Here is a 55,857-nt window from a genome sequence, read left to right on the forward strand (position 1 = left end):
TCCGCTGCCTAATCAGACGGGCTTGGACCCTCTACCGCTGGGATACCCGGCCTCGAAGCCCCCGCATCCGATGACCTACTGGCGGACGCCCTAAGCGACGGCCGCATGAGCCATCCGGAGAGTCCCACTGCACTGCGCGTCCCGGGGGCGTCCCTGGGGTTCCCGCAGCTGACAGCGGGCTCGGCCGCAGATTCAGCGAGGGCAGGTACAGCTGCGATCATCCGCGCGCTCGCAGACCTGGTCCGCGCCCTGCGGGGTGGGTTCCGCCGCTGACCGGGCCTGGCGGAGGTCGCCCCGCGCCGTTCGAGGCAGGGCGGTCTCCAGTGTTCGCGTGAGGGCGGGTTACGGCGTTCGACCACGACGGTGTCGCGTCAGTAGCCGTCGGCGTCGAGATTCAGCCGGCTCTTGAAACATCGCGCAGCAGTTCGGGCAGTGTTGGGTCGAGCGGGAAAAGGACGACGGTCACCGGAAGTCTCCAAAGGGACGGGTCGGGGCCGTGGTTCAGGGCGAGGTCGGCCTCTATGACGGGCCCGTCCAGGAACAGGGCAGCGGCTGTGGCACTGGTCCTGTCGCACCCCAGCGCATCACTCTCGGCGCCCCCGCGGTCGGTGGATCTCGCTTGCTCGGTGACTGCTGATCGGGGGCCGGACCTCGAAGAGGTACGAAAGAGTTCTGGACTGCGGGGGAGCATGTCCTGCCGTAACTCAGCGTCACTGAGCTAGTGCCGATTGCAGCGACTCGCGTCATCGAGGAGCGTGCCGCATGCCTTGCGCCGAGTTCGACCTTCGTCCAGTCCTAGCTGCTCCAGAGGCCTCGAATCGGCCAACCCTGCCGACGCCTGACGCGGGGAAGCCATGCGATCGGAGCTACTGGCGAGATCGAACTCATTTCACTTCCATTTCACACCGCGAGCCCGTCAGTCCTCGATGCTCGCCCTCATATGCGTGTTTCCGCAGGTCAGCGACGCGCTGACCTGCGGAAACGATGAGAGATCGAACTGCGTTTCCGCAGGTCGGAGGGCTTACAGGTCGTAGTAGAGCTCGAACTCGTGCGGGTGCGGCCGCAGGGCGATCGGGGCGATCTCGTTGGTGCGCTTGAAGTCGATCCAGGTCTCGATCAGGTCCGGGGTGAAGACGTTGCCCGCGAGCAGGTACTCGTGGTCGGCCTCCAGGGCCTCGAGGACGGCCGGGAGCGAGGAGGGCACCTGCGGGACGTTGGCGTGCTCCTCGGGGGCCAGCTCGTAGAGGTCCTTGTCGACCGGCTCCAGCGGCTCGATCTTGTTGCGGATGCCGTCGAGGCCGGCCATCAGCATGGCGGAGAAGGCCAGGTACGGGTTGGAGGACGGGTCCGGTGCGCGGAACTCGATGCGCTTGGCCTTGGCGTTGGAGCCGGTGATCGGGATGCGGATCGCGGCCGAGCGGTTGCGCTGCGAGTAGACCAGGTTGACCGGGGCCTCGAAGCCCGGCACCAGGCGGTGGTAGGAGTTCACCGAGGGGTTGGTGAACGCCAGCAGCGAGGGCGCGTGCCGGAGCAGGCCGCCGATGTAGTAGCGCGCGGTGTCGGAGAGTCCGGCGTAGCCCTGCTCGTCGTAGAAGAGCGGCGAGCCCGCGGTCCACAGCGACTGGTGGACGTGCATGCCCGAGCCGTTGTCGCCGAAGATCGGCTTCGGCATGAAGGTGGCGGTCTTGCCGTTCCGCCAGGCGACGTTCTTGATGATGTACTTGAACAGCATCAGGTCGTCGGCGGCGTGCAGCAGGGTGTTGAACTTGTAGTTGATCTCCGCCTGGCCGGCCGTGCCGACCTCGTGGTGCTGGCGCTCGACCTCGAGCCCGGCCTTGGCGAGTTCCAGCGACATCTCGGCGCGCAGGTCGGCGAAGTGGTCGACCGGCGGGACGGGGAAGTAGCCGCCCTTGTACTTGACCTTGTAGCCGCGCGCGTCGCCCTCGGCGGCGCCGCTGTTCCAGGCGCCGGCCTCCGAGTCGATGTGGTAGAAGGACGCGTTGGCGCTGGTGTCGAAGCGGACCGAGTCGAAGACGTAGAACTCGGCCTCGGGCCCGAAGAACGCGGTGTCGGCGATGCCGGAGGAGGCGAGGTAGGCCTCGGCCTTCTTGGCGACGTTGCGCGGGTCGCGGCTGTAGGCCTCGCCGGTGACCGGGTCCTGGATGAAGAAGTTGATGTTGAGGTGCTTCTCGGCCCGGAAGGGGTCGAGCCGGGCCGTGGCGAGGTCCGGCACGAGTGCCATGTCGGACTCGTGGATGGCCTGGAAGCCGCGGATCGACGAGCCGTCGAACATCAGGATCTCGGACGGATCGAAGGTCGCCGCAGGTACGGAGAAGTGCTGCAAGACGCCAGGCAGGTCGCAGAAACGGACATCGACGAACTTCACGTCGTTGTCCTGGATGTACTGCTTCACTTCGGCGGCGTTGTTGAACATCCATCCTCCTCAGCGTGCGAATTGGGCTCACCCTAGGAATGGGGCGTTTCCGTCCGGTGACCCGCTCGTTTCCTCGATGTTAACCGCGTCCCCCGGGCGGGCGGCAAAGACGTACGGGAGCGGGCAAAACGCCCCGCTCACCTGGGCGGCTTCCCGCCAGTGGTCTGGACCACTGGGAAGGCCGCGGGGAACGCGCCGCAGGCGGGATTCACCCGGTCGGGGACGGCGCCCCGCCCGGAGGGGTGCCGGTGACGGTGCGCGCCGTCAGCCCGGTTAGTGTGGATTCGTGGACACCAGAGAAGCGTTGGGATCGTGGATCGACGGCCCTAAGGCGGCCGCCGAGAAGATGGGCGCCGACTTCGGCCACCGCGGCGAGCGCCTCGGACTGCCCGAGGAGGGCTCCGGCTCCCTCGCCGGCCCCGGCCGCCGGATCGGCGCCCTGCTCGTGGACGGCTGGCTGGTCGCCCTGATCTCCTACGGCCTGATCGCCCGAGGCGACCAGGCCGAGGCCAACCTGTGGACCAGCCCGCTGTACTTCCTCGTCGCGGCCCTGCTGCTCGCCACGACCGGTACGACGGTCGGCAAGCGGCTCTTCGGCCTCCGGGTGATCCGCCTGGACGGCGGCCGCGCGACCATCCCGCAGGTCCTGCTGCGTACCCTGCTGCTCTGCCTGGTGGTGCCCCCGCTGGTCTGGGACCGCGACACCCGGGGTCTGCACGACAAGGCGGTCGGCACCGTCGAGGTCCGGATCTAGGCGAGGCCCGGATCCGGCACCCACCGGACCCGGTGGGTACCGCACGGCGCGCAACGCACGGCACCCACCGGACGGCGCGCAACGCACGGCGCACAACGTCGAAACGGCCCCGCCGCGGAGCTTCCGCGGCGGGGCCGTTCTGGTGTGGACGGGGGAGGGTCAGCGGGCCTGGCCGCCCTTGGGCATCCGGGCGCCCTTGGGCATCGGGCCCTTGGGGATCGGCGCCTTGGAGAGCAGGTCGCCCAGCGCGCGCAGGCGGTCGTTGGTCTCGGTGACCTGGGAGGCGGTGATGGCGCGGGGCAGGCGCATGAGGTGGATCTGCAGCTTCTTCAGCGGGACCTCACCCTCGCCGTCGCCCACCACGATGTCGTGCACCGGCACATCGCCGACCACACGGGCCATCTTCTTCTTCTCGGAGGCCAGCAGCTGGCGCACCCGGTTCGGGTTGCCCTCGCCGATCAGCGCGATGCCGGCCCGGCCCACCGCGCGGTAGACCGCGTCCTGGTTACGGGTGACCGCGACCGGGGTGGTGTTGGAGCTCCAGCCGCGCCGGATGTTGTTCAGCACCGCCGCGACGGCGCCCGGCTGCCCCTCCATCTGCCCGAACGCGGCGCGTTCGGCCCGGCGCCCGAAGACGATCGCCATGGCCAGCACGGCCACGATGAAGCCCAGGATGCCCAGATAGATCGGGTGGTCGATTGCGAAGCCGATGGCGAGGAACACGCCGAAGGTCAGCAGGCCGACGCCGGCGATGATCAGGCCGATCTTGGTGTCGACCTTCTTGGTCATGGTGTAAGCCAGGCGGATCTGCTTCAGTCGCCCGGGGTTCTCGGATGTTTCCCTCGCCATAACGCTCATGGTACGTGGCAGGGGTGCGGGATATCCAAGCCCGGGTACCCGTTCGCCCGAACCGTGACCCGTGTGCCCGTACGCCGTCGCACACAGCGACGCCGGAACCTCACCCCGGTACGGACCGGGCTGCCGCCGTCCCCGCGCTCTCCACCGCCATCGCGTCGTGCCGGCGGTCCGCCGCGTGCTGACGGTTCTCGCACACCGCCGCCCAGGCGTTGCGCCGCGCGTGCCGCTGGCCGGGCGCCAGCAGGACGCTCTCGGCGAACCGCAGCGCCACTCCCACCGACCGGATCCGCATCCCCATGCCGAACAGCTCCTCTCGTGGCTGAGAAGAATCGAACGCTCGCTGGACGTCCATCATCCCCACCCCGTGTTACCAGCCCGTGACCAGGCAGTCAAAGTGTGGTGAAGCGTCGAGGGGCGGAGCCGCAGCTCCGCCCCTCGAATGGCTCAAATGGCTCGAATCCGATCAACGGCTCGAACCCGATCGCGACCGTCAGACCGCGGCCTGCTCGCGCCGCTCCAGCGCCTGCCGGTACAGCCGGCCGGCCCGGTACGACGAGCGCACCAGCGGGCCCGACATGACGCCGGCGAAGCCCAGCTCCTCGGCCTCCTCCTGGAGCTCGACGAACTCGTGCGGCTTCACCCAGCGCTCCACCGGGTGGTGGCGCAGCGAGGGGCGCAGGTACTGGGTGATGGTGATGAGCTCGCAGCCGGCGCCGACCAGGTCGGCGAGCGCCTGGCTGACCTCCTCGCGGGTCTCGCCCATGCCCAGGATCAGGTTGGACTTGGTCACCAGTCCGGCCGCGCGGGCCTGGGTGATGACGTCCAGCGAGCGCTCGTAGCGGAACGCCGGGCGGATCCGCTTGAAGATCCGCGGCACCGTCTCGACGTTGTGCGCGAGCACCTCGGGGCGGGAGGAGAAGACCTCGGCCAGCTGCTCGGGCACCGCGTTGAAGTCGGGGATGAGCAGCTCGACGCCGGTGCGGCCGCTCTCGCGGTCGGCGGTCATCGCGTGCACCTGGCGCACGGTCTCGGCGTACAGCCAGGCGCCGCCGTCCTCCAGGTCGTCGCGGGCGACGCCGGTGATGGTGGCGTAGTTGAGGTCCATGGTGACGATGGACTCGGCGACCCGGCGCGGCTCGTCACGGTCGAACTCGGCGGGCTTGCCGGTGTCGATCTGGCAGAAGTCGCAGCGGCGGGTGCACTGGTCACCGCCGATGAGGAAGGTCGCCTCGCGGTCCTCCCAGCACTCGAAGATGTTGGGGCAGCCGGCCTCCTGGCAGACCGTGTGCAGCCCCTCCTTCTTCACCAGCGAGTGGAGGGCGTTGTACTCCGGGCCCATCTTCGCGCGGGTCTTGATCCACTCGGGCTTCCGCTCGATGGGGGTCTCGCTGTTGCGGACCTCCAGGCGGAGAAGCTTCCTGCCGTCGGGTGCGACAGCGGACACGTGCGACTCCTAGAACTAGACGGGGTACCCCCAGGGTACGCCTGTGGTTGTACGGCCTTCGCCGGGCCTGCCGCCCTGCAATCGCAGGGCAACACGGCTACTGGTGAGTAGATTCCCAGTGCTCGGGGGATTTCGTGCTCGGGGGTTTTCGGCGACGGTGCGCCGGGCCGGGTCGGCGCACCGTCGCCGGCAGGTGCCGACGGGGTCAGCGACCGGGTGCCGACGGGGGTCAGCGACCGGGTGCCGACGGGGGTCAGCGACGGGGTCAGTGGCTGAGCGCCGGTTCGGGCAGCTCGGCGAAGAGCTCCGTCAGGTGCCGCTCGACCACCGGCGCCGCCTCGGCGACGGAGAGCCCGCGCTCCAGCTCGCCGGAGAGCGAGGCCACGCCCGCGTCCCGGATGCCGCACGGCACGATCTTGTCGAACCAGGTCATGTCCGGGTCGCAGTTGAGCGCGAAGCCGTGCATGGTCACACCGCGGGCGACCCGCACGCCGATCGCGGCGAGCTTGCGGTCGTCGCCGCGCTGCCCGGCGTTGGAGGGCGCGTACTCGGGGCCGGCCAGCCGCGGGTCGATGCCCAGCGGCAGGCCCATCCGCAGGGTCAGCTTGCCGATGTCCACCACCTCGGCCGGGTCGACCACGGCGTCCGGGATGGACTCGCCCAGCACCCAGACCCCGCTGCGGCCCTCGACCCGGGCGGTCCCGATGCCGAACTCGGCGGCGGCGCGGATCAGCGCCTCCTCCAGCCGGCGGACGTAGGCGATGACGTCGATCGGGTCGGGCAGCTTGACGATCGGGTAGCCGACCAGCTGGCCGGGGCCGTGCCAGGTGATCTCGCCGCCCCGGTTGACCTCGACCACCGGGGTGCCGTCGAGCGGCAGGTCGGCGGGGTTGGTGCGCTTGCCCATGGTGTACACGGACTGGTGTTCCAGCAGCAGGACGGTGTCGGGGATCTCGTCCGCGACCCGCAGCGCGTGCAGCCGCTGCTGCTCCTCCCACGCCTCCTGATACGGCACGGTGCGCTCACCTATGCCCATGTGAACAAAACGCACGTTCGCGCTCACGTTCTGCGCTCCTTGCCAGGCGTTCGAGACCAACCTCGCCACTGTACGCCCAGGCCCGGTCGAGCCCTTCAGCCGCCCGCGAGCAGCTGCAGCCGCAGCGCGAGCCGGAGTTCCAGCGACCGTTCCGGGTGGTTCCAGTCCGGCCCGAGCAGTGCCTCGACCCGGTCCAGCCGCTGGACCACCGTGTTCACGTGGACGTGCAGTTCGTCCTTGGCGCGGGTGAGGCTGCCGCCGCAGTCGAAGTAGGCGCGCAGGGTGCGGACCAGCTCGGTGCCGCGCCGGGTGTCGTAGGTGAGCAGCGGGCCGAGCGTCGCGCCGACGAAGCCGTCCACGTCGTGGCCGTCGCCGAGCAGGACCCCGAGGAAGCCGAGCGTGCGGGCCGAGGCGCCCTCACCGGCGCGGCCGAGCACCCGCAGTGCCCGTACGCAGCGCAGGCCCTCGGCGTACGAAGCGGCCAGCGCGGTCGGACCGGCGGCCGGGCGGCCGGCGCCGACGGTGACCGGGAAGCCGGCCAGCCGGGCCAGCCGTTCGGCGGCCTGCCGGGCGGTCTCCTCGGGATCCTCGGCGGTGCCGGTCTCGACGGGCGCCAGCAGCACCACCGCCTCGCCGTGCTCGGCGCTGACGCCGCGGGAGCCGAACAGGTACCGCCGGGCCGCGCCCGCCAGTCGTCCCCGGTCGGTGCCGGTCGGCTCGGCGGGTTCCGCGACCAGCACCAGGTGCGGGCGGGCGAGGTCGACGCCGAGCCGGCGGCCGCGTGCGGTGAGCCCGGCCGGGTCGCGTTCGGGGGCGGTGAGCAGGTCGGTGAGCAGTTCGCCGCGGATCCGGTTCTCGGTCTCGGCCACCGAGCGGCGCAGCAGCAGGAGCAGGGCGGTCACCACGCTGGCCCGCTCGAACAGCCGCCGGTCGGCGTCGTCGAGGTCGGGCCGTCCGCGCAGCACCATGGTGCCGAGCGCGTCGTGCCCGGCCAGCACCGCGCAGACCCACTGCTCGCCGTGCCGTACGGACCGTCCCTCGATGCGGGAGGCGGCGACGGCCCCGGCCAGCTCGGCGGCGGGCGCGGACCGGCCGGCCAGCGGCTCGCCCTCGGCATCGAGGACCGCTATCTCCCCGTCCAGCAGGGCCGCGACGGCGGCGGCGACGTCCGGCACCTCGGCGCCGCGCAGCACCAGGTCGGTGAGCCGGTCGTGCGCCTGCTCGGCGCGCTGGACGGCGGCGGAGTGGGCCCGGACCAGCTCGTTGGCGGCGTTCAGCTCGGCGAGTGCGGCGCGGGTGTCGGCCAGGGACTTGGCGGTGTCCAGGGCGATCGCGGCGTGCGCGGCGAGGGTGCAGAGCAGTGCGACCTCGTCGGGGGAGAAGGCGCGGGGCGAGCGGTCGGCGGCGAACAGCACCCCGATGACCTGTCCGCCGAGTAGCAGCGGCACCCCGATGATCGCCACCAGGCCCTCGTCCAGCACGCCCGCGTCGATCGTGCCGGTGTGGTGGAAGCGTTCGTCGGTGCGGTAGTCGGGGGTCGCGTACGGGCGGGCGGCCTGGGCGACCAGCCCGCCCAGGCCGTCGCCGAGGCTGAGCCGCAGGGTCTGGAACAGGACGGAGACGGAGCCGTCGGTGACCCTCATGTAGGTGTCGCCCGCGGCCTCGTCCGGCAGGGTCAGGTATGCGGTGTCGGTGCCGAGCAGCATCCGGGCCCGGCGGACGATGGCCTGGAGCACGGTGTCCAGGTCCCGGGAGGCGGCGAGGTCTCCGGCGGTGTCGAACAGTGCGGTCAACTCGGCTTCTCGGCGCCGGTGTTGACGCAGGGTACGGTGGACCCGCAGGGCTTGCCAGGTGGCGTCGTCGATCTCGGCGAGGACGGTGGCCGACGCCCCGCGGCGGCGGGCGTCGGCCAGCACGTCGGCGAAGTCCTCGGTGGCGGCGCCCGAGGCGAGCAGGTCGAGCAGTCGCCGCAGGGCGGGCGCGGCGCTTCCGTGCGGGTGGTTCATGGTGCGTGCCGCCAATCGGCGTCGGTTCGTCGATTCCGAGAAATCGCGATGGTAGCGGCTCAACCGTCAGGCGACGGCGGGCTTTTCGGCCGTCGGGGCGTCCGCCTCCGGCCCCTTTTGTCCCGCCCGCTCCTCAGACCCCTCAGGCTCCTGGGACCCCTCTCGCTCCTCGACCTCGGTGAGGTCCTGTCCCCTGGTCTCCCGTCCGCAGAGCACCGCGAGGACGGTGATCGCCGCTGCGATGGCGACGTACACCGAGATCGGGGTGGCGCTGCCGTAGTCCTTGAGCAGCGCGGTGGCGACCAGCGGCGCCGGGGCGCCGGCCGCCACGGACGAGAACTGGGCCCCGATCGAGGCGCCCGAGTACCGCATCCGGGTGGCGAACAGCTCGGAGAAGAAGGCTGCCTGGGGCGCGTACATCGCGCTGTGGAAGACCAGCCCGACGGTGACCGCGAGGAGCAGCGACCCGAACGAGCGGGTGTCCACCATCCCGAAGAAGACGAACGCCCAGATCCCGACGCCGACCGCGCCCACCAGGTACACCGGCTTGCGCCCGACCCGGTCGGACAGCGCGCCGAACAGCGGGATCAGCGTGAACTGGATCGCGGAGGCGATGAGTACGGCGTTCAGCGCGCTCTGCTTGGAGAAGTGCGCGTGGGTGACCGCGTACGTCAGCACAAAGGTCGTCATCACGTAGTACGAGATGTTCTCCGCCATCCGCGCCCCCATGGCCACCAGCACCTCCCGCCAGTGGTGCCTCAACACGCTGACCAGCGGCGGCTGCTCGGCGCTCTTCCGGTCCTTCTCCCGCTTCTGCTGCGCCGCCAGCGCGGCCCGGAACAGCGGCGACTCGTCCACCGCGAGCCGGATCCACATCCCGACCGCGACCAGCACCGCCGACAGCAGGAACGGCACCCGCCAGCCCCAGGACAGGAACGCCGCGTCCGACTGCACCGAGGTCATCAGCGACAGCACCCCCGCCGCCAGCAGGTTCCCGGCCGGCGCCCCGCCCTGCGGCCAGGACGCCCAGAAACCCCGCCGCCGCTGGTCCCCGTGCTCCGACACCAGCAGCACGGCCCCGCCCCACTCACCGCCGAGCGCGAACCCCTGCACCAGCCGCAGCGTCGTCAGGAGTACCGGCGCCGCGACCCCGACCGAGTCGTACGTCGGCAGCAGCCCGATCGCCGTGGTCGACCCGCCCATCAGCAGCAGGCTCACCACCAGCAGCTTCTTGCGGCCCACCCGGTCCCCGAAGTGCCCGAACACCAGGGCCCCGATCGGCCGCGCCGCGAACCCGATCGCGTAGGTGAGGAACGACAGCAGCGTGCCGGTCAGCGGATCGCTGTGCGGGAAGAACAGCTTCCCGAACACCAGCGCCGCCGCCGTTCCGTACAAGAAGTAGTCGTACCACTCGATCGTTGTGCCGATCAGGCTGGCAGCCACCACTCTCGGGAGTGAGGTGCGCGCAGCCGCACCGCTTGCAGAGGCCTTCATGTGCCACCACTTCCAGGGCCGGGGGGAGACGATGTCGCCACAAGGTAGGAACCCTCCGGGCGGAGTCCTATGGGGGCGGACCACATACTGTTCGGTCGGTTCATGGCGCCCGGGGCCACGGTCCCGTCGCTCAGTGCGCCGTCCAGCCGCCGTCGACCGGGAGGCTGGCGCCGGTGATGTAGGAGGCGGCGGGGGAGCAGAGCCAGAGGGCGAGTTGGGCGATCTCGTCGGGTTCGATGAGGCGTTTCACGGCGGTGCGGTCGAGCATGATCTGCTCGACGACCTCGTCCTCGCGGATGCCGTGCGCGAGCGCCTGGGCGGCGATCTGCTTCTCCACCAGGGGGGTCCGGACGTAGCCGGGGTTGATGCAGTTGCTGGTGACGCCGTGCGGGGCGCCTTCGAGGGCGACCGTCTTGCTCAGCCCCTCCAGGGCGTGCTTCGCGGTGACGTACGCGGACTTGAAGGCGCTGGCCCGCAGGCCGTGGACGGAGGAGATGTTGACGATCCGTCCCCACTCCCGCTCGTACATGTGCGGCAGGGTCCGGCGCAGGATGCGGAACGGGGCCTCGACCATGACGCGTTGGATGAGGGTGAAGCGGTCGGGCGGGAACTCGTGCACCGGCGCGACGTGTTGGAGCCCGGCGTTGTTGACCACGATGTCGGCGTCGTCCGGAAGGGCGTCCACGGCCCCGGGGTCGGAGAGGTCGGTGACGATCGCGCGCCCGCCGATCCGCTCGGCGATTTCCTCGGCCGGACCGGCCGCGAGGTCGACGACGTAGACCCGGGCGCCGGCCCCGGCGAAGGCCTCGGCGCAGGCCCGGCCGATGCCCGAGGCGGCGCCGGTGACCAGGGCCGTGCGGCCGTCGAGCGGGCGGGCTGTAGTGGTGTCCATGGCTGAGAACGGTAGGAATCCGGCGCCCCGGCTCCCATGTGGCAGGCCGCCACAGCATCCCGCCGAGCTGTGGCGTCAACCACTACGACCCTCGATCGACGGTTCGACTACGGAAGGCCAAACCCAGGGTGACCGCGCTTCCCCACAATGGGCGCGGTTGCTTCACCCGTTCGGAGGATTGCTCGGTCAGATCCACCCATAGCGCCCGAATGCTCGCTACATTCACGCCGATTCCCGACAGGGGGCGCCGCCCCAGGCCGCCGAAGTGCTGGTAGAGCCCGGTGCGACGTCCGAGAGGTGTTGACAGACATGCCCCAACGGCCTGCAACCGACAGCCCGGCGTACGGACCGCTCGACCCGCTCGGCCAGCACCGAGGTCCGGTCGGTCGGACCCTTCCGGACGCCCCCGACGCCCTGGCCCCCGACGCCCTGACGGGCGACACGCTGACCGCCGACGCCTCGACCGCCGACGAACTGCGGCTGCCCTCGCAGGCCACACCCGACCGGCACGAGACCCCCGTCACCCCCGCGCCCGCGCCCGCGCCCGCGCGGAGCACCGGCCACTCCGGCCCGGCCCCGCAGAACGGCCAGCTCGCCGCACTGATCGAGGAGGCCGGCTTCTCGCACGCCGGCCTGGCCCGCCGGGTCGACCAGCTCGGCCTGGAGCACGGCCTCGACCTGCGCTACGACAAGACCTCGGTCACCCGCTGGCTGCGCGGCCAACAACCCCGCGGCGCCACCCCGGCCCTGATCGCCGAGGTCTTCACCCGCCGCCTGGGCCGCCGCCTCACCGCCCAGGACCTCGGCCTGGACGCCTGCGCCCCGGTCTACGCCGGCCTCGAGTTCGCCGAGACCCCGCAGGAGGCGGTGGACATCGTGGCGAGCATGTGGCGCAAGGACAACGGCCCGCAGTCCGAGCTGCGCCGGATCGCCTTCACCCCGGCCGGCCTGGTCGTCCCCAGCCGGGACTGGCTGATCGGCCGCACCGACGAGCGCGTCGCCCGGGACGGCTCCACCCTGGCCCGGACGGACACCGCCGCCGGCCCGCCGTCCGCCGGCACCGCCTCCGCCGCCATCACCGGCGCGCCCGCGCCGAGCGCGCCCGGCGCGTCCCCGGTGGGCCCGGCGCGCGGCCCGGCCGCGGGCCTGCCCGGCGCGCCGCCCACCGCGCGCAGCACGGCCGGGACGACCGGCACCGCCCCCACCATCGGCCGGGTGCCCATCCAGAGCCGCCGCCCACCGGTCGCCGTCGAGCCGCCGTACACCGACCCGGCCCGCGAATCCCGCCCTGCCCTGCGGGTCGGCCGCGGCGACATCGCCGCCATCCGCGCCGTCGGCGACCTCTTCCGCGCGCTCGACCACGCCTACGGCGGCGGCCACGCCCGCCAGGCGCTGGTCCGCTACCTGGAGAGCGAGGCCGAGCCGATGCTGCGCGGCCGCTACGGCGAGCAGATCGGCCGGGCCCTGTTCGGCGCGGTCGCCGATCTGACCCGGCTGGCCGGCTGGACGTCCTTCGACATCGCCGCGCACGGCCTGGCCCAGCGCTACTTCGTCCAGGCGCTGCGCCTGTCCCAGGCCGCCGGGGACCGCGCGCTCGGCGGCTACGTGCTGGTGACGATGAGCCAGCAGGCCGTCCACCTCGGCCACGGCCGGGAGGCGGTCCAGCTCGCCCGGGTCGCCCAGCAGGGCGTGGGCACCGCCGTCCCCCCGGTGGTCCAGTCGCTGATGCACGCCGCCGAGGCCCGCGGGCACGGCCTGCTGGGCGACGTCCGGTCCTGCACCACCGCCCTGGTACGCGCCGAGCGGGCCCTGGCGGCGGCCCGCACCGGCGACGAACTGCCGGCCTGGGCACGGTACTTCGACGAGGCGCAGCTCTCCGACGAGTTCGCCCACTGCTACCGCGACCTGCAGCAGTGGCGCACCGCCGCGCAGCACGCCGAGAAGTCGCTGCGGCTGCGCTCGCCCGCCTACGCGCGCAGCCGGATCTTCTGCCGGCTGGTGCTGGCCACCGCCCGGCTCGGCATGGGGGACCTCGACGAGGCCTGCGCCATGGCGACCGACGCGCTGCGGGCGGCGGGGGAGATGCGCTCGGCCCGCTCGCTGGAGTACGTCCGGGACTTCCACCGCCGCCTCACGCCCTACCGCGGCAGCCCGGTGGCCCGCGCCTTCGAGGAGACGGCCCGCCAGGCCGGGGTCATCTGACCGTTCGGGGTCCGGGCCGGGCGCTGACCAGCTCTCGGCCCGGACCCTCGGCCTGCCCCCGGCCGTCGCCCCGGACGGCCGCGCGCCACCCCGCACCCGCTGCGCCGCCAGCGGGAACACCAGCACCGACGGCATTCCGGCGCCGACCAGCGCCGCCGCGGTCGAGGACGCCAGGTGCCCGGCTTCCACCTCGATGGTGGTGACCACCACGGGCGGGGGAGTTGCCGCTGAGCAGCACGGCGATCGCGATGATCGGCCCGAATTCGCCGACCGCCCCGGTGGCCCCTCAGGCCGCCGCCTCCGCCTCCCGCGCGTCGGCCGGGACGCCGAGGTCGCGCAGCACCGCCCGCGCCGCCCGCCGCCCGGAGACCAGCGCGCCCTGCACGGTGCTGGTGTCCCGGTGGTCCCCGGCGACGTACAGCCCGGCCACCAGGCGCACCGGCCGCCGGGTGTTGTGCGGCGGCGGCATTGCGGGCAGCGCGTCCGGGACGTGCCGCACGCTGAGGAACTGCCAGCCCGCCGTCGAGGTGCCGTACAGCTCGGCGAGCCGGGCCCGGACGGCCGGTTCCAGTCCGGCCGGGCCGCTCGCGTCGAAGGCGCGCCGCCCGAGCACGGTGGTGGCGACCAGCGTCTGGCCGGCCGGGGCGTAGGACGGGTGCAGCTCGCTGAGCACCAGCGAGTGCGAGACCAGTGGCGGGTGCCCGTTCGGCCGGTCGCCGTCGAGCAGCAGCACGGCCTCGCCCACCGGCGGGTGGTCGGCCGCGTGGTAGAAGGTCGTGACGGGGTGGAAGTCCGGCAGCCGCAGGCCGGGCAGCAGCTCGGTGGCGGAGCGGGCGTCGGTGGCGACGATGACGGCCTGGGCGCCGGTCCGCCCGTGGTGGAGGGTCTCCACGCCGTCCGCGGCGATCGAGGTGACCTGCACCCCGGTGTGGACGGTGCCGGCGGGTAGCGCGGCGGCCAGCTGGGCCGGCACCGCGGCGATCCCGTCGGCGGGCAGACAGAGCCGCCCGCGCGCGTACGAGCGCAGCACCAGGTCGGCGACCCGGCTGCTGGTGCCGAGCGCCGGGTCGCTGAGCAGGGCGCTGAGCAGTGGGCGCAGGAAGCCGTCGACGGTGCGCGGGGCGAGTCCGTGGCCGGTCAGCGCGCGGGCGGCGGTGGTCTCCGGTCGGGCCTGCAGCCGGCCGATCGGGGTGGCGGCGAGCCGGCCGAGCCAGCTGCCCAGCCGGGCCTTGTCCAGCGGGCTGCCGAGCGGGGCCCGGGTGGCGGCCTGTCGGGCGGCGGTGAGCTGCGGGTCCCCGGTGCGGTACCGGCGGCCGCCGCTGTGCACCAGTACGCCGGGTGCGAGCGGGCGCAGGTCGAGGCGGTCGAGGTCGAGCGCGCGGCGCAGCTCGGGGAAGGCGGTGTTCAGCAGGTGACTGCCGTCGTCGAGCCGGAAGCCGTCCAGCTCGCGGGTGGCCATCCGGCCGCCGATCCGGTCGCTGCTCTCCAGGATCCGAACGGCGAGGCCGTGGCCGGTGAGCGCGCGGGCGGCGGCCAGGCCCGCAAGTCCGGCGCCGACCACGACGACGTCCGGGTCGGACGGCCGACGGGCGCGGCGGGTGAAGTCGTACGTGGGCACTGGCGTGCTCCCTCCCTGGGCCCGGGGCTCCGGCCGACGCAGGCAGCGGGGTGCCGGGACACGGTTCGAGGAGGGTGATGCCCAGTCAGTGTGAGCATCAGACAAGCACATCGGGCCGGATTCGAGGGCCGGCAGGGGTTGTGCGGCACCGGGCGGGGGCGCGGTCACGGACAGTGCGCCGTGGTGGCCGGGTTCGGGGGTCGGCGGGCGCGTACGGTCACCGGGGGCGTGCGACGCGCCCGCCATGTGCTCCCGTGCGCCCCCTCCCGGAGCCCCGTCCGACCCCCGCCCGGCATATGCCCCTGGTCAGCGCGGATGCCGTAGCCGGAGGTACGCACGGGGCCCGGCACGCGTACGTCACGGCGCCCGCCGGCACGGCGCTCCGAGCACCACCGCCGTCACGGCGTTCCGAGCACCGCCACCGCGCCGCGTACCGCCGCCGTCACCGCGCCGCGAGCACCACCGCCGTCACAGTGCCGCGAGCACCGCCGAGTACACGTCCGGGTGCGTGAAGCGGAAGCCCGCGTCCGACAGCCGCCGTGGCACCACCCGGTGGCTGCCGACCACCTCGACGGCCAGCTCGCCGAGCACCACCTTGAGCACCGCCTCCGGCACCGGGAAAGGCGTCGGCCGCCGCAGCGCCCGCCCGAGCGCGGCGGTCAGTTCGGCGTTGGTCGCCGGGTTCGGCGCCGTCAGGTTGAAGGCGCCGGACAGGTCGTCGTGGTCGATCAGGAAGCGCAGCGCGGCCACCTCGTCGTGCAGCGAGATGAAGCTCCAGTACTGCCGCCCGTTGCCGAGCCGCCCGCCCAGGCCCATCCGGAACAGCGGGAACAGCCGCCCGCCCGCCCCGCCGCTCGAGGACAGCACCATCCCGGTGCGCGGGTGGACGACCCGGATCCCGGCCCGCTCGGCGGGCCTGGCGGCGGCCTCCCACTCCAGGCAGACCTCGGCCAGGAAGTCGTCGCCGGCGGGGGAGTCCTCGTCGATCACCCGGTCGCCGGTCTGCCCGTACCAGCCGACCGCGGAGGCGCTCACGAAGACCCGGGGCGGCTCCTTGAGCTCGGCCAGCGCGACGGCCAGCGTCTCGGTGCCGTAGACCCGGCTCTCCCGGATCTCCCGCTTGTAGGCGTCCGTCCAGCGGTGGTCGCCGACCCCGGCGCCGGCCAGGTGCACCACCGCCTGGACCCCGGCCAGCCCGTCCCGCTCGACCTCACCGAGCAGTGGGTTCCAGCCGATCGCCGTGCTGCCGTCGGGCTGTGGGCCCGTCCTGGACCGGTGCCGGACCAGCCGGACCACCTCGTGGCCGTCCGCCAGCAGGGAGCGGACGAGGGCCGAACCGATCAATCCCGTGGAACCCGTGACAGCGATGCGCATGCGCTCATCCTCGCAGCTGGAATTGTCTGTCACCTTCTCAGGCGTCTCATTAGCATGACGCGCATGTTCGACGACGATCTGATCATCCGTCCGGCACGGCCCGAGGACGAGCGCGACCTCGCCGTCCTCAATCGCGCGGCCTGGTCGGTCCTGTCCGATGTCTCCCCGCAGCCCCCCGAGGAGGACGGGCTCTTCGACGAGCGGCGCACCCCCGAGCAGTTCCTGCTCGCCGTCCTGGACGGCCGGCTCGTCGGCTACGTCCGCCAGGTCCCGGCCACCCCGCTGGTCGCCAACCGGCACGTCCGCCAGATCCAGGGCCTGGCCGTCGACGGCACGGTCCGCGGCCGGGGCATCGGCCGCCGGCTGGTCGAGGCGGCCTGCGACACGGCCCGGACCGAGGGCGCCCGGAAGATGACCCTGCGGGTGCTCGGCTGGAACGCCCCGGCCCGCCGCCTCTACGAGAGCTGCGGCTTCGTCGTCGAGGGCTCGCTGGTCGAGGAGTTCCTGATCGACGGCTCCTACGTGGACGACATCTGGATGGCCCGCCGGCTGGCCGACTGAGCCCCCGGCTTTCCCGGCGGTCGGTCAGCTCCCGGGCGGCGTGCGGAAGCGGCGCGGAAGCCGGTGCGGCGGCGGTGCAGAGTCGTGACGGTCCCGCCCTGTCTGGACCGCCGCCACGCCGGGTACCGTACGCCCGTGAGCAACTCGACGCCTCCCGGGTGGTACCCGGTCCCGGGTGCGGACGGCACCCCCGGTCACGAGCGCTGGTGGGACGGCAACGCCTGGACCAGTGAGGTCAGGCCGCTCCAGGGCGGTGCCGGACAGCTCTCCGACGCCCCCACGCAGACCTGGCAGCCCTCCGACCAGAAGCCCGGCTACGGCTACCCGGGCGGCTCGCCGGCCCCCGCCTACGGCTACCCGGGCCAGGACGGTTCCCCGGCCCCCGCCTACGGCTACCCGGGCCAGGACCCCTACCAGGGCCAGGGCGGGTACCCGGGCCAGGCCGGCTACCCGGCGGCCCAGGGCGCGGGCTACGGCTACCCCGGGCCGGGCTACCCGCCGCCGCCCGCCAAGAACAAGTCCGGCATGATCATCGGCGGCGCCGTCACCGTGCTGGTCGTGGGCGGGACCATCGCCGGGATCATGCTCAGCGGCGGCGGCAACGACCCGAAGGCGGACCCGACCCCGAACCCCACGGTCACCGTCACCCAGAGCGACGGCCCCACGCCGAGCCCGACCCGGCCCACCACCAGCCCCACGGTGTCGCCGCCCAAGCCCGCCCCGGTCCTCAAGAGCACCGTCGCCGACCCGCAGCACGCGATCACCATCCCGGTCTACGACGGCTGGGACGCGGCGACCGACTCGGCGCACTCGACGGTCTTCCTCGGCACCGGCCGCTACACCTGCCCGGACGGCAACTCCTGCATCCGCGGTCAGTTCTCGGTGGAGAAGAACACCGTCCAGGGCGATACCCCCAAGGCGGCCGCCGACGCCACGATGCCCGCCTACGCGGGGCAGATCTTCACCGGGATCACCTCGCACACCGACTACGGCTCCGGCTACGTCAGCGTCGCCGGTGTGCTCGGCTACGCCACGCGCTGGCACGTCCGCACCTCGGACGGCACCCAGGGCTACGTCCTGCTGGCCGCGGTCCCGGCCAAGGGCGGCGGCTACGTGGTCTTCGAGGGCGGCGTGGACGACAACCCGGCGGCGCCGGACGCCTCGGTACTGGACCAGATCCTCAAGGGCGTCCAGCAGGACAGCTCGTCCGGCAGTTCCACCTGAGCACCGGGCCGGCCCCCGGCTGAGAGCCGAGGGCCGGGGGCCGGGAGTCGAGGGCCGGAGGCGGGGAGCCGGGGCGGCCTCAGTCCCCGTACCGCTCCCACAACTTGGGGAAGCGCTTCGCCATGACGTCCGGGTCGTCGAAGTCCAGCGTCGCCCCGGACGGCCGTCCGGCCTGCCGCCCGCCCACCTCGGGCAGCGGCAGCCCGGTCAGCTGCTCGTACGCCTCGTCGGCGGCGTAGCCGATGTCCTCGGCCTCGCCGTCCTCCTCCTCGTCGAACTCGGGCAGCAGGTCGGCCAGGTCGTCCGGCTCGGCCAGTCCGCCCTCGAAGACCTCCCGGCCCTGGGCGATCAGCCAGCAGCGGAAGTAGTCGAAGGTGTCCTCGGAGGCGCCGTCCAGCAGCAGGTAGGCCGCGCCCCACAAGTCGTACTGGTAGGCGCGCTGGAACCGGGCCTCGAAGAGCCGGGCGAAGTCGATCACATCGTCCGGGGTCAGTCTGACGAGCCGCTCCACCAGCCGGTCGGCCTGCTCGTCGGGATCGCCGTCGGCGGCGTCCCGTGTGTCGTCGATGATCTGCCAGAAGTCCGTCTCGTCCATCACCGCTCAAGCATCCCCGTTCGGCCGCGTCCGCGCATGCCATGACCCGGCGCGGCCCGGGCCGAAAACGGGGGAACGGGCCTGGAAACGGCCGAGCAGGGCCGGGAAGGGCGCGACGGGGGCCGGAAACGGCGGAACCCCGCGCCGTCCGGAGACGACGCGGGGTTCCGCAGGACCGTGGAGGGGTCAGAGGCCGAGCTCGACCTCGAACTCGCCGGCCTCCAGGATCTCCTTGACCGCGACCAGGTAGCGGGCGGCGTCGGCGCCGTCCACCAGGCGGTGGTCGTAGGAGAGCGACAGGTAGGTCATGTCACGGATGCCGATGGCGGTGCCGCCGTCGGCCTCGATGACCACCGGGCGCTTGACGGTGGCGCCGATGCCCAGGATGGCGGCCTGGTTCGGCGGCACGATCACGGTGTCGAACAGCGCACCGCGCGAGCCGGTGTTGCTGATGGTGAAGGTCGCGCCGGACAGCTCGTCCGGGGTGATCTTGCTGTCGCGGACCTTGCCGGCCAGCTCGGCGGTCTTCTTCGAGATGCCGGCGAGGTTGAGGTCGCCCGCACCCTTGATGACCGGGGTCATCAGACCCTTCTCGGAGTCCACCGCGATACCGATGTTCTCGGTGTCGAAGTAGGTGATGGTGCCCTCGGCCTCGTTGATCCGGGCGTTGACGACCGCGTGGGCCTTCAGCGCCTGGGCGGCGGCCTTGACGAAGAACGGCATCGGGGACAGCTTCACGCCCTCGCGGGCGAGGAAGGAGTCCTTGGCCTTGCCGCGCATCGCCATGATCTTGGTGACGTCCACCTCGACCACGCTGGTCAGCTGCGCCTGCTCGTGCAGGGCCTTCATCATGTTGTCGCCGATGACCTTGCGCATGCGGGTCATCTTGACCGTCTGGCCGCGGAGGGCGGACGGCGCGGCGGCGGCCTTCGGCGCGGCGGCCGGGGCGGCAGCGGCGGCGGGGGCCGGAGCGGCCTTGGCGGCCTCCGCGGCGGCGATGACGTCCTGCTTGCGGATGCGGCCGCCGACGCCGGTACCGGCGACGGAGGACAGTGCGACGCCGTGCTCGGCGGCGAGCTTGCGCACCAGCGGGGTGACGTAGGCGTCACCGTTGTCGGCAGCCGGAGCGGCCGGAGCAGCCGGGGCAACCGGAGCCGGGGCAGCGACCGGAGCCGGGGCGGCAACCGGGGCGGCAACCGGAGCCGGAGCGGCAACGGGGGCCGGAGCGGCAACGGGGGCCGGAGCAGCCGGAGCGGCGGCGACCGGAGCCGGGGCAGCCGGAGCAGCCGGGGCCGGAGCGGCCACCGGAGCCGGGGCAGCGACCGGAGCCGGAGCGGCAGCCGGGGCCGGGGCGGCGGCGACCGCACCCGCGGCGCCGATCAGCGCGAGCTGGGCGCCGACCTCGGCGGTCTCGTCCTCGCCGACCAGGATCTTCACCACGGTGCCGGCGACCGGCGACGGGATCTCGGTGTCGACCTTGTCGGTGGAGACCTCGAGCAGCGGCTCGTCGACCTCGACCGTCTCACCCTCGGCCTTCAGCCAGCGGGTGACGGTGCCCTCGGTGACGGACTCGCCCAGGGCGGGCAGCAGCACCGGGGTGGCGTCGCCGGCCGGAGCAGCCGGAGCGGCGGCGGCCGGGGCGGCCGGAGCAGCCGGGGCCGGAGCGGCGACCGGAGCCTCGGCGACCGGGGCCGCAGCGGCGGCCGGGGCACCGGAGCCGTCGTCGATGATCGCCAGCTCGGCGCCGACCTCGACGGTCTCGTCCTCGGCGACCTTGATCGAGGAGAGGATGCCGGAGACCGGGGCCGGGATCTCGGTGTCGACCTTGTCGGTCGAGACCTCGAGCAGCGGCTCGTCGACCTCGACACGCTCACCCTCGGCCTTCAGCCAACGGGTGACGGTGCCCTCGGAAACGCTCTCGCCCAGCGCGGGCAGTGTTACTGAGACCGCCATGGTTTCAGCGACTCCTATCAAGTCTTGCGTACGGGAAGTACTTGCGTACGGGAAGTACCGGAAAAGGTGGGGTGGGGCGCGATCAGTCGTGCGCGTGCAGCGGCTTGCCGGCCAGCGCCAGGTGCGCCTCGCCCAGGGCCTCGGACTGGGTCGGGTGCGCGTGGATGAGCTGCGCGACCTCGGCCGGCAGGGCCTCCCAGTTGTAGATCAGCTGGGCTTCGCCGACCTGCTCGCCCATGCGGGCGCCGACCATGTGGACACCGACCACGGCGCCGTCCTTGACCTGGACGAGCTTGATCTCGCCGGCGGTCTTCAGGATCTTGCTCTTGCCGTTGCCGGCCAGGTTGTACTTGAGGGTGACGACCTTCTCCTTGCCGTACAGCTCGACGGCCTTGGCCTCGGAGATGCCGACGGAGGCGACCTCGGGGTTGGAGTAGGTCACGCGCGGGACGCCGTCGTAGTCGATCGGCACCGGCTTGAGGCCGGCCAGCCGCTCGGCGACCAGGATGCCCTCGGCGAAGCCGACGTGGGCCAGCTGCAGGGTCGGGGCGAGGTCGCCGACGGCGGAGATGGTGGGCACGTTGGTGCGCATGTACTCGTCGACCAGGACGTAGCCGCGGTCCATCGCGACGCCGTTCTCCTCGTAGCCGAGGCCGGCCGAGACCGGGCCGCGGCCGATGGCGACGAGCAGCAGGTCGGCGTCGATCTGCTTGCCGTTCTCGGTGGAGACGCGGACACCGGTCTCGGTGTACTCGACGCCCGAGAAGCGGGCCTTCAGCTCGAACTTGATGCCGCGCTTGCGGAACGCGCGCTCCAGCAGCTTGGACGAGTTCTCGTCCTCGAGCGGGACGAGGTGCGGCAGCGCCTCGACGATGGTGACCTCGACGCCGAAGGACTTCCAGACCGAGGCGAACTCCACGCCGATGACGCCGCCGCCGAGGATGACGGCCGACTTCGGGATGCGGTCGAGCTTGAGGGCGTGGTCCGAGGAGATCACGCGGTTGCCGTCGATCTCCAGGCCCGGGATCGAGCGCGGCACGGAACCGGTGGCCAGGACGATGTGGCGGCCTTCGATGCGCTGGCCGTTGACGTCCACCGAGGTCTGCGAGGAGAGCTTGCCCTCGCCCTGGATGAAGGTGACCTTGCGGGACGCCACCAGGCCCTGCAGGCCCTTGTACAGGCCGGCGATGACGTCGTCCTTGTACTTGTGGACGCCGTTGATGTCGATGCCCTGGAAGGTGGCCAGCACGCCGAACTCGGCGGCTTCCTTCGTCTCGTCCGCGATCTCCGCGGCGTGCAGCAGCGCCTTGGTCGGGATGCAGCCGCGGTGCAGGCAAGTGCCGCCCAGCTCACCCTTCTCGACCAGGGCGACGCTCAGGCCCAGCTGAGCGGCGCGGAGCGCCGCGGCGTAACCGCCGCTTCCGCCTCCGAGAATGACTACGTCGAAAACGGTGCTGGCGTCGTTCGCCACGTCACGTCCTCCATGCAATGGGGTGGGTCGCCGGGCCGGTACGGTCCGGTGGGTCGGAAGCCTTTGTGAGGCGCCCAGTCGTGCCGGAAATACATCTTCGCACTTGTTCGCGGTGGCTGATGTCCGGGTCCACTCCAGGGGTGTCCCGCAGAGTGGTCACCGGGGCGGGAATACCCCCCACGGATGGGCATCATTGCAGCTCAGCGCGGTGTTGGCAGCCGCCGGACGGGCGTCTTCCGCCCTGTCCCGCCCGGTCTCTTCCGCAGTGTGGAACAAAGTTTCGCCCGCAGCGAACAGGGGTGCGCCCCGGTGTCCCGGCCTACTCGCAGGTAACCCGGTCGGAACGCCGACGGGGCCCGGCGCATCCGCGCCGGGCCCCGTCGCAGCGGGCTGCCTGATCAGGCCTTGCCGTTCGCCGTCCGCTCGGCGAAGCGGACCAGGGTGCGCACCGCGCTCGCGGTGCCGCCCTTCGGGGTGTAGCCGAACGGAGCGCCCTCGTGGAACGCCGGCCCGGCGATGTCCAGGTGCGCCCAGTCGATGCCCTCGGCCACGAACTCCTTCAGGAACAGGGCGGCCACCAGGCCGCCGCCCATCCGCTCGCCCATGTTGGCCAGGTCGGCGATGGTCGACTCGGTCATGCCCTTGCGCAGGTCGGCGGGCAGCGGCATCGGCCAGGACTGCTCGCCCACCTCGCCCGCGAGGGCGTGCAGGTCGTCGCGCAGCTCGTCGCTGTTGGACATCACGGCGAAGGTGCGGTTGCCCAGGGCCAGCACCATGGCGCCGGTCAGGGTGGCCACGTCGACGATGACGTCCGGGTTCTCCTCGCCGGCCCGCACGATGACGTCGGCCAGCACCAGACGGCCCTCGGCGTCGGTGTTCAGCACCTCGACGGTCTTGCCGCCGTACATCCGCAGCACGTCGCCCGGGCGGGTGGCGGAGCCGGACGGCATGTTCTCGGCCAGCGCCAGCCAGCCGGTCACGTTGACGGCCAGGCCCAGCCGCTTGGCGGTCACCACGGCGGCGAGCACGGCGGCGGCGCCGGCCATGTCGCACTTCATGGTCTCGTTGTGGCCGGCCGGCTTGAGCGAGATGCCGCCCGAGTCGTAGGTGATGCCCTTGCCGATGAACGCCAGGGTGGCCTTGGCCTTCGGGTGGGTGTAGGCCACCTTCACCAGGCGGGGCGGGTTCGTCGAGCCGTTGCCGACACCCAGCAGGCCGCCGTAGCCGCCCTTGGTCAGCGCCTTCTCGTCCAGCACCTCGACCTTGAGGCCGTGCTCCTTGGCGGCCGCCTGCGTGATCGCGGCGAAGCTCTTCGGGGTCAGGTCGTTCGGCGCGGTGTTGACCAGGTCGCGGGCGCGGTTCATCTCCTCGCCGAGCGCGGCGGCCCGCTCCACGGCGGCCTTGGCGTCCTTGCTGCCCTTGCGGGCGGCCAGCACGACCAGCTCGCCGACCGGCTCCTTGCCGTTGCCGTTGCCCTTGTACGTGCCGAAGGCGTACGAGCCGAGCAGACCGCCCAGCGCGACCGCCTCGACCTCCGCCGCGGACTCGGCCGGCAGGGCCAGCGCGGCCTTCTTGGCACCGGCCAGCGTACGGGCGGCGACACCGGCGGCGCGGCGCAGCGCCTCCAGCCCGTAGCCCTCCTCGCCGGCCTCGCCGAGGCCGACCGCGAGCACGAGCGCGGCCTTCAGGCCGGCGGGGGAGGGAACCTTCACGGCCTCGCCCTCGGCGCCGGTCGCGCCCAGGGTGCTGAGGACCTCGGCCAGCTTGCCCTCGAACGCCTCGTTCACGGCCTCGGCGCCGGGCGCCAGCACGATGCCCTTCGGGCCCTTGGCGACACCGACCACCAGGGCGTCCGCGCGCAGCGAGGCGGCGGAGGAGGTGCTCACAGACAATGCAGTCACGTAATGCGTCCTGTTCTTTCGCGGTCCACGGCCGGTCGCGGCGCGGCTGCCGCACCGGCGCAGCCCGCCGTCGAAGGCCGTCCGCCGGCGGGCCTCCGGGTCCGGGGCCCCTGGCTGTGCGCGGCCGCCGGAGCGGCCGCGCACACCAGAGGCCCCGGCTCCACGGTGCGCGCCGGGCGGGCAGGACCTGCCACGGTGCAGGGCTGCGGTGCTTCACGCATGGTAGTCCGCATGGTGGGATCACGCGCCGCCCGGTGTCAGCCGAGCAACGCCAGGGCGAACAGCGTCCCCGTCGCGGCGGTCTCCGCCATCGCCCCGAGCACGTCCCCGGTGATTCCGCCGAACCGGCGCACACACCGCCCCAGCAGCAGTCGGGCGCAGCCGGCCCCGCACACAAGGGCCAGTGGGAGGCGGAGGGCTGACCATCCGTCGAACAGTCCGAGCGCGGCCAGGACGAGCGCCGCACCGGCCGTCCCGGCGACCGCCCCGGCGGGCGTCACCGTGCTCGCCACCATCGCGCCGAGCCCGCCCGGCCGGGCGGCCGGCACCGACCGCAGACAGCCCCAGGCGAGCGCGCACCGGGCGGCCGTCGCCGAGGCGAGCACCGCGAGCGCGCCGCGCAGCGGCGAGTACCCCAACTGTCCGGCCAGCGCGGCGATCTGGGCCAGCAGCACCAGGACCAGGGTCAGCACACCGAACGGGCCGATGTCGGACTGCTTCATGATCCGCAGCGCGTCCTCGGCCGGTTTGCCGCTGCCCAGCCCGTCGGCGACGTCCGCGAGGCCGTCCAGGTGAAGTCCCCGGGTCAGCCCGGCGAGCACCCCCACCGCCGTCACCGCCCCGAGCAGCCCGCCCGCCCGCCAGGCCACCAGCGCCCCGGCCCCGGCCGCCGCCGCCCCCAGCACCAGGCCCACCACCGGCGCCGCCACCATCGCCCGCGCCCCCGCCGCCCGGTCCCACCGCTCCACCCGCACCCGCAGCACGGACAACGTCCCGAACCCGAACCGCAGCCCGTCCCCCCAGGTGGCCCGACCACCGTGGTCCGTCATCGCCTCACTCCTCACCGCACCCCACACGTCACCGCACCCCACACAGCAGAATCCCCGCGCCCCACCAGGGACGCGGGGAACCGCGCGAGCAGGAAGGCCACGGGCCGCCACCCGAGCTGCGACGCTCAGGTACGGGCGACCCCGCCGCCTACAGCTTCCGCAGCAGATCCGCCGCCGACGGCAGCTTCGGCTGCTCCTTCGGCGCCGCCGGCACGTACGGCTTCGGCGCCTCGTCCGCGAGCGCGTCCCCCGCCGCCTGCAGCAGCGGCAGCGCCAGCAGCGCTCCGACGCCCTCGCCCATGGTGATGCCCTGGTCCTGCAGCGGCGTCAGGGTGAGCCGGTCGTACGCCTTCGCCTGCGCCGGTTCGCCGCTGGACTGCCCGGCCCGCCACCACTCCGGCGCCCGGAAGGCGATCCGCTGCGCGACCAGCGCGCAGGCCGCCGCGACCACGCCGTCCAGCACCACCGGCAGCCGCCGGACGGCCGCCTGCAGCAGGAAGCCGGTGATCGCCGCGAAGTCGGCCCCGCCGGTGGCGCGGAGCAGTGCGAGCTGGTCGCCGAGCACCGGCCGGGCCCGTCGCAGCGAGTCCCGGATGGTGGCGCACTTGACCATCCACACCCGGTCGTCGATCCCCGAGCCGCGCCCGGTGACCGCCGCCGCGTCCGTTCCGCACAGCGCGCCGACCAGGACGCCGGCCACCGTGGTGGAGCCGACCCCGAGGTCGCCGAGCAGGACCAGGTCGGTGCCGGCGTCGGCCTCCTCGTCGGCGACGGCCATGCCGGCCCGAAAGGCCCGGGCGGTCTCCTCCGGGGTGAGGGCGTCCTCGACGTCGATCCGTCCGGAGCCGCGCCGGATCCGGTGGGCGACCACCTCGTCCGGGAAGTCGGCCGGGTCGGTGTCCACCGCGACGTCGACGACCCGCACCTCGGCGCCGTAGCGCGCGGCCAGCTTGGCCACCGGCGCGGTGCCGTCCAGGACGGCCCGCACCCGGGCCGCCGTGCCGCCTTCGGCGGGCATCCGGGAGACGCCGAGCGCCGCCACGCCGTGGTCGGCGGCGAACAGCAGCACCTTGGGCGCCGATACCGGCCGCACAGGGGAGCGCCCCTGTACGGAGGCCAGCCAGCTGCCCAGCTCCTCGAGCCTGCCGAGCCCGCCGCGCGGTCGGTCGGCTGCCTGCCAGCGCTCCTCGGTGGCCCGCCGGGCGCTCTCGTCGGGGCGCTCGACGAGGGAGGAGAACGTATCGAGATCCACGGTCGTGTCCATCGTCCGGAAGGCTACACGCCGAAGATGTTCAGTCCGCGGCTGGCTTGACGTCCGGCTTGATGGTCAGCACTTGCCCGGCCACGACCAGCAGGACCCGCTCCGAGGCGTCCGCCACGGCCATGTTGAGCCGGCCCAGGGTGTCGCGGAAGCGCCGCCCGGCGGCGGTGGCCGGGACGACGCCCATGCCGACCTCGTTGCTCACCGCGACGACCGTCCGCCCGGTGGCCGCCCAGGCCTTCGCCAGCGCCTCGCAGCGCCGCTGCACCGCGCTCTCGCCCCGGTCCGCCCAGGCCTCGTCGTCCCAGGCGTCGCACTCGTCCATCACGGCGGTCAGCCACAGCGCCAGGCAGTCGATCAGCACCGGCGCCGGGTCGGCGGCGTCGGCCAGCACGGCCTCCAGGTCGCAGGTCTCGGCGGTGCGCCAGCTCGCCGGCCGGCGGTCCCGGTGCAGGGCGACCCGCTGGGCCCACTCGGCGTCGCCGTCCCGGGTGCCGCCGGTGGCCACGTACAGGACGTCCGGGCGGTCGGCGAGCAGCTGCTCGGCGCGGGTGGACTTGCCGGAGCGGGCGCCGCCGAGCAGCAGGGTGCGGGGGAGCGGGGGGTGGGTCGCCATGCCGCCCATCCTGCCGGACGAGGCATACGGAAGATCGGGCCGGGCAAGCTAAGGTGCGCAGCGACACAGGCAGTGTCGTCAGTGGGAGGAGCCGGGCATGGCGTGGACGTGGCGGTACGAGAAGGCGGACGGCAGCGCGGTGACGCCCGGCGGCAGCCAGGAGGAGTTCGCCGGCCAGGGGGACGCCGAGACCTGGATCGGGGAGTCCTGGAAGCAGCTCGCGGAGGACGGCGTCGACACCGCGGTGCTCCTGGAGGACGACCGGGTCGTCTACGCGATGAGCCTGCACGAGGAGTGAGCCCCGGTCGGGGAGGGCCCGCGAGGGCCCTACTTCGCCCCGATGACGTGCAGTAGCGCGGCGACCTGCCGGTACGGGTCGGTGCGGCCGGCCCGGTCCTCGGCTTCCAGCAGCTGGGCCAGCTGGCGCCCGTCCACCGGCGGGGCCGCGTCGTCGGGGGCGTTGTCGGTGAAGACCCGCACGCCGTACCAGTGCCGGACCGGCACCGACACCTCGGAGAGGGTGACGGAGAGGTCGGCGAGCCGGTCGGCGCGGGCGGCCAGCCCGAGCCGGTTGTAGTACCGGTCGCTTTCGAAGGCGTGCAGTGCGGCCCGCCAGTCCCCGGCGGCGGCGGGCCGCAGGGCGAGCGCGTCGCGGTTGCGGACCAACAGCGAGAGCAGTCCGCCGGGCGCCAGCAGCCGGGCCAGCGAGGCGATCATCGGGTCCGGGTCGGGCAGGTACATCAGGACGCCGTGGCAGAGCACCACGTCGAAGCTGCGCGGGCCGAACCAGCGCCCGCACTGGTGGCCGTCGCCGCTGAGCAGCTGCAGCCGGCCGCGGACCTCCGGCGGCTCCTCGGCGAGCGCCCCCTGGGCGACGCCGAGCGCGACCGGGTCGGAGTCGATCCCGGTGACGTAATGGCCGACCCGGGCCAGCCGCAGGGCCTGGGTGCCCTGGCCGCACCCGATGTCCAGGACCCGCTGCGCGGTGCGGCCGGTCAGCTGCTCGGCGAGCTGGCGGGAGACGAGTTCCTGGCGGACGAAGTTGCGCAGTCCGCCGAGCCGGTCCAGCCAGGCGGCGGTGCCGCCGGCGAAGGACCCGCTGCGCGAGGGCAGTCGGCGCTCCTGGGCCAGCCGGTCGTGGCCGCCGTGGCCCTGCCCCGGAAGCGCGTACAGGCCGGGCCCCTCCCAGGAAGGCGGGGCCCAGCCGGAGTCGACCGGTTCGGCGGTCAGGGCTTCTCCCCGCGCCGCACCTGCGGCTTGGGCAGTCGCAGGCGGCGCATCTGCAGGGTGCGCATGATGCCGTAGGCGATCGCGCCGCGGGTGTTCTCGTTCGGGAAGCGCGCGGCGAGCTGCTTGCGCAGACCGAGGCCGAGGCGGACGAAGTCCAGGATCACGAAGACGAAGAACAGCAGGAACAGCAGCGTCGAGAGGATCTGGATCTGGCTCACCTTGATGATGCTGAGCACCAGGATGACCACGGCGGCCGGCAGGAAGAACTCGGCGAGCGACCAGCGGGCGTCCACGTAGTCGCGGGCGAACTTGCGCACCGGGCCCTTGTCACGGGCCGGCAGGTGCCGTTCGTCGCCGTTCACCAGGGCCTGGCGCTGCTTCTCGCGCTCGCCCCGCATCCGGTCCCGCGACTGGCGCGCGGCCTCCTTGCGGTCCTTGGGCACCGTCACCCGGGTGCGACGGTGGGCCTCGGCCTCGTTGCGCTTGGGGGTGGGGCGGCCCTTCTTGGCCTCCGGGTGGCGGGCCTGGGTCGTCTCGTCCTGCTTCTCCAGCACGGTGGCGGAGGCGGCGGCATCATCTGAACGGCGTCGGAACACACCACCAGCGTACGGGGTGCGGAGCCGCTTCCACGGGCGCCCTCGGACCCAAACGCATATCGATACCGCGAGACGGCCGCCCGAACCGGGTTTCCCGGGGGACTTCCCGTAGGGGATCAGTCGGATGGAGGATGGGAGGGATGAGGGGCGGATCCACCCGGGGGAGGAGGAAACACCCCTGGTCGCTGTAGCAGTCTTGTTGCAGGCAGGTGCGCTGCGGCGAAGGGCTCGCTGCACATACACTCGTCGTGTCTGGTAACGAGATAGAGACCGCAGGCCGGAGAAGGGGGCACCCGAGGCCCATGAGCGACGGAATCATGAAGCGTATGGGGTTGATCTTCCGCTCCAAGGCGAACAAGGCCTTGGACCGGGCGGAGGATCCCCGTGAGACGCTCGACTACTCCTACCAGAAGCAGCTCGAACTGCTGCAGAAGGTACGGCGTGGTGTCGCGGACGTCGCGACCTCGCGCAAGCGCCTCGAACTTCAGCTGACCCAGCTCCAGCAGCAGTCGGCCAAGTACGAGGACCAGGGTCGCAAGGCACTGTCCCTCGGCCGCGAGGACCTCGCCCGCGAGGCGCTGACCCGCAAGGCCAACATGCAGTCCCAGATCACCGATCTGGAGACGCAGTACCAGCAGCTGCAGGGCGAGGAGGAGAAGCTCACCCTCGCCTCCCAGCGGCTGCAGGCCAAGGTGGACGCCTTCCGCACCAAGAAGGAGACCATCAAGGCGACCTACACCGCCGCCCAGGCGCAGACCCGCATCGCCGAGTCCTTCTCCGGCATCTCGGAGGAGATGGGCGACGTCGGCCTGGCCATCCAGCGAGCCGAGGACAAGACCGCCCAGATGCAGGCCCGGGCCGGTGCCATCGACGAGCTGCTCGCCTCCGGCGCGCTCGACGACGCCAGCGGTCTCGGCCGCAAGGACGACATCGAGGCCGAGCTGGAGCGCGTGGCCGGCGGGTCCGACGTCGAGCTGGAGCTCGCCCGGATGAAGGCCGAGCTGTCCGGCGGTCCCACCTCGGGCCCGGCCGCGATCGAGCAGGGCAAGCCGGAGGCCCAGCCGCAGCAGCAGCAGGACACCCCGCGCATCAACTACAACAAGTGATCTGAGCTCGACCCCACGAACCAGGGAGACGCACGGCATGATCATGAGGGTCATGGGTGAAGGGCAGTTCGAGGTGGGCGAGAGCCACCTGAACATGCTCAACGAGCTCGACGCCGAGCTCGTCACCGCACTGGAGTCGGGGGACGAGGAGCTCTTCCGCCTGGCCTACGGCAAGCTGCTGGACGCGGTGAAGCAGTACGGCACCCCGGTGCCGCTGGATTCGCTGGAACCGTCTGAGCTGATCCTGCCGAGTGCCGACGCGACCATCGACGAGGTCCGTGACCTGCTGATGGCCGACGGCGAGGGCGTGATACCGGGCTTCCCCGAGTAGCTGCGGCTGCTGCCAGACGAAAGGGCGGGCCCCCTCCACGTGGAGGGGGCCCGCCCTCAGTCTGTTACTCGCCCTCAGTCTGTTACTCGCCCGCTCGCTGTTACTCGCCCGCTCGCCTCCGGGGCGCTCGGGGCGAGTGCCTACGGCAGGGCCAGCATCCGGTCCAGTGCCGCCTTGGCGTACTTCTCGGTCTCCGGGTCGACAGTGATCACGTTCGGCACCCGGCCCTCGACCAGCGACTCCAGCGCCCAGACCAGGTGCGGCAGGTCGATCCGGTTCATGGTGGAGCAGAAGCAGACCGCGCGGTCCAGGAAGACGATCTCCTTGTCCGGGTGCGCCTTGGCCAGGCGGCGGACCAGGTTGAGCTCGGTGCCGATGGCCCACTTGGAGCCGGGCTCGGCGGCGTCCAGCGCCTTGATGATGTACTCGGTCGAGCCCACCATGTCGGCGGCCGCGACGACCTCGTGCTTGCACTCGGGGTGCACCAGGACGGTCACGCCGGGGATCCGCGCGCGGACGTCGTTCACCGAGTCCAGGCTGAACCGGCCGTGCACCGAGCAGTGGCCGCGCCAGAGGATCATCTTCGCGTCCCGCAGCTGCTCGGCGGTCAGCCCGCCGTTCGGCCTGTGCGGGTTGTAGACGACGCAGTCGTCCAGCGAGAAGCCCATGTCGCGCACCGCGGTGTTGCGGCCGAGGTGCTGGTCGGGCAGGAAGAGGACCTTCTCGCCCTGCTCGAATGCCCACTCCAGCGCGCGCTTGGCGTTGGAGGAGGTGCAGATGGTGCCGCCGTGCCGGCCGGTGAAGGCCTTGATGTCGGCGGAGGAGTTCATGTACGAGACCGGGACGGTCACGTCGGCTATGCCGGCGTCGGTCAGCGCGTCCCAGCACTCGGCGACCTGCTCGGCGGTGGCCATGTCGGCCATCGAGCAGCCGGCCGCGAGGTCCGGCAGGACGACCTGCTGGGCCTCGGTGGTGAGGATGTCCGCGGACTCGGCCATGAAGTGCACGCCGCAGAAGACGATGAACTCGGCCTCGGGGCGGGCCGCCGCGTCACGGGCGAGCTTGAAGGAGTCGCCGGTGACGTCGGCGAACTCGATCACCTCGTCGCGCTGGTAGTGGTGGCCGAGGATGAAGACGCGGTCGCCGAGTGCGGCCTTCGCCGCCCGGGCGCGCTCGACGAGGTTCGGGTCGGAGGCCGGGGGGAGGTCACCGGGGCAGTCGACGCCGCGCTCGCTGTTCGGGTCGGCCTCGCGGCCGAGCAGCAGCAGAGCGAGCGGCGTCGGAGTGGGGTCGACGCCGGAGGTCTCGGTGATGGTGGTGGTCACGGGCGGGTGCCCTTCTGTGCGGCCGATCGAGCGGTGAAGCCTTTTCGTCTAACTGACGCTATCTATGATAACCGGTTAGCGTCAGAGTGACGATGGCCATCCTGTCGATGTGACGAGAACCGCTCGACGAATCGGACCCCCGGCGGGGTCGGATGCCCGGTTTGGGGGAGTCCGGGCGTGGCCGAATCGATATTTCCAAGCTTCCGGGTATGGCTGAGCCATGAAAGCAATCGCGATCAACCGCTACGGCGGCCCCGAGGTGGTCGAGTACACCGATCTGCCCGATCCCAAGGTCGGCCCGGACTCGGTCCTGGTGGAGGTCCGGGCGGCCGGGGTGAACCCGGTGGACTGGAAGGTCCGGGACGGCGCCCTGGACGGCGTGCTCGACGCGCACTTCCCGATGATCATGGGCTGGGACGCGGCCGGCGTGGTCCGCGCGGTCGGCGGCGGCGTCACCGAGTTCGCCCCGGGCGACGAGGTGTACGGCTACGTCCGCAAGGACGCCGTCGAGCACGGCACCTACGCCGAGCTGGTCTCCGCCCCGGTCCGCACCCTCGCCCGCAAGCCGGCCGCGCTGGACTGGGTGCAGGCCGGCGGCCTGCCGCTGGCCGGGCTCACCGCGCTGCAGGGCCTCAGGGCGCTGCGGCTCGCCGAGGGGGAGACCGTCCTGGTGCACGCCGCGGCGGGCGGGGTCGGCCACCTGGCGGTGCAGCTCGCCCGGGCCTTCGGCGCCCGGGTGATCGGCACCGCGGCCGAGCACAACCACGATTACCTGCGCGGCCTCGGCGCCGAGCCGGTCAGCTACGGCGAGGGCCTGGCCGACCGGGTCCGCGCGCTGGCCCCCGACGGCGTGGACGCGGCCCTCGACCTGGTCGGCCGCGGCGCCGTCCAGGTCTCGGCGGGCCTGGTGGCCGACCCGGGCCGGATCGCCTCGATCACCGACTACGGGGTCAAGGCGCTCGGCGGCCGGTACGTCTGGGTCCGCCCGGACGCCGACGGCCTCGCCGAGCTGGCCGCGCTCGCCGACGACGGCCGGCTGACCGTGACCGTGGCCTCCACCTTTCCGCTGGCCCAGGCCGCCTCCGCCCAGGCGCTCAGCGCCGAGGGCCGTACCCGGGGAAAGATCGTCCTCCTGGTGGCGTGACGGCCTCCAGCCCGTCATCCGTCGGCGGTGACCTCGTTCAGGTCATCCGCCAGAATGGGTGGCGAACCGTTTCGGCAGTGACAGCCGCAGTGGCAGCCGCCGTGGCCGCCGCAGTGACAGTGGCAGCCCGCCGCCGCGACGCGCCGCCGAACCCTCGCACGACCCGTGGAGCCCCGCACCGATGAGCAGCAGCCGAGCGCACGAGGTGGTCGGGACCGACCTGGACGAGACCGACCGGCTCCTGCTCGCCCGGCTCGGCCGCGACGGCCGCGCCTCGTACGCCGAGATCGGCCTGCAGGTGAACCTCTCCGCCACCGCCGTGCGCCGCCGGATCGACCGGCTGCGGGCGCGCGGCGTGGTGCGGGGCTTCACCGTGGTGCTCGACCCCGCCGTCCTCGGCTGGCAGACCGAGGCCTTCGTCGAGGTCTACTGCCGCGAGCGCACCGCCCCCGAGGAGATCCTCGCCAGCCTGCGCCAGTTCCCCGAGGTCATCGCGGCCTGGACGGTCACCGGCGACCCGGACGCCCTGGTCCACCTCAGGGCGGCCGACATGCGCCATCTGGAGGCCGTCATCGAGCGGATCCGGCGCGAGCCCGGAGTCCAGCGCAGCCGCTCCTCGGTGGTCCTCTCCCAGCTGATCGGCTGACGCCCGGGCGGTACGCAGGAATCCTGCGCGGACCCGCCCGAAGACGCTCGAAACCTGCCTGACCAGCCGCGTTCCGACGCGCGGCGAAGCACTCCGGCTGCCTACGCTGATCACGTCCGGTCGTCGCGGTGAAGCCCCCCGCCGACCGGGCCGGATCCACACCCCCCGACACCCCACAGCCGAGAGGGACCCGCCGTGTCCGCAGCCTCCGACCGCATGCACCGGCCCGACAACGAACTGGTCGACCTGGTTTTCGACTACATGCGGGAGCGGCTGCAGTACGACCCCGTCCCGCTCGACCACCCCGGTGACGGCGAGCACCTGCGTACCCAGCTGGCCGGCCTGCTGAACCAGGACGGCAACAACCCGGCCGACGTGCTCAAGCTCTACGACCACGAGCTGTCCCGCGCGGTCATCTCCGCCGACAGCCCGCGCTACCTGTCCTTCATCCCGTGCGCCCCGACCAAGGCCGCGCTGCTGTTCGACATGGTGGTCTCCTGCGCTTCGCTGCAGGGCATCTCCTGGCTGGAGGCGGCCGGCGCGATCGCCGCCGAGAACCAGGTGCTGCGCCTGATCGCCGACCGCGCGGGCATGCCCCAGTCGGCCGGCGGCACCTTCGTCTCCGGCGGCTCGGCGGGCAACCTCTCCGCCCTCGTGGTCGCCCGCGACACCGCCCGCCGCCGCCTCGCCGAGCAGGGTCGTCCCAGCGGTCCGGAGGTGCGGCTGCGGATAGCCGTCGCCGACCAGGTGCACTCCTCGGTCAAGAACACCTTCAACATCATCGGCGTCGAGGCCTTCATGGTCCCGACCGTGAACCGGCAGTTCACCGGCGAGGCCCTGCGCGCCGCGCTGGCCGCCGACCCGAACCCGGAGACGGTGATCGCCGTCGTCGGCACCGGCGGCACCACCAACGAGGGCATCATCGACGACCTCGCGGGCCTGGCCGAGGTCGCCCGCGAGCGCGACCTGTGGTTCCACGTGGACGGCGCCTACGGCGGCGCGGGCCTCTTCGCGCCCTCGGTGCGCGAGCGCTACAACGGCATCGAGCACGCCGACTCCTTCGTGGTCGACCCGCACAAGTGGCTGTTCGCCCCCTTCGACTGCGCCGCGCTGATCTACCGCAACCCGCAGCTCGCCCGCGCCGTGCACACCCAGGACGCCTCGTACCTGGACGTCCTGCACACCGAGGGCGACGAGTGGAACCCCACCGACTACGCCTACCACCTGACCCGGCGCGCCCGCGGCCTGCCGCTCTGGTTCTCGCTGGCCGTGCACGGCGTCCAGGCCTACACCGACGCCATCGAGACCGGCCTCACGCTGGCCCGGGAGACCGCGCAGCTGATCCGCGAGACCGACCACCTGGAGCTGCTGTTCGACCCGCAGCTCTCGGCGGTCTGCTTCAAGCGCACGGGCTGGACCAACGACGACTACTACCGCTGGTCGCAGCAGCTGCTCGCGGACCAGATCGGCTTCGTCACCCCCACCGGCTGGGACGGCGAGACGGTCGCCCGCTTCGCCTTCCTGCACCCGGGCACCACCATTGAGATGGTCAGGGAGATCCTGGACACCATGGTCTGACCGGGGCCCCGAGGCTCCCGCGCACGGCCCCACCGGGCTCCCGGTGGGGCCTTCGCGCGTTCCCGACCGCCGCTACAGGAACGCCCCGCTCGGTAGGTACGGCATCGGCGGCCGCATCCCGCGCGCCCCGACGAACCCGGCCGCCCGCGGGGTCAGCCCGACCTCCAGCCCGACGTCCAGCGCCCACTCCTGCTCCGCGGTCAGGAACTCCACCCTCGCCTCGACCCCGTCCGGCACCCGGGCCAGCGCCTCGCGCAGCAGCCGGGCGGCGATCCGCTTGCTGGTGGCCGCCAGCAGCCGCACCGCGCCGCCGTCCCGGTAGCAGTAGCCGCTGCCGGCCAGCGCGTCGGCGATCAGCAGCTCCTCGAAGTGCCCCAGCATCAGCTCGTGGTCGGGCCCGTGTGCGGACCCGCGCAGCCGCCGGTCCACCGAGTCCAGCAGGTGCAGGTGGGTGGCGTTGCCGCGGTGCACCGGAATGTCCCCGGGGTCGATCAGCCCGTTCCGGTCCACCCGCCCGGCCAGCCGCATCGCCGGGTGCAGGGTGAACCCGGCCAGCCGGTAGCGGCGCGCCGCGGCGGGGGAGTCCGAGGCGCAGACCATCCCTCGCAGGCAGCCCCGCGCGTGCGTCGCCGCCCGCTCGAGCAGCAGCCGCCCGACGCCCTTGCCCTGCGCGGACGGCCGGACCGCGTACAGGGACGGCGTCCACAGGCCCTCCCGGCGCATCGACAGCACCGCCCCGACCGGCTCCCCGCCGATCGACGCCAGCCAGCAGCCCCCGGGGTCGGTGCGCGCCAGGTGCCTGGTCCTGGCCAGCTGCAGGGGCGTCGGCCCCGGCGCCGGTCCGGCCTCGGCGGGGTCGGCGAACGCGGCGGCGGACAGCTCCTGGACGGCCTCCGCGTCCGCGGCGGTGTCCCTGACCGGGCGAAGGATCATGGGCACCATCCTGGCGTCCGACGGGCCGCCGCGGGGCCGGTTCAGCCGGATCCGGGGCTCGGGCGGTGACCGGTCCGGCCAGGGTTGTGCGAGCATGGGGAGCGTAGGGGACACGGGTGGTACACCCGGCCCACGGAAAATCCGCCGCGAAACAGGCCGAAGAAATCCATCGCCGCCCGGGAAATGAATCCGGACGGACGGTGGTTGGCACTGGCGGCAGAACCGTCGTCAAGACCGGGAGAAAGCAGATGACCGTCCAGGACGAGACCACCGTCGAGAGTGGCATCCTCCTTACCGATGCCGCCGCGGCCAAGGTCAAGGCCCTGCTGGAGCAGGAAGGCCGCGAGGACCTCGCGCTGCGCGTCGCCGTCCAGCCCGGTGGCTGCTCCGGCCTGCGTTACCAGCTGTTCTTCGACGAGCGCTCGCTCGACGGCGACGTGCTCAAGGATTTCGACGGTGTCAAGGTCGTCACCGACCGGATGAGCGCCCCGTACCTGGGCGGCGCCACCGTCGACTTCGTCGACACCATCGAGAAGCAGGGCTTCACGATCGACAACCCGAACGCCACGGGCTCCTGCGCCTGCGGCGACTCGTTCAGCTAAGTCGGCTGCGAAAAGGCGGCCCCGGGTGCTCCCGGGGCCGCCTCTTCGTTTTCCTGGCGCCGTAGGGCTCGTACGGCAGGGCTCCTACTGGCCGGCGACGTCCGGGGTCACCGGGTCCGGCCCGGAGTGCGGCTCGGCGTCCAGCGGCAGCTCCTGGCCGCTGGTCTTGTCGACCACCGTCCGCCCGGTCAGCGGCGAGCGCAGATCGGCCGACACCGACTGCCGCTTGGCCAGCGCGTTGCAGACCTGCCCGGGGCCCACCGTGGGCGGCCCCGACACCACGGTGACGTCCACCCGGCCCGGCTGCGACTCGTCCGCCTTCAGCGCGTACTTGGTGCAGACCCCGCCGAAGAAGTAGACGGTCAGCTTGGTGGTGCCGTCCACCCGGTAGGCCACCGGCGGGCGCGCGGGCGCGGCCGAGCCGTTCGGGTTCGGCTCGCCCGGCGCGATCCCGTTGACCGGCGGAGTGCCCGGCGTCGCCTGCCCGGGAGCGGGCGAGCCCAGGGTGGGGGAGAAACCGGTCGGCGGCGTCTGCGGCGGCGTCCCGGCGCCCGCGGGGCTCCCCGTCGGGGCCGCGGACGGGTCGCCGGAGGGCGTCGGGGCCTGCGGGGAGGCACTCGCCGAGGCGGAGCCGGTGGCCGCGCCGCTCGTCGCCGAGTCCGAGGCGGACTTGCCGTCCCCGTTGCACCCGGCCACCGTCACCACCGCCGCCAGCGCCAGACCCGCCAGGGCCATCGCCCGCCGACCGCGCCGGGGCATCGTCTCCAGATCCATCTGCACATCCTCCCGAGAGCTCAGCGGTGCCGCCTCCTCGGCCGCTCCGCGCGGATGTGACGTGCCCCGGACGGATCCGGTTCCGCTCCGATCCGGCCAGATTTCGATCCGGTCCCGCTGTGGTCCGGTCCCGCTGTGGTCCGGCCGGGTCTCGATCCGGCTCCGGCTCAGAAGCCGTACTCGGCCATCCCGGCGACCACCCGCTGCGCCCCGGACGGGACCCGGAAGCCGACGGACGCGGGGGCGGTGGGCTCCGGGCCGGCCGCCAGCAGCGGCCAGAACCGGCGCAGCCGCCGGGAGGAGTCCAGCAGGGCGTCGAGGGTCTCGCCGTCCTCGGCCCGCAGGCCAGGCAACGGGGAGTGTTCGGTCTTCATCGGGCATCGCTCCGATCCAGAGCCGTGGCCGCGCTGCCACGGTCGACGTCGGGGCCCACCCGCGCGGCGGGCCTCCTGGGGCCGACCCTAGGCCGGGCCTCGTCCCGCCCACCAGTGCTACCCGGAGGTAGTACACGTTCGACGGCGACGGGTGCCACCATGGCCGTACGGGCGGCAACTTTCGGCACTCTTGCGGGGGCACCTCCCGGGGCCCGGTACCGTGAGTGGGTTCATCCGCGCCTGCCCGCTGGCCCCACAGCCACCCTGAGGAGACCTTCCGTGCGTATCGCCGTCGCCGGCTCGATCGCCACCGACCATCTGATGACGTTTCCCGGTCGGTTCGCCGACCAGCTCGTCGCCGAGCAGTTGCACACCGTGTCGCTGTCCTTCCTGGTCGACACCCTGGACATCCGCCGGGGCGGGGTCGCCCCGAACATCGCCTTCGGCATGGGTGTGCTGGGGCTGCGCCCGATCCTGGTCGGCGCCGCCGGCGCGGACTTCGCCGAGTACCGCAGCTGGCTGGAGCGCAACAACGTGGACTGCGACTCCGTCCACATCTCCGAGACCCGGCACACGGCCCGCTTCATGTGCACCACGGACCAGGACCACAACCAGATCGCCTCGTTCTACACCGGCGCCATGGCCGAGGCCCGCAGTATCGAGCTGAAGCCGATCGCCGACCGCGTCGGCGGCCTGGACCTCGTCCTGATCGGCGCCGACGACCCGCAGGGCATGGTCCGCCACACCCAGGAGTGCCGCACCCGCGGCTACGCCTTCGCCGCCGACCCCTCCCAGCAGCTGGCCCGCCTGGAGGGCGACGACATCCGCGACATCGTGGACGGCGCCGCGTACCTCTTCACCAACGAGTACGAGGCCGCGCTGATCGAGACCAAGACCGGCTGGAACGCCGAGGAGCTGCTCACCCGCGTCGGCACCCGGATCACCACCCTCGGCAGCAAGGGCGTCCGGATCGAGCGCAAGGGCGAGGCGCCGATCCTGGTCGGCTGCGCCAAGGAGGAGGCCAAGCTCGACCCGACCGGCGTCGGCGACGCCTTCCGGGCCGGCTTCCTCGCCGGTCTGTCCTGGGACCTCGACCTGGAGCGCTCCGCCCAGCTCGGCTGCATGCTCGCCACCCTGGTCATCGAGACCGTCGGCACCCAGGAGTACGAGCTGCGCCCGGCCGGCTTCCTGAAGCGCTTCGAGGACACCTACGGCGCCGAGGCGGCCGCCGAGATCCGCGCGCACCTGGTCAAGTAGTGCGCCGCACGACGAGGTAGGCCGAGCCCCGGTCGCCGCCGTACTCGGCGGCCGGGGCCTCGCCCGCGTACTCCTGCCCGCGCATCTCGCACCAGGCCGGGATGTCCAGCCGGGCCGCCTCGTCGTCCGCCAGCACGGCGACCGTGCCGCCCGGCGGCACCTCGCCGATCCGCTTCGCCAGCTCGATCACCGGCAGCGGGCACCGCTTGCCCAGCGCGTCGATCACCAGCAGCGTGCCCGCCGGGGCGGCCTCGGGCGCCGGCAGGTCCAGCCCGAGCGGTGCCCGGACCCCGGCCACCAGCTCCGGCAGCACCGCGAGGAAGCGCTCCACGTCCGCCTCGGCCGTCCCGTACGGCAGCGAGATCCGGACGTTTCCCTCGGTGAGCACCCCCATGGCCGCCAGCACATGGCTGGGCGTCAGTGTGGAGGAGGTGCAGGAGGAGCCGGAGGAGACCGCGAAGCCCGCCCGGTCCAGCTCGGTCAGCAGCACCTCGCCGTCCACGTACAGGCAGGAGAAGGTGACGATGTGCGGCAGCCGCCGCACCGGGTCGCCGACCACCTCGACCTCGGGCACCAGCCGCGGCACCCGGGCCCGGATCCGCTCCACCAGGGCGTGCAGCCGGGCGTTCTCCTGCTCGGCCTCGGCCCGTACGGCGCGCAGCGAGGCGGCCGCGGCCACGATCGCCGGGACGTTGACGTAGCCGGGCACCCGGCCGCCCTCGCGCTCGTCGGCCGGCAGCGGCGAGGCGTACCGGACGCCCTTGCGCACCGCCAGCACCCCGACCCCGGGCGGGCCGCCCCACTTGTGCGCGCTCGCGGTCAGCAGCGACCAGCCCGCCGGGACGTCCACCCGCCCGGCGCTCTGCGCCGCGTCGACCAGCAGCGGGACGCCGGCCGCGGCGCACGATTCGGCGACCTCGCCGACCGGCTGGACCGTCCCCACCTCGTGGTTGGCGCTCTGCAACGCGGCCAGCGCGGTGTCCGGGCGCAGCAGCGCGCCGAAGGCCGCCGGGTCGACCCGTCCGCCCCGGTCCACCGGGACGACCGTGACCTCGCCCCCGCCCGCCTCGTGGCGCTCGGCGACGTGCAGCACGCTGGAGTGCTCCACCGCGGAGTGCACCAGGTGGCCGCCGCGCCGCCGGTTCCCGGCCAGGGCGCCGAGCAGGCCGAGTTGGACGGCCTGCGTCCCGCTCGCGGTGAAGGCGATCTCGTCGGCCCGCGCGCCCAGCACCGCGGCGACCGTCTCGCGGGCGGCGTCCAGCAGCATCCGGGCCTGCCGGCCGGAGCGGTACAGCCGGGCCGGATCGGCCCAGCCCTCGTCGAGGGCGGCGGTCAGCGCCTGTCGCGCGACGGGGTGCAGAGGGGCCGTCGAGGCCGCGTCGAAGTACACGGTCACATTTAACGACACACCCGGGCCCTTTCCGGTCCGATCGCACGGCTCACCCACCGTCAGTCGATCACCCCGAATGTCCGCTTCGTCCGCGTCCGACGGGTCGTCATGGACGTTGCCCGAGGTCATCCCCCGATCGGGCGTACGGAGCTCTAATGCCTACGATGACCTGCGACGCAGCCCCTTCCGGGCCTGATCGGGCGACCGGGCGGCGCGTTACCGGGGGCTGCCCGTCAGGAGCGCATAAGGCTGGAGTAGGGTTTGGCCCGCATAAGCATTCAAACCGTGCCCGTGGTCGGGTCGCCGGGGAGGCTCACAATCCTCCTCGGGGCGACGCGAAGGCGGGCGAGACTTCGGGAAGGCGCTACGTGAGTCCCAACGGCTCCGACCGCTCGCCGCGGCGCACGATGCGGCGGAAGCTGCCTCAGGCGCTGGCACTGGGCCTCGTCATCGCGACCGCCACCGGCTGCTCGGCCAACGACCTCCCCAGGCTTGGCCTCCCGAGCCCCGTCACCACGGAAGGGCCGTTGGTCCTCCGGATGTGGCAGGGGTCCTGGATCGCGGCGCTGGTGGTCGGCGTACTGATGTGGGGTCTGATCATCTGGAGCGTGATCTTCCACCGGCGCAAGCGCACCGGTGTGGAGGTCCCTCCGCAGACCCGGTACAACGTGCCCATCGAGGCGCTCTACACCGCGGTCCCCATCATCATCGTCTCGGTGCTCTTCTACTTCGTCGCCCGCGACGAGAACAAGCTGACGCACGTCTCCGAGAAGCCGCAGCACTACGTCAACGTGGTCGGCTTCCAGTGGAGCTGGGCGTTCAACTACGAGAACACCGAGACTCCCGACCCGGCCAACAAGGACGCCGCGTACGACATCGGTACGCCCAAGGATGTTCCGACGCTCTGGCTGCCGGTCAACGAGACGGTGCAGTTCCGTCTCACCTCGCGTGACGTCATCCACGACTTCTGGCCCGTCAACTTCATGATGAAGATGGACGTCGTGCCGGGCGTGGTGAACAAGTTCGAGGTCACCCCGACCGTCAAGGGCGAGTACATGGGCAAGTGTGCCGAGCTCTGCGGTACCGACCACTCGCGCATGCTGTTCAACGTCAAGGTCGTCGACCGCGCCGACTACGACAAGCACCTGGCCGAGCTTCGCGCCAAGGGCCAGAACGGCTCGGTGCCCTCCGGCCTCATCGGCATGGGAAGTGAAGAGAAGTGACCATCCTCAACGAGCCCGCCGCGGCCGGCGGGGGCGCCGGTGCCGTCACGGTCGGGGCGCAGCGGACCCGGAAGCCGGGTTCGACCATCATCAAGTGGCTGACCACCACTGACCACAAGACGATCGGCACCCTGTACCTGGGCACGTCGTTCGCCTTCTTCCTGATCGGTGGCATCCTCGCCCTGGTCATGCGCGCCGAGCTGGCTCGTCCCGGGACCCAGATCCTGTCGAACGAGCAGTTCAACCAGGCGTTCACGATGCACGGCACGATCATGCTGCTGATGTTCGCGACGCCGCTGTTCGCGGGCTTCGCGAACTGGATCATGCCGCTGCAGATCGGCGCGCCGGACGTGGCGTTCCCGCGTCTGAACATGTTCGCGTACTGGCTGTACCTCTTCGGTTCGACCATCGCGGTGTCCGGCTTCCTGACCCCGAACGGTGCCGCCAACTTCGGTTGGTTCGCCTACTCCCCGCTGTCGGACGCGGTGCACTCGCCCGGCGTCGGCGGCGACATGTGGATCATGGGTCTGGCCTTCTCCGGCTTCGGCACGATCCTCGGTGCGGTCAACTTCATCACCACGATCATCTGCATGCGCGCCCCGGGCATGACGATGTTCCGGATGTCGATCTTCGTCTGGAACGTCCTGCTGACCTCGGTGCTGGTCCTGCTGGCCTTCCCGGTCCTGGCCGCCGCGCTGTTCGCCCTGGAGGCCGACCGGAAGTTCGGTGCCCACGTCTTCGACCCCGCCAACGGCGGGGCGATGCTGTGGCAGCACCTGTTCTGGTTCTTCGGCCACCCCGAGGTGTACATCATCGCGCTGCCGTTCTTCGGCATCGTGTCCGAGATCATCCCGGTCTTCAGCCGCAAGCCGATGTTCGGCTACTCCGGTCTGATCGCGGCCACCATCGCGATCGCCGGTCTGTCCGTGACGGTGTGGGCGCACCACATGTACGTCACCGGGCAGGTCCTGCTGCCGTTCTTCTCCTTCATGACCTTCCTGATCGCGGTCCCGACCGGTGTGAAGTTCTTCAACTGGGTCGGCACCATGTGGAAGGGCTCACTGAGCTTCGAGACCCCGATGCTCTGGACGGTCGGCTTCCTGGTCACCTTCCTCTTCGGCGGTCTGACCGGTGTCCTGCTGGCCTCCCCGCCGATCGACTTCCACGTCTCGGACTCGTACTTCGTCGTCGCCCACTTCCACTACGTGGTCTTCGGCACCGTCGTGTTCGCGATGTTCGCCGGCTTCCACTTCTGGTGGCCGAAGATGACCGGCAAGATGCTGGACGAGCGGCTCGGCCGGATCACCTTCTGGACGCTGTTCATCGGCTTCCACACGACGTTCCTGGTGCAGCACTGGCTCGGCGCGGAGGGCATGCCCCGCCGCTACGCCGACTACCTGGCGTCGGACGGCTTCACCACCCTGAACACCGTCTCGACCATCGGCTCCTTCGTGCTCGGCCTGTCGATCCTGCCGTTCCTCTACAACGTCTGGAAGACCGCCAAGTACGGCGAGAAGGTCACCGTGGACGACCCGTGGGGCTTCGGCCGCTCCCTCGAGTGGGCGACCTCCTGCCCGCCGCCGCGGCACAACTTCCTCACCCTGCCCCGGATCCGCTCCGAATCCCCGGCCTTCGACCTCCACCACCCGGAGATCGCCGCGCTGGACTACCTGGAGAACCACGGTGAGCCGGCCAAGCACCTCGCCGGTGTGACCCCGGCGAAGTACGACGCCCCGAAGCTGGGCAAGGGCAAGCAGGAGGGTGACGCCTGATGAAGGAACAGGGAAAGATCTTCCTGGGCCTGTCGGTCTTCGTGCTGGCCATGGCCATCACCTACGGCCTGTGGACCAACAACTCGGGCCCGGGCCTGGAGGCCGCGGGTACCACCGCGCTCTTCCTCGCCTTCGCCCTCTGTGCCTTCATCGGGTACTACCTCGCCTTCACCGCCCGCCGGGTGGACAGCGGCGCGGGTGACAACCCCGAGGCCGAGGTCACGGACGACGCCGGTGAGGTGGGCTTCTTCGCCCCGACCAGCTGGCAGCCGCTGTCGCTGGCGCTCGGTGGCGCGCTCGCCTTCATGGGCGTGATCTTCGGCTGGTGGCTGATGTTCTGGGCCGCCCCGATCATCGCGATCGGCATCTTCGGATGGGTCTTCGAGTTCTACCGGGGCGAGAACCAGAACCAGTAGGGTTCCGCATCCGACACCAGGGCCGGTCCCCCCGCACGGGGGGACCGGCCCTGCTGCGTCTCCGGGGTGACGGTCTCACTCTCCCGGGTCAACGGAGGGTCCCTCGGATGTCGCTCTGCTGGTAGGCGTTCCTACGATCTGATCAATCGTGCGAACCCCGGAGGCGGTCATGCCCGACAGGTGCGGAATCGCAGCTATAGGCAGCATCTCGCTGACCCTCGTAGTACTGGCCCCGCTGGCCGCCTGCTCGTCCGGCGACGACGAGTCCGCCGGGCCGCACCGGATCGACGCGGCCCCGCTGGTCCACCTCTCGGCGGACGGCAAGGTCGACCCGGCCCAGCCGGTCACCGTGACGGCCGTGCAGGGCAGCCGGCTCACCGACGTCACCGTGGTGGGCCCGGACGGCCGGGTGGTCGCGGGCGAACTCGCCGCCGACCAGCGCAGCTGGCGGACCACCGGCCGGCTGAAGGCCGCCACCACGTACTCCGTCCGCATCGCCGCCGACGACGGCAAGGGCGGCCGCGGCGACACCACCGAAGACTTCAGCACCCTCGCCGCCCAGCGCCTGCTCACCGCCAAGCTCGGCCCGGACTCCTCCGGCAGCGGCGTCTACGGGGTCGGCCAGCCGCTCACCGTGCAGCTCTCCGAGGCGGTGAAGGACCCGCAGGCCCGCCGGGAGGTCGAGCAGGCCCTGACCGTCACCTCCCAGCCCGCTGTCACCGGCGCCTGGTACTGGGTGGACGACAAGAACCTGCACTTCCGCCCGGAGGAGTACTGGCCGGCCGGGACGACCGTCACGCTGGCCTTCGACGACACCGGCAGCCGGATCGCGGACGGCCTCTACGGCGGCGACCGCAGCTCGCTGAAGCTGCGGATAGGCGAGCGGGTCGAGTCGGTGGTCGACGCGGCCGCCCACGAGCTCACCCTGAAGCGTGACGGCGAGGTCGTGCGGACCATCCCGGTCACCACCGGAAAGCCCGGGTTCGACACCCGCAACGGCATCAAGGTGGTGCTCGGCCAGGAGCGGTCCGTCCGGATGAGCGGCGAGACCATCGGCATAGCCGCCGGCAGCTCGGAGTCGTACAACCTCGACGTGCAGTGGGCCACCCGGGTGACCTGGAGCGGCGAGTACGTCCACGCGGCGCCCTGGTCGGTCGGCTCGCAGGGCGTGGAGAACGTCAGCCACGGCTGTACCGGCATGAGCACCGAGAACGCCAAGTGGTTCTACGAGAACACCCGGGTGGGGGACCTGGTGACGGTGGTGAACAGCCGCGGCGCCGGGATGGAGGCGTTCGGCAACGGCTTCGGGGACTGGAACGTCACCTGGACGGACTGGGTCAAGCACAGCGCCGTCGGACAGCCCCTCAGCACCACCGCACCGGCCGGCCAGGCCCCGGCCGCGGGGATGATCCGCCCGGAGGTCTGAGGGCCCGCGAAGCCCCCGCCGGGCCCCGCTGCCAGGCCCCACTGCCGAGCCTTGCTGCCGGGTCCCGTTGCTAGGCCTCGGGGTAGGCCAGCCCCAGCGCGGTGACCACCGCGGCCAGGGCGTCCGCGTGGGAGAGCCCGAGTCGGTCCGCGCGCTCGGCGTACTCGGTGGCGGCCGCGGCGGCCAGCCGGTGCGCGGTGTCCCCGGCGGCGGCGATCAGCGTGCCGCGCCGGCCGTGGGTCTCCACGATGCCGTCCGCCTCCAGCTCCCGGTAGGCCCGGGCGACGGTGCCGGCGGCCAGCCCCAGCTCCTCGGCCAGGGCCCGTACGGTGGGCAGCTTCAGCCCGGTCGGCAGGTCCCCGGTACGGGCCCGCTCCGCGATCTGGGCGCGGATCTGCTCGTACGGGGGAGTGGCGGACGCGGAGTCGACGGACAGCTGCACGGGAAGCTCCTGAGGGCGAGGGCGGGTACGGAACCGGAGGATACGGAAAAGCCCGAGGGCCGCTGACCAGATGAACTCTGGTCAGCGGCCCTCGGGGTGACGCGGGTACGGGATCAGTGGTGGCCGTGGCCGCTGGTGATCTCGTGGTGCTCCTCGGCGGTCGGCTTGGGGATCTGGCTGCCCTCGCCGTAGAAGCCGCGGGACAGCTTGGCCCGGGTGCGGGTGACGACGCCGGCCTTGCGGGCCACGCCGTTCTCGTCCGTCTGGGCCGGCAGCTGGACCGGCTGGATCTGCTCGTGCGCGGTGAGCTTGTGCAGGTCCTTCTGCGGCAGCTGGGCGTGCACCTCGATGAACTCGCCGTGCGGCAGGCGCTTGATGACACCCGTCTCGCGGCCGTGCAGCACCTTCTCCTTGTCACGGCGCTGGAGGCCGAGGCACCAGCGCTTGGTGATGATGAAGACGATCACCGGGACCGCGAAGAAGCCGACGCGGACGAAGTAGGTGATCGCGTTGAGCGACAGGTGCAGGTGGGTGGCGAACAGGTCGTTGCCACCACCGATCAGCAGCACCAGGTACAGGCTGATCCAGGCGGCACCCAGGGCGGTGCGGACCGGGGCGTTGCGCGGACGGTCCAGGATGTGGTGCTCGCGCTTGTCACCGGTGATCCAGCCCTCGATGAACGGGTAGACCGCGATCGCGACCAGGACCAGCGGGAAGATCATCAGCGGGACGAACACACCCAGGTTCAGGGTGTGGCCCCACAGGCTGATCTCCCAGCCCGGCATGACACGGATCAGGCCCTCGGAGAAGCCCATGTACCAGTCCGGCTGGGCGTCGGTGGACACCTGGTCGGGACGGTACGGTCCGTACGCCCAGATCGGGTTGATCGAGGCGATCGCCGACATGGCGGCGATGATGCCGAACACCAGGAAGAAGAAGCCACCGGCCTTGGCCATGTAGACCGGCATCAGCGGCATGCCGACGACGTTCTTCTCGGTCTTGCCCGGGCCCGCCCACTGGGTGTGCTTGTGGTAGAAGACCAGGATCAGGTGCGCCACCAGCAGGCCGAGCATGATGCCCGGGATCAGCAGCACGTGGATCGTGAAGAACCGCGGGATGATGTCGGTGCCGGGGAACTCGCCCCCGTAAAGGAACATCTGGACGTAGGTGCCCACCAGCGGGACGGCGAGGATCGCGCCTTCCATGAAGCGGATACCGGTACCCGACAGCAGGTCGTCCGGCAGCGAGTAGCCGAAGAAGCCGTCGAACATGCCCAGGACCAGCAGCAGGAAGCCGAAGACCCAGTTGATCTCACGCGGCTTGCGGAACGCGCCGGTGAAGAACACGCGCATCATGTGCACGAGCATCGCGGCCACGAAGACCAGGGCGGCCCAGTGGTGGATCTGACGGATCAGCAGACCGCCGCGGACCTCGAAGCTGATGTTCATCGTCGAGGCGTACGCCTCGGACATCCCGATGCCCTTGAGCGGCACGTACGAGCCGTTGTAGACGACCTCGGCCATCGACGGCTTGAAGAACAGCGTCAGGTAGACACCGGTCAGGATGATGATGACGAACGTGTAGAGGCAGATCTCGCCCAGCATGAAGGACCAGTGGTCCGGGAAGATCTTCCGCAGGTTGGCCTTGGCGAGGGAGTAGATCCCCAGCCGGCCGTCCGTCCAGTCAGCCGCGGCTTCCCACTTGTTGGTGGGCTTGGCACGCGTGCTGGAAGGCTTGGCGGCACCGGTGGTGGTGCTGCTCGCGCTACTCATCGAGCACGCTCCCAGAAGCTCGGGCCGACAGGCTTCGCGAAGTCGCCGGTGGCGACCAGGTTGCCCTTGTCGTCAGTGGTGATCTTCAGCTGCGGCAGGGGGTGACCGGCCGGGCCGAAGATGACGCGCGCGCCGTCCGCCAGGTCGAAGGTCGACTGGTGGCAGGGGCAGAGCGCGTGGTGGGTCTGCTGCTCGTACAGGCTGATCGGGCAGCCGACGTGGGTGCAGATCTTGGAGTAGGCGAGGATGCCCTCGAAGCCCAGCTCCCTGGACTTGTCGTCCTTGATGTCGTCCGGCGCGATGCGCACCAGCATCAGGGCGTCCTTGGCGATCCGCTGCTGGAAGTCCTCGTCGTGCGTGGACAGGCCCTCCGGCATGGCGAAGGTCAGCGAACCGATGGCGATGTCCTCGGGCTTCATCGGCTGCAGGGTGTTCATGTTGACGAGCGGCAGCGGCTTGGCCGGGGTCGCCTCCTTCCAGCCGGTCTCCTGGAGCTTCTTCTCCGGGAGCGGGCCGAGGTCGCGGAGCAGGACCACGCCGGAGAGCGGGACCAGCGCCATCGAACCGATGAGGGTGTTGCGGATCATCTTGCGGCGGCCGAAGCCGGACTCGGCGGCACCGGTCTTGAACTGGTCGATGACGTCCGCGCGGACCTCGTCGGAGGCCTCGATCGGGTGACGCTCGGCCGGCAGCTCGACGTCCGACATCAGGGTGCGGGCCCAGTGGACCGCGCCCGCGCCGATCATGAAGAGGGCGACGCCCAGGGTCAGGCCCAGCGCGAAGTTCATCGCGCTGACCTTGCCCAGCGGGAAGATGTAGACGATCTTGTCCGGGTCGATGGCCACGTACGAGGCGATGAAGCCGACGGTGGCGAGCATCGAGATCACGAACATCAGCGACACCTGGCGCTCGGCCCGCTGCGCGGCCCGCTCGTCGATGTCGGTGCGACGGGGCTCGTGGGCCGGCAGGCCCGGGTCGGCGAAGGGGTTGCCGTGGTCGGCGACCTCGCCGGCGGAGCCGTGCGACTCCGGGAGCTTCTCTTCTGACATGTCGTGGCTCATGACTTCTTGGCCTTGGTGGTGTGGGCGGCGACCCAGATCGCGACCGCGATGAGCGTGCCAAGACCGAAGATCCAGCCGAACAGGCCCTCGGTCACCGGACCGAGGCTGCCGAGCGTGAGACCGCCGGGGTTGGGCTCTTCGCTGGTGGTGTGGCGGACGAAGGCCACGATCTGCTTCTTCTGCTCCTCGGGCATGGTGGTGTCCGGGAACGACGGCATCTGCTGCGGGCCGGTCTGCATGGCCTCGTAGATGTGCTTGGCGTCCACGCCCTCCAGCGACGGGGCGTACTTGCCCTTGGTCAGGGCACCACCCTGGCCGGCGAAGTTGTGGCACTGGGCGCAGTTGGTGCGGAACAGCTCGCCACCCTTGGAGATGTCCTCCGGGTTGGTCGAGGTGTACTGCTCCTCCTTCGGGGTCACCGGGCCGGGACCGAGGGAGGCCACGAAGGCGGCGAGCTGGTCGATCTCGGCCTGCGTGTAGATGTTCTTCTTGCGCGGCACCTGGGCGCCGGGCTGCTGGGCCGGCATGCGGCCGGTACCGACCTGGAAGTCGACGGAGGCGGAGCCGACGCCGACCAGGCTAGGACCGTCACTGCCGCCCTGGCCGTTCAGGCCGTGACAGGAGGAGCAACCGACGGCGAAGAGCTTCTTGCCCTCATCGATCGCGAGCGACTGCGCGGCGACGTCGGCCTGCGCCTTGTCGGCGGGAGCGAACGCGGCGTACAGCCCCCCGGTTGCCGCCAGGGCGAGAAGTAGGACGACCAGCGCCGCCAATGGGTGGCGCCGTCGTGCGGAGAGCTTTTTCACGGAATAACCCCGGTGTCAGGATCTGGTCGACTGGTGGGTGCACCCGGCGGCCGGTCTGGCCGGCACGAGGCTGCCTGTCTAAGGGCTGCGCGCGCGGTCGGTCGGTGGGAGCGTCGGCACCGGCAGAAGCGGCCCGTCGCCGGTGAGGGCGGGGGCCGCAGCCGGTGGCCAGCGACCTGATCAGCTGGTTACTTGATCAGGTAGATGGTCGCGAACAGGCCGATCCACACGACGTCGACGAAGTGCCAGTAGTACGACACGACGATCGCGGCGGTGGCCTGCTCGTGCGTGAAGCGCTTGGCTGCGTACGTCCGTCCCAGGACCAGCAGGAAGGCGATCAGACCACCCGTCACGTGCAGGCCGTGGAAGCCGGTGGTCAGGTAGAACACCGTGCCGTACGGGTCGGAGGACAGCGACAGGCCGTCCTTCTTGACCAGCTCGGTGTACTCGAAGACCTGGCCGCCGATGAAGACCGCGCCCATCATGAACGTGATGATGAACCACATGCGGAGCTTCTTCACGTCACCGCGCTCGGCGGCGAACACGCCGAGCTGGCAGGTGAGTGAGGAGAGCACCAGGACGGTGGTGTTGACCGAGGAGAACGGCACGTTGAGGGCGTGAGCCTTCTCGGTCCAGAACTCGGCTCCCTTGACGGAGCGGAGCGTGAAGTACATCGCGAAGAGGGCCGCGAAGAACATCAACTCGGAACTGAGCCAGACGATCGTTCCGACGCTGACCATGTTCGGCCGGTTGACCGATCCGTGCGCGTGCCCGGTTTCTACTGCTGTTGCTGTCGCCACGACGGACATTATGTCGGTCCCTTATTCCGTCTTCACGCCGGGGGGTGTCCCTCGGAGTGTCCGGTGCGTGCGGTATGCCCGCTTGGGGGGCGACGGGGTGCCCGGATGGGGGCTGAGCAGCGGCGTGTCCCTTTTCTGACGGTTCCTCGGGGCAGCCTACGACCCCGTTGCCCGGCGCGTCGCCGCACGGTCGGAGTAGCCGCGGGAGGTAGGGGGGAGAGGCCGGGGTCGGCCGTACGGGTGGACTGGGCGGGCCCGGGTGACGGGCCGTCCTCCAGGCGGGTGAGACCAGGGCGCGGCGCCTTGAGCAGGAACGTGCGCGAGGGGCCCTCGGCGGAGGGTGATCGGGAGTAGCATCCGGATCAGGCGAACGTGGTCCGGATCACACTTGAGGGAGCAGGGTCCATGGCGTACACGACCGATGAGACGCTCACCGTCCTCGTCTACAGCGACGATCGCAACACCCGCGAGCAGGTGCTGACGGCGCTCGGCCGCCGGCCTGCCGAGGATCTTCCCGAGCTGTCCTACCTGGAGTGCGCGACCACCCCCGCGGTGCTCAAGGCACTGGAGAAGGGCGGCGTGGACCTCTGCGTGCTGGACGGCGAGGCGGTCCCGGCCGGCGGGCTGGGGCTCGGGCGCCAGTTGAAGGACGAGATCTACGGCTGCCCGCCGGTGCTGGTGCTGATCGGCCGGCCGCAGGACTCCTGGCTCGCCGCCTGGAGCCGGGCCGATGCCGCGATCTCCCGACCGGTGGACCCGGTGGCGCTGGCCGAGGCGGTCGCCACCCTGCTGCGGGCACGGCTGGCGAAGCGGGCTCCGGCCGGCCGCTGAGCGGCGGTGTCTCAGTACTAGAGAAGACAGGGCCGTAGGCGCCCCGCCGCTGGATAGGCTGGCTCCCAACCGTACGGACGTCCCCCGGAGCGGGGGAACCGACAACAGCTGGAGTCAGCCATGGTGAACGTGAACCCTGCGAACGGCGGTAGCGACCCCGCGCAGGTGGTCCGCTCCTGGCCGGACATCCTGGCGGCGCTGTTGCGGGGGGAGGACCTCGACCGCTCGTCCACCGCGTGGGCGATGGACCGGATCATGAGCGGCGAGGCGTCCCCCGCCCAGGTGGCCGGCTTCATGATCGCGCTGCGGGCCAAGGGCGAGACGGTCGACGAGGTCACCGGTCTGGTGGACGCGATGTACGCGCACGCCGAACCGCTGGAGATCCCCGGCCCGGCGGTGGACATCGTCGGCACCGGCGGCGACCGGGCGAAGACCGTCAACATCTCCACGATGTCGGCGATCGTCGCGGCGGCCGCCGGCGCCAAGGTGGTCAAGCACGGCAACCGGGCCGCCTCCTCGTCCACCGGGTCCTCGGACGTGCTGGCGAAGCTCGGCGTGGCGCTGGACCTTTCCGCCCGGCGGGTCGCCCAGGTCGCCGAGGAGGTCGGACTCACCTTCTGCTTCGCGGCGAAGTTCCACCCCTCGATGCGGCACGCCGCCACCGCCCGGCGCGACCTCGGGGTGCCGACGGCCTTCAACATCCTCGGCCCGCTGACCAACCCGGCCAAGGTCACCTCCCACGCCATCGGCTGCTTCGACACCCGGCTGGCCGGGCTGATCGCCGGCGTGCTCGCCCGGCGCGGCTCGACGGCGCTGGTCTTCCGCGGCGACGACGGGCTGGACGAGCTGACCATCACCACCACCTCGCGGGTGTGGGTGGTGCGCGACGGGGTGGTCACCGAGACCTCCTTCGACCCGCGGGAGGTCGGCATCGAACTGGTCGGCATCGAGACGCTGCGCGGCGGGGACCCCGCCTACAACGCCGAGGTCGCGCGCCGGCTGCTGGCGGGCGAGCGCGGGCCGGTGCGGGACGCCGTCCTGCTGAACACGGCGGCGGCGCTGGTCGCGCTCGACCTGGGCGACGCGCCGCTGGCGGAGCAGCTCGCGGCGGGCATGGCGCGGGCGGCGGAGGCCATCGACTCGGGCGCCGCGCAGGACCTGCTGCGGCGCTGGTCGGAGGCCACCAGCCGGAGCTGAAGCGGTAGTTGGGAGCCCGCGCCGGTACGCCGGCGCGGGCTCCCCGGCTGTCCGGATGGTGGATGCCCGTTTGACCACCCGCTGGACCCGACCTAGAGTCTTCGGCAGGTCATGAGTGACAGCGCCAAAGCCCCAGCTTGCTGTCCGGCAACCCTCCGTCCGTGGCGGGGTGCCCTGGGTGAGGACCGGGTCGCCACGGCAAACCGTCCGTGCGGCAAGCGCGGACGCCCGACGATTTGGCACTCCCGGGGTCCCACACCCCCGAAGGAGTGCATCCTCATGTCTCTCTCCACCGAAATCGCCACCGAGATCGGCACCCCCCTCGCGGTCCTCGGCGCCGACGTCCAGGTCCCGCTCGCCAGCGGTGACAAGGTCGGCTACGCGGCGCTCGACTACGCGGCCAGCGCGCCGGCGCTGCAGCGGGTGTGGGACGACGTCGCCGCCTACGCGCCGTACTACGGCAGCGTGCACCGCGGGGCCGGGTACCTCTCGCAGCTGTCCACCGACCTCTTCGAGCAGAGCCGCCGCACCGTCGCCGAGTTCCTCGACCTGCGCGAGGGCGACCAGGTGGTCTTCACCCGGGCCACCACCGACTCGCTCAACCTGCTCGCCGGCGCCGTTCCGGCCGGCACCCGGGTGTTCGCCTTCGAGACCGAGCACCACGCCTCGCTGCTGCCCTGGGCGCACGCCGGACTGGGCGTCACCTACCTGCGCGCGCCGCGCTCGCGGGCCGAGGCGGTGGCCGCCCTGGACGCCGCGCTCACCGAGGCGCCCGAGGGGCCCAAGCTGCTCTGCGTCACCGGCGCCTCCAACGTGACCGGCGAGCTGTGGCCGGTCGCCGAGCTGACCGAGACCGCGCACCGGCACGGCGCCCGGGTGGTGCTGGACGCCGCCCAGCTGGCCCCGCACCACCGGGTCTCGGTGCGCGAGCTGGACGTCGACTGGATCGCCTTCTCCGGCCACAAGATCTACGCGCCGTTCGGCGCCGGGGTGCTGGCCGGCCGGGCGGACTGGCTGGACGCGGCCGAGCCGTACCTGGCCGGCGGCGGAGCGACCCGCACGGTGGCCCGGGAGACGGACGGCTCGGTGGCCGTGCAGTGGCACACCGGCCCGGCCCGGCACGAGGCCGGTTCGCCGAACGTCATCGGCGCCTACGCGATCGCCTCGGCCTGCCGGGCGCTGAGCGAGGCCGGCTTCGACGCGCTGGAGGCCCGCGAGCGGCAGCTGGTCGACCGGCTGACCGCGGGGCTGGCGCGGATCCCCCAGGTCAAGGTGCTGAACCTGTTCGGCGCCGGCTCCGCCCGGGTGGGCGTGCTGTCCTTCGTCGTCCGGGGCTGGAACAGCTCGCACTTCTCGGCCGCGCTGTCCGCCGAGTACGGCATCGGGGTGCGCGACGGCCTGTTCTGCGCCCACCCGCTGGTGCGGACCCTGCTCGGTGACGAGGACACCCCGCCGTCGGAGTGCGGTGCGCCGGAGCCCTCGCTGCCGGGCGAGCGCAGCCTGAACGCGATCCGGGTGAGTTTCGGCGCCGGGACGCCGGACGAGCACATCGACCGCTTCCTGACCGCCGTTCGGGAGCTGGTCACGGACGGCGCGGCCTGGAACTACCGCAACGAGGGCGGGCGTTGCGTCGTGGACACCCGCCGGGAGGGCTGAGGCCCCGGCCCCGCTACTCGTCCAGGCCGAGGGCGAAGGCGGCTTCCAGGTCGTGCTGGGAGTAGGTGCGGAAGGCGATCTGGGTCTCGGTGTGGGCCACGCCCGGGACCTTGTTGAGCCGGCCCGGGATGACCTCGGCCAGGTCGTCGTGGCGGCGCACCCGGACCATCGCCACCAGGTCGTATCCGCCGGTCACCGAGTAGACCTCGCTGACGCCCTCGATGGCGGCGATGGCCTCGGCGATCTCCGGGATGCGGTCGACACTGGTCTTGATCAGGACGATGGCGGTGATCACTGTTCGGGCTCCTTTGTGGGGTGCCGCCAGCGTATCGGGCGTCAGCCGGGTCGTCGCGAGGGGTGGCGAACCACCGTGCAGGTGTAGAGGAAGCCGGCCGAGAAGCCGATCACGTGGACCAGGTAGGCCACCCCCGGGCCCGCCGAATGCACCGACCACCACTGCAGGGCGAACCAGAGGCCGAGCACCAGCCAGGCCGGGAAGCGCAGCGGCAGGAAGAACAACAGCGGGACGAGGGTGGTCACCCGGGCGCGCGGGTGCAGGCGCAGATAGGCGCCCAGGACGGCCGAGATCGCGCCGGACGCTCCGATGAGCACCCGGGTGGAATCCGGCGCGTGCGCCTCGGCGAGCGCGAAGCCGTACGTGGCCAGGCTGCCGGCCGCCAGGTAGAAGACGGCGTACCGGGCCCGGCCCAGCCGCCGTTCGACGGCCGGGCCGAAGACGTGGAGGAAGAGCAGGTTGCCCAGCAGGTGCAGCCAGCCGGCGTGCAGGAAGAGGCCGGTGAGGGCGGACAGCGCCGGGTGCTTGCCCGGGGTCGGGGCGGCCGGGCAGCCGGGGACCGGGTCGGGGGCCTCCGTCAACTGCGCGGCGGTCAGCGGCCGCCCGGTCAGCAGTTCGGCCGGGACGGCGCCCCAGCGCTGCTCGTACCGCTGCTCCGCGCAGACCCGGGCCTGGCCGGTGCCGTACAGCGGATTGAGTCCGGCGGCCGGGCCGAGCAGGAAGACCAGGGTGTTGACCGCGATCAGGGCGTAGGTGACCGCCGGGGCGGCCGCCTCCGGCCGGCCGCCCCGCTCGGCGGTGTGGTCGGGGGCCGCGAGCGCCATGCGGCCAAGCATCCCTCCGGGCGCCGCAGGTGACACGGCGGTTTACGGCAGGTGGACTAGCCCCGCTATTCCGCTGACCGGTGGTCGCGATGGTTGCCCCAGGCAATAGGCTTGGGGCGGGCAATCCCGCCTCCCGCCGCCGATGCCGGGGCTCCGGGGGGAGCGCCTGGCCCACGCAGGGACCACCCGAGAGGACCCCCCGATGACCGTCCCCGCCCTGACCGCCGAGACGCGCTGGCGCTGCACGCTGTGCGGCAACCTCACCCGGTTCGATGTCACCCGCAGCGCGCGGGTCACCGAGTTCCTGCACTTCGACCTGGCCGGCGACTCCAAGGTCGAGGAGACCGAGGTGCTGAGCGAGACCATCGAGTCGGTGCGCTGCCGCTGGTGCAACGCCGTGGACCAGGTCGAGCTGGTGGCCCGCCCGGGTGCCGAGGGCGCGGAGGCCCCGACCGAGCAGGGCTGATCCCCGCCGGTGTGGTGGGCGGTGCGCCGCGCGCCCGTCCGCCGCACGGGACAATACAGACAAGACGCACGGAGCGTGACGACAGGGGGCGGTCGCGGCCGTACCCCGCCGGAAACAGGATCGGAGCCGAGGACGTGGTGGACGCAGCGAAGGAGCCCGGCGAAGCGCAGGGGCTTCGGCCCGCTGCGCAGGAGCAGGTGCCGGACGCCGGGACGGGACCGGCGGAGAGCGCTGCGCCCGACACCCCAGACACCCCAGACACTCCAGACACCCCTGACACCTCTGAGTCCCCTGAGCCCTCCGAGTCCGCTGAGCCCGGGTCGGAGCACGTCGCCGAGAAGCTGGACCGGCCGCTGCCCGAGGGGGTGCGCCGACGCGTGGTCGGGCTGGCCTCGGACGCGCTGGGCGGACTGCCGCCGGGCGAGCTCCCGCAGAGCCTGCGTCAGTACGTGAAGTTCACCCCCGCGCGGCGCGCCAAGTACGCGGCCACCGCGCTGGCGGCCGCGCTGGAGGCGGAGCCGGCGTTCCGGGTGCGGATAGCGGAGCGGCTGCGGCTGGGGCAGCCGGACCTGGTGAGGGCGCTGGAGTCGGGCAGTGTCCCGGGCGCCGCCGATCCGATGGACGTCGCCGCCGCCGCCTACCTGGTGCGTTCGGCGGGCTGGAGCCGGCTGGTCGCCGAGGTCGGCGAGGAGGTCGAGCGGGCAGGCGCCGAGGACGCGGCCGCGGAGGCGGCCCGGCTCGCGGAGAAGCTGCAGGCCGAGCTGGCCGAGGTGCGGGCCGCCGCACGGGCGGACCTGGAGCGGCAGCGCGCGGAGTTCGAGGGCGTCCGGCGGGAGGCCGA

52 protein-coding genes and 1 riboswitch (1 of these 53 only partly in view) are annotated in these 55,857 nt (G+C 72.1%); of the genes, 21 read left to right on the top strand and 31 right to left on the bottom strand.

Going from position 1 to position 55,857, the window contains the following annotated elements; genetic code table 11:
* Positions 1-1,021 precede the first annotated feature (1,021 nt).
* Entirely contained in the window at positions 1,022-2,434 is a 1,413-nt protein-coding gene (glnA, locus tag ACZ51D_RS27005) for a type I glutamate--ammonia ligase (protein ID WP_465621562.1), read from the bottom strand.
* A 286-nt stretch (positions 2,435-2,720) separates the two neighbouring features.
* On the opposite strand from glnA, the gene ACZ51D_RS27010 reads away from it, so the two are divergent.
* Entirely contained in the window at positions 2,721-3,188 is a 468-nt protein-coding gene (locus ACZ51D_RS27010; protein ID WP_360492558.1) for an RDD family protein, read from the top strand.
* A 159-nt stretch (positions 3,189-3,347) separates the two neighbouring features.
* Here the strand turns inward: ACZ51D_RS27010 and ACZ51D_RS27015 are convergent, their stop codons facing one another.
* The 7 genes from ACZ51D_RS27015 to ACZ51D_RS27045 all read right to left on the bottom strand — a co-directional run bounded on the left by ACZ51D_RS27015 (position 3,348) and on the right by ACZ51D_RS27045 (position 10,918).
* Positions 3,348-4,046, bottom strand: coding sequence for a DUF4191 domain-containing protein (locus tag ACZ51D_RS27015; protein ID WP_396287787.1), 699 nt, complete (start codon positions 4,044-4,046; stop codon positions 3,348-3,350).
* A 100-nt stretch (positions 4,047-4,146) separates the two neighbouring features.
* Positions 4,147-4,344: an SCO2195 family GlnR-regulated protein gene (locus ACZ51D_RS27020; protein ID WP_465621559.1), complete on the bottom strand. Its 198-nt coding sequence runs from the start codon at positions 4,342-4,344 to the stop codon at positions 4,147-4,149.
* Positions 4,345-4,536: 192 nt separating this feature from the next.
* Positions 4,537-5,490: a lipoyl synthase gene (lipA, locus tag ACZ51D_RS27025; RefSeq protein ID WP_360492549.1), complete on the bottom strand. Its 954-nt coding sequence runs from the start codon at positions 5,488-5,490 to the stop codon at positions 4,537-4,539.
* A 265-nt stretch (positions 5,491-5,755) separates the two neighbouring features.
* The gene (gene lipB, locus ACZ51D_RS27030) at positions 5,756-6,526 is read right to left on the bottom strand and encodes a lipoyl(octanoyl) transferase LipB (protein WP_465621661.1); all 771 of its coding nucleotides are present in this window, start codon (positions 6,524-6,526) and stop codon (positions 5,756-5,758) included.
* 95 nt (positions 6,527-6,621) lie between these two features.
* A complete protein-coding gene (locus ACZ51D_RS27035; RefSeq protein WP_465663748.1) occupies positions 6,622-8,532 on the bottom strand; it encodes a helix-turn-helix domain-containing protein in 1,911 nt (636 codons plus the stop codon).
* Between the two features lie 66 nt (positions 8,533-8,598).
* The gene (locus ACZ51D_RS27040) at positions 8,599-10,026 is read right to left on the bottom strand and encodes an MFS transporter (RefSeq protein WP_465621555.1); all 1,428 of its coding nucleotides are present in this window, start codon (positions 10,024-10,026) and stop codon (positions 8,599-8,601) included.
* Positions 10,027-10,156: 130 nt separating this feature from the next.
* Positions 10,157-10,918: a 3-hydroxybutyrate dehydrogenase gene (locus tag ACZ51D_RS27045; RefSeq protein WP_360492537.1), complete on the bottom strand. Its 762-nt coding sequence runs from the start codon at positions 10,916-10,918 to the stop codon at positions 10,157-10,159.
* A 309-nt stretch (positions 10,919-11,227) separates the two neighbouring features.
* Between ACZ51D_RS27045 and ACZ51D_RS27050 the strand changes: the two genes are divergently transcribed.
* A complete protein-coding gene (locus ACZ51D_RS27050) occupies positions 11,228-13,120 on the top strand; it encodes a regulator (RefSeq protein ID WP_465663749.1) in 1,893 nt (630 codons plus the stop codon).
* 286 nt (positions 13,121-13,406) lie between these two features.
* Here ACZ51D_RS27050 and ACZ51D_RS27055 read toward each other — a convergent pair whose 3' ends face one another.
* A complete protein-coding gene (locus ACZ51D_RS27055) occupies positions 13,407-14,738 on the bottom strand; it encodes an FAD-dependent oxidoreductase (protein WP_465621551.1) in 1,332 nt (443 codons plus the stop codon).
* A gap of 468 nt (positions 14,739-15,206) precedes the next feature.
* Positions 15,207-16,112, bottom strand: a complete 906-nt coding sequence (locus ACZ51D_RS27060; RefSeq protein WP_465621549.1) for a TIGR01777 family oxidoreductase — start codon at positions 16,110-16,112, stop codon at positions 15,207-15,209.
* Positions 16,113-16,175: 63 nt separating this feature from the next.
* On the opposite strand from ACZ51D_RS27060, the gene ACZ51D_RS27065 reads away from it, so the two are divergent.
* Entirely contained in the window at positions 16,176-16,673 is a 498-nt protein-coding gene (locus ACZ51D_RS27065) for a GNAT family N-acetyltransferase (RefSeq protein WP_360492525.1), read from the top strand.
* 135 nt (positions 16,674-16,808) lie between these two features.
* Positions 16,809-17,897 (top strand): DUF2510 domain-containing protein, encoded by a 1,089-nt coding sequence (locus tag ACZ51D_RS27070; protein ID WP_465663750.1) that lies wholly within the window; start codon positions 16,809-16,811, stop codon positions 17,895-17,897.
* Positions 17,898-17,976: 79 nt separating this feature from the next.
* On the opposite strand, the gene ACZ51D_RS27075 is transcribed toward ACZ51D_RS27070, so the two are convergent.
* The 7 genes from ACZ51D_RS27075 to cobU form a co-directional block, all read right to left on the bottom strand.
* Positions 17,977-18,492 (bottom strand): DUF4240 domain-containing protein, encoded by a 516-nt coding sequence (locus tag ACZ51D_RS27075; protein WP_360493023.1) that lies wholly within the window; start codon positions 18,490-18,492, stop codon positions 17,977-17,979.
* 186 nt (positions 18,493-18,678) lie between these two features.
* Entirely contained in the window at positions 18,679-20,445 is a 1,767-nt protein-coding gene (sucB, locus tag ACZ51D_RS27080) for a 2-oxoglutarate dehydrogenase, E2 component, dihydrolipoamide succinyltransferase (RefSeq protein ID WP_465663751.1), read from the bottom strand.
* Positions 20,446-20,527: 82 nt separating this feature from the next.
* Positions 20,528-21,916: a dihydrolipoyl dehydrogenase gene (gene lpdA / locus ACZ51D_RS27085; protein WP_030061083.1), complete on the bottom strand. Its 1,389-nt coding sequence runs from the start codon at positions 21,914-21,916 to the stop codon at positions 20,528-20,530.
* A gap of 398 nt (positions 21,917-22,314) precedes the next feature.
* Positions 22,315-23,817 (bottom strand): leucyl aminopeptidase, encoded by a 1,503-nt coding sequence (locus tag ACZ51D_RS27090; protein ID WP_465663752.1) that lies wholly within the window; start codon positions 23,815-23,817, stop codon positions 22,315-22,317.
* A 257-nt stretch (positions 23,818-24,074) separates the two neighbouring features.
* Positions 24,075-24,866 (bottom strand): adenosylcobinamide-GDP ribazoletransferase, encoded by a 792-nt coding sequence (locus ACZ51D_RS27095; protein ID WP_465621540.1) that lies wholly within the window; start codon positions 24,864-24,866, stop codon positions 24,075-24,077.
* Positions 24,867-25,014: 148 nt separating this feature from the next.
* Complete coding sequence (locus tag ACZ51D_RS27100) at positions 25,015-26,130, bottom strand: nicotinate-nucleotide--dimethylbenzimidazole phosphoribosyltransferase (RefSeq protein WP_360492509.1); 1,116 nt, start codon at positions 26,128-26,130, stop codon at positions 25,015-25,017.
* 28 nt (positions 26,131-26,158) lie between these two features.
* A complete protein-coding gene (cobU, locus tag ACZ51D_RS27105; RefSeq protein ID WP_465621538.1) occupies positions 26,159-26,743 on the bottom strand; it encodes a bifunctional adenosylcobinamide kinase/adenosylcobinamide-phosphate guanylyltransferase in 585 nt (194 codons plus the stop codon).
* 97 nt (positions 26,744-26,840) lie between these two features.
* Here cobU and ACZ51D_RS27110 point away from each other — a divergent pair, with 97 nt between their 5' ends.
* Positions 26,841-27,041 (top strand): hypothetical protein, encoded by a 201-nt coding sequence (locus ACZ51D_RS27110; RefSeq protein WP_360262116.1) that lies wholly within the window; start codon positions 26,841-26,843, stop codon positions 27,039-27,041.
* A 29-nt stretch (positions 27,042-27,070) separates the two neighbouring features.
* Here the strand turns inward: ACZ51D_RS27110 and ACZ51D_RS27115 are convergent, their stop codons facing one another.
* Positions 27,071-27,811, bottom strand: coding sequence for a methyltransferase domain-containing protein (locus tag ACZ51D_RS27115; protein WP_465621659.1), 741 nt, complete (start codon positions 27,809-27,811; stop codon positions 27,071-27,073).
* A gap of 158 nt (positions 27,812-27,969) precedes the next feature.
* Positions 27,970-28,569, bottom strand: a complete 600-nt coding sequence (locus ACZ51D_RS27120; RefSeq protein ID WP_360492506.1) for a DUF3043 domain-containing protein — start codon at positions 28,567-28,569, stop codon at positions 27,970-27,972.
* Between the two features lie 302 nt (positions 28,570-28,871).
* Between ACZ51D_RS27120 and ACZ51D_RS27125 the strand changes: the two genes are divergently transcribed.
* Together ACZ51D_RS27125 and pspAA are read left to right on the top strand one after the other, a co-directional pair.
* Positions 28,872-29,675 (top strand): PspA/IM30 family protein, encoded by an 804-nt coding sequence (locus ACZ51D_RS27125; RefSeq protein ID WP_360492503.1) that lies wholly within the window; start codon positions 28,872-28,874, stop codon positions 29,673-29,675.
* 37 nt (positions 29,676-29,712) lie between these two features.
* Positions 29,713-30,006 carry a PspA-associated protein PspAA gene (gene pspAA / locus ACZ51D_RS27130; protein WP_360492500.1) on the top strand — a complete coding sequence of 98 codons (294 nt, stop codon included), beginning with the start codon at positions 29,713-29,715 and terminating at the stop codon, positions 30,004-30,006.
* A gap of 140 nt (positions 30,007-30,146) precedes the next feature.
* Here the strand turns inward: pspAA and nadA are convergent, their stop codons facing one another.
* A complete protein-coding gene (gene nadA, locus ACZ51D_RS27135; protein WP_360492497.1) occupies positions 30,147-31,331 on the bottom strand; it encodes a quinolinate synthase NadA in 1,185 nt (394 codons plus the stop codon).
* Between the two features lie 220 nt (positions 31,332-31,551).
* On the opposite strand from nadA, the gene ACZ51D_RS27140 reads away from it, so the two are divergent.
* The 3 genes from ACZ51D_RS27140 to ACZ51D_RS27150 all read left to right on the top strand — a co-directional run bounded on the left by ACZ51D_RS27140 (position 31,552) and on the right by ACZ51D_RS27150 (position 34,699).
* Positions 31,552-32,475 (top strand): NADP-dependent oxidoreductase, encoded by a 924-nt coding sequence (locus tag ACZ51D_RS27140; RefSeq protein WP_465663753.1) that lies wholly within the window; start codon positions 31,552-31,554, stop codon positions 32,473-32,475.
* A gap of 181 nt (positions 32,476-32,656) precedes the next feature.
* Positions 32,657-33,121, top strand: coding sequence for an Lrp/AsnC family transcriptional regulator (locus ACZ51D_RS27145; protein ID WP_360492491.1), 465 nt, complete (start codon positions 32,657-32,659; stop codon positions 33,119-33,121).
* A gap of 195 nt (positions 33,122-33,316) precedes the next feature.
* Positions 33,317-34,699: a pyridoxal phosphate-dependent decarboxylase family protein gene (locus ACZ51D_RS27150; protein ID WP_465663754.1), complete on the top strand. Its 1,383-nt coding sequence runs from the start codon at positions 33,317-33,319 to the stop codon at positions 34,697-34,699.
* A gap of 72 nt (positions 34,700-34,771) precedes the next feature.
* On the opposite strand, the gene ACZ51D_RS27155 is transcribed toward ACZ51D_RS27150, so the two are convergent.
* On the bottom strand, positions 34,772-35,632 hold the full coding sequence (locus tag ACZ51D_RS27155; RefSeq protein WP_465663755.1) for a GNAT family N-acetyltransferase: 861 nt from the start codon (positions 35,630-35,632) through the stop codon (positions 34,772-34,774).
* 248 nt (positions 35,633-35,880) lie between these two features.
* Here ACZ51D_RS27155 and erpA point away from each other — a divergent pair, with 248 nt between their 5' ends.
* A complete protein-coding gene (gene erpA, locus ACZ51D_RS27160) occupies positions 35,881-36,234 on the top strand; it encodes an iron-sulfur cluster insertion protein ErpA (protein WP_189915188.1) in 354 nt (117 codons plus the stop codon).
* A gap of 84 nt (positions 36,235-36,318) precedes the next feature.
* Here the strand turns inward: erpA and ACZ51D_RS27165 are convergent, their stop codons facing one another.
* Together ACZ51D_RS27165 and ACZ51D_RS27170 are read right to left on the bottom strand one after the other, a co-directional pair.
* Positions 36,319-37,008 (bottom strand): hypothetical protein, encoded by a 690-nt coding sequence (locus ACZ51D_RS27165; RefSeq protein ID WP_360492482.1) that lies wholly within the window; start codon positions 37,006-37,008, stop codon positions 36,319-36,321.
* Between the two features lie 167 nt (positions 37,009-37,175).
* On the bottom strand, positions 37,176-37,382 hold the full coding sequence (locus tag ACZ51D_RS27170) for a hypothetical protein (protein ID WP_360492479.1): 207 nt from the start codon (positions 37,380-37,382) through the stop codon (positions 37,176-37,178).
* A 279-nt stretch (positions 37,383-37,661) separates the two neighbouring features.
* Here ACZ51D_RS27170 and ACZ51D_RS27175 point away from each other — a divergent pair, with 279 nt between their 5' ends.
* Complete coding sequence (locus ACZ51D_RS27175) at positions 37,662-38,639, top strand: carbohydrate kinase family protein (RefSeq protein WP_360492477.1); 978 nt, start codon at positions 37,662-37,664, stop codon at positions 38,637-38,639.
* Here ACZ51D_RS27175 and ACZ51D_RS27180 read toward each other — a convergent pair.
* Positions 38,632-40,029, bottom strand: a complete 1,398-nt coding sequence (locus ACZ51D_RS27180) for an aminotransferase class V-fold PLP-dependent enzyme (RefSeq protein ID WP_465621527.1) — start codon at positions 40,027-40,029, stop codon at positions 38,632-38,634. The genes ACZ51D_RS27175 and ACZ51D_RS27180 overlap by 8 nt on opposite strands.
* 368 nt (positions 40,030-40,397) lie before the next feature.
* On the opposite strand from ACZ51D_RS27180, the gene ctaC reads away from it, so the two are divergent.
* The 4 genes from ctaC to ACZ51D_RS27200 all read left to right on the top strand — a co-directional run bounded on the left by ctaC (position 40,398) and on the right by ACZ51D_RS27200 (position 44,866).
* A complete protein-coding gene (ctaC, locus tag ACZ51D_RS27185; protein WP_465621525.1) occupies positions 40,398-41,252 on the top strand; it encodes an aa3-type cytochrome oxidase subunit II in 855 nt (284 codons plus the stop codon).
* Entirely contained in the window at positions 41,249-43,024 is a 1,776-nt protein-coding gene (ctaD, locus tag ACZ51D_RS27190) for an aa3-type cytochrome oxidase subunit I (protein ID WP_396287785.1), read from the top strand. The genes ctaC and ctaD overlap by 4 nt, the downstream gene beginning before the upstream one ends.
* Entirely contained in the window at positions 43,024-43,440 is a 417-nt protein-coding gene (locus ACZ51D_RS27195; RefSeq protein ID WP_360492469.1) for a cytochrome c oxidase subunit 4, read from the top strand. Before ctaD ends, ACZ51D_RS27195 begins: the two co-directional genes overlap by 1 nt.
* A 169-nt stretch (positions 43,441-43,609) precedes the next feature.
* Positions 43,610-44,866, top strand: a complete 1,257-nt coding sequence (locus ACZ51D_RS27200) for a L,D-transpeptidase (RefSeq protein WP_465621522.1) — start codon at positions 43,610-43,612, stop codon at positions 44,864-44,866.
* A gap of 70 nt (positions 44,867-44,936) precedes the next feature.
* Here the strand turns inward: ACZ51D_RS27200 and ACZ51D_RS27205 are convergent, their stop codons facing one another.
* The 5 genes from ACZ51D_RS27205 to ctaE all read right to left on the bottom strand — a co-directional run bounded on the left by ACZ51D_RS27205 (position 44,937) and on the right by ctaE (position 49,756).
* On the bottom strand, positions 44,937-45,308 hold the full coding sequence (locus tag ACZ51D_RS27205; RefSeq protein ID WP_465621520.1) for a GntR family transcriptional regulator: 372 nt from the start codon (positions 45,306-45,308) through the stop codon (positions 44,937-44,939).
* A 113-nt stretch (positions 45,309-45,421) separates the two neighbouring features.
* Positions 45,422-47,080, bottom strand: coding sequence for a cytochrome bc1 complex cytochrome b subunit (qcrB, locus tag ACZ51D_RS27210; RefSeq protein WP_360492462.1), 1,659 nt, complete (start codon positions 47,078-47,080; stop codon positions 45,422-45,424).
* Positions 47,077-48,129, bottom strand: a complete 1,053-nt coding sequence (gene qcrA, locus ACZ51D_RS27215) for a cytochrome bc1 complex Rieske iron-sulfur subunit (RefSeq protein ID WP_465621516.1) — start codon at positions 48,127-48,129, stop codon at positions 47,077-47,079. The genes qcrB and qcrA overlap by 4 nt, the downstream gene beginning before the upstream one ends.
* An 8-nt stretch (positions 48,130-48,137) precedes the next feature.
* Positions 48,138-48,947 carry a cytochrome bc1 complex diheme cytochrome c subunit gene (gene qcrC / locus ACZ51D_RS27220; RefSeq protein ID WP_360492457.1) on the bottom strand — a complete coding sequence of 270 codons (810 nt, stop codon included), beginning with the start codon at positions 48,945-48,947 and terminating at the stop codon, positions 48,138-48,140.
* 188 nt (positions 48,948-49,135) lie between these two features.
* Positions 49,136-49,756, bottom strand: coding sequence for an aa3-type cytochrome oxidase subunit III (ctaE, locus tag ACZ51D_RS27225; protein WP_196949465.1), 621 nt, complete (start codon positions 49,754-49,756; stop codon positions 49,136-49,138).
* A 396-nt stretch (positions 49,757-50,152) separates the two neighbouring features.
* On the opposite strand from ctaE, the gene ACZ51D_RS27230 reads away from it, so the two are divergent.
* The 3 genes from ACZ51D_RS27230 (at position 50,153) to ACZ51D_RS27240 (ending at position 53,431) form a co-directional block, all read left to right on the top strand.
* Positions 50,153-50,578 (top strand): response regulator, encoded by a 426-nt coding sequence (locus ACZ51D_RS27230; protein ID WP_360492454.1) that lies wholly within the window; start codon positions 50,153-50,155, stop codon positions 50,576-50,578.
* Between the two features lie 120 nt (positions 50,579-50,698).
* A complete protein-coding gene (trpD, locus tag ACZ51D_RS27235) occupies positions 50,699-51,775 on the top strand; it encodes an anthranilate phosphoribosyltransferase (protein WP_465621513.1) in 1,077 nt (358 codons plus the stop codon).
* Between the two features lie 107 nt (positions 51,776-51,882).
* A riboswitch (SAM riboswitch) is annotated at positions 51,883-52,002 on the top strand.
* 52 nt (positions 52,003-52,054) lie between these two features.
* Positions 52,055-53,431 (top strand): aminotransferase class V-fold PLP-dependent enzyme, encoded by a 1,377-nt coding sequence (locus ACZ51D_RS27240; protein ID WP_465621511.1) that lies wholly within the window; start codon positions 52,055-52,057, stop codon positions 53,429-53,431.
* A gap of 13 nt (positions 53,432-53,444) precedes the next feature.
* On the opposite strand, the gene ACZ51D_RS27245 is transcribed toward ACZ51D_RS27240, so the two are convergent.
* Positions 53,445-53,726: an Lrp/AsnC ligand binding domain-containing protein gene (locus ACZ51D_RS27245; RefSeq protein ID WP_030240061.1), complete on the bottom strand. Its 282-nt coding sequence runs from the start codon at positions 53,724-53,726 to the stop codon at positions 53,445-53,447.
* 41 nt (positions 53,727-53,767) lie between these two features.
* The gene (locus tag ACZ51D_RS27250; protein ID WP_465621509.1) at positions 53,768-54,550 is read right to left on the bottom strand and encodes a rhomboid family intramembrane serine protease; all 783 of its coding nucleotides are present in this window, start codon (positions 54,548-54,550) and stop codon (positions 53,768-53,770) included.
* A 202-nt stretch (positions 54,551-54,752) separates the two neighbouring features.
* Here ACZ51D_RS27250 and ACZ51D_RS27255 point away from each other — a divergent pair, with 202 nt between their 5' ends.
* Both ACZ51D_RS27255 and ACZ51D_RS27260 read left to right on the top strand, forming a co-directional pair.
* Positions 54,753-55,016 (top strand): hypothetical protein, encoded by a 264-nt coding sequence (locus ACZ51D_RS27255; RefSeq protein WP_360492442.1) that lies wholly within the window; start codon positions 54,753-54,755, stop codon positions 55,014-55,016.
* 341 nt (positions 55,017-55,357) lie between these two features.
* Positions 55,358-55,857, top strand: the 5' portion of a protein-coding gene (locus ACZ51D_RS27260; protein WP_360493015.1) for an NYN domain-containing protein. Its footprint extends 802 nt past the window's final position; only the first 500 of its 1,302 coding nucleotides appear in the window; it begins with the start codon at positions 55,358-55,360; its stop codon lies off the right edge, out of view.

The sequence above is a fragment of the Kitasatospora sp. NPDC033851 genome (assembly GCF_055576085.1).

What these genes read in the sequence shown, in the direction of transcription:
- ACZ51D_RS27255 (WP_360492442.1), top strand. Translation starts at nt 54,753, where the DNA reads ATGACCGTCCCCGCCCTGACCGCCGAGACGCGCTGGCGCTGCACGCTG.
- ACZ51D_RS27140 (WP_465663753.1), top strand. Translation starts at nt 31,552, where the DNA reads ATGAAAGCAATCGCGATCAACCGCTACGGCGGCCCCGAGGTGGTCGAG.
- qcrA (WP_465621516.1), bottom strand. Translation starts at nt 48,129, where the DNA reads ATGTCAGAAGAGAAGCTCCCGGAGTCGCACGGCTCCGCCGGCGAGGTC.
- cobU (WP_465621538.1), bottom strand. Translation starts at nt 26,743, where the DNA reads ATGGCGACCCACCCCCCGCTCCCCCGCACCCTGCTGCTCGGCGGCGCC.
- ACZ51D_RS27095 (WP_465621540.1), bottom strand. Translation starts at nt 24,866, where the DNA reads ATGACGGACCACGGTGGTCGGGCCACCTGGGGGGACGGGCTGCGGTTC.
- lipB (WP_465621661.1), bottom strand. Translation starts at nt 6,526, where the DNA reads ATGGGCATAGGTGAGCGCACCGTGCCGTATCAGGAGGCGTGGGAGGAG.
- ACZ51D_RS27145 (WP_360492491.1), top strand. Translation starts at nt 32,657, where the DNA reads ATGAGCAGCAGCCGAGCGCACGAGGTGGTCGGGACCGACCTGGACGAG.
- ctaE (WP_196949465.1), bottom strand. Translation starts at nt 49,756, where the DNA reads ATGTCCGTCGTGGCGACAGCAACAGCAGTAGAAACCGGGCACGCGCAC.
- trpD (WP_465621513.1), top strand. Translation starts at nt 50,699, where the DNA reads ATGGTGAACGTGAACCCTGCGAACGGCGGTAGCGACCCCGCGCAGGTG.
- erpA (WP_189915188.1), top strand. Translation starts at nt 35,881, where the DNA reads ATGACCGTCCAGGACGAGACCACCGTCGAGAGTGGCATCCTCCTTACC.
- ACZ51D_RS27230 (WP_360492454.1), top strand. Translation starts at nt 50,153, where the DNA reads ATGGCGTACACGACCGATGAGACGCTCACCGTCCTCGTCTACAGCGAC.
- ACZ51D_RS27165 (WP_360492482.1), bottom strand. Translation starts at nt 37,008, where the DNA reads ATGGATCTGGAGACGATGCCCCGGCGCGGTCGGCGGGCGATGGCCCTG.
- ACZ51D_RS27050 (WP_465663749.1), top strand. Translation starts at nt 11,228, where the DNA reads ATGCCCCAACGGCCTGCAACCGACAGCCCGGCGTACGGACCGCTCGAC.
- ACZ51D_RS27035 (WP_465663748.1), bottom strand. Translation starts at nt 8,532, where the DNA reads ATGAACCACCCGCACGGAAGCGCCGCGCCCGCCCTGCGGCGACTGCTC.
- ACZ51D_RS27015 (WP_396287787.1), bottom strand. Translation starts at nt 4,046, where the DNA reads ATGAGCGTTATGGCGAGGGAAACATCCGAGAACCCCGGGCGACTGAAG.
- ACZ51D_RS27020 (WP_465621559.1), bottom strand. Translation starts at nt 4,344, where the DNA reads ATGGGGATGCGGATCCGGTCGGTGGGAGTGGCGCTGCGGTTCGCCGAG.
- ACZ51D_RS27155 (WP_465663755.1), bottom strand. Translation starts at nt 35,632, where the DNA reads ATGATCCTTCGCCCGGTCAGGGACACCGCCGCGGACGCGGAGGCCGTC.
- sucB (WP_465663751.1), bottom strand. Translation starts at nt 20,445, where the DNA reads ATGGCGGTCTCAGTAACACTGCCCGCGCTGGGCGAGAGCGTTTCCGAG.
- pspAA (WP_360492500.1), top strand. Translation starts at nt 29,713, where the DNA reads ATGATCATGAGGGTCATGGGTGAAGGGCAGTTCGAGGTGGGCGAGAGC.
- ACZ51D_RS27040 (WP_465621555.1), bottom strand. Translation starts at nt 10,026, where the DNA reads ATGAAGGCCTCTGCAAGCGGTGCGGCTGCGCGCACCTCACTCCCGAGA.
- ACZ51D_RS27110 (WP_360262116.1), top strand. Translation starts at nt 26,841, where the DNA reads ATGGCGTGGACGTGGCGGTACGAGAAGGCGGACGGCAGCGCGGTGACG.
- ACZ51D_RS27250 (WP_465621509.1), bottom strand. Translation starts at nt 54,550, where the DNA reads ATGGCGCTCGCGGCCCCCGACCACACCGCCGAGCGGGGCGGCCGGCCG.
- ACZ51D_RS27195 (WP_360492469.1), top strand. Translation starts at nt 43,024, where the DNA reads ATGAAGGAACAGGGAAAGATCTTCCTGGGCCTGTCGGTCTTCGTGCTG.
- ACZ51D_RS27200 (WP_465621522.1), top strand. Translation starts at nt 43,610, where the DNA reads ATGCCCGACAGGTGCGGAATCGCAGCTATAGGCAGCATCTCGCTGACC.
- glnA (WP_465621562.1), bottom strand. Translation starts at nt 2,434, where the DNA reads ATGTTCAACAACGCCGCCGAAGTGAAGCAGTACATCCAGGACAACGAC.
- ACZ51D_RS27075 (WP_360493023.1), bottom strand. Translation starts at nt 18,492, where the DNA reads ATGGACGAGACGGACTTCTGGCAGATCATCGACGACACACGGGACGCC.
- ACZ51D_RS27045 (WP_360492537.1), bottom strand. Translation starts at nt 10,918, where the DNA reads ATGGACACCACTACAGCCCGCCCGCTCGACGGCCGCACGGCCCTGGTC.
- ACZ51D_RS27060 (WP_465621549.1), bottom strand. Translation starts at nt 16,112, where the DNA reads ATGCGCATCGCTGTCACGGGTTCCACGGGATTGATCGGTTCGGCCCTC.
- qcrB (WP_360492462.1), bottom strand. Translation starts at nt 47,080, where the DNA reads ATGAGTAGCGCGAGCAGCACCACCACCGGTGCCGCCAAGCCTTCCAGC.
- ACZ51D_RS27100 (WP_360492509.1), bottom strand. Translation starts at nt 26,130, where the DNA reads ATGGACACGACCGTGGATCTCGATACGTTCTCCTCCCTCGTCGAGCGC.
- ACZ51D_RS27240 (WP_465621511.1), top strand. Translation starts at nt 52,055, where the DNA reads ATGTCTCTCTCCACCGAAATCGCCACCGAGATCGGCACCCCCCTCGCG.
- ACZ51D_RS27125 (WP_360492503.1), top strand. Translation starts at nt 28,872, where the DNA reads ATGAGCGACGGAATCATGAAGCGTATGGGGTTGATCTTCCGCTCCAAG.
- ACZ51D_RS27065 (WP_360492525.1), top strand. Translation starts at nt 16,176, where the DNA reads ATGTTCGACGACGATCTGATCATCCGTCCGGCACGGCCCGAGGACGAG.
- ACZ51D_RS27170 (WP_360492479.1), bottom strand. Translation starts at nt 37,382, where the DNA reads ATGAAGACCGAACACTCCCCGTTGCCTGGCCTGCGGGCCGAGGACGGC.